The organism is Aquirufa sp. A-Brett2-15D, assembly GCF_054558735.1.
In genome coordinates this window covers 865,072-922,742 of sequence record NZ_JBSKFT010000001.1, presented here as the reverse complement: position 1 = coordinate 922,742, position 57,671 = coordinate 865,072, and the positions used below count along the sequence as shown (strand labels likewise).

48 protein-coding genes (2 of these 48 only partly in view) are annotated in these 57,671 nt (G+C 40.6%); 23 read left to right on the top strand and 25 right to left on the bottom strand.

Annotation, left to right across the window (positions count from 1 at the left end):
• Both nagB and ACST14_RS04140 read right to left on the bottom strand, forming a co-directional pair.
• A protein-coding gene (gene nagB, locus ACST14_RS04145) for a glucosamine-6-phosphate deaminase (RefSeq protein WP_459460851.1) crosses the window boundary here: on the bottom strand, positions 1 to 542 show its beginning. The gene continues 1,360 nt to the left of window position 1, outside the view; 542 of the gene's 1,902 nt are visible here — the first part of the coding sequence; the start codon lies at positions 540 to 542; its stop codon lies beyond the left edge, outside the window.
• Between the two features lie 4 nt (positions 543 to 546).
• Positions 547 to 762: a helix-turn-helix domain-containing protein gene (locus ACST14_RS04140; protein ID WP_459460849.1), complete on the bottom strand. Its 216-nt coding sequence runs from the start codon at positions 760 to 762 to the stop codon at positions 547 to 549.
• Positions 763 to 915: 153 nt separating this feature from the next.
• On the opposite strand from ACST14_RS04140, the gene ACST14_RS04135 reads away from it, so the two are divergent.
• Both ACST14_RS04135 and ACST14_RS04130 read left to right on the top strand, forming a co-directional pair.
• A complete protein-coding gene (locus ACST14_RS04135; protein WP_459460847.1) occupies positions 916 to 3,285 on the top strand; it encodes a TonB-dependent receptor in 2,370 nt (789 codons plus the stop codon).
• Positions 3,286 to 4,194, top strand: coding sequence for a DUF4249 domain-containing protein (locus tag ACST14_RS04130; protein ID WP_459460845.1), 909 nt, complete (start codon positions 3,286 to 3,288; stop codon positions 4,192 to 4,194).
• Here the strand turns inward: ACST14_RS04130 and porT are convergent, their stop codons facing one another.
• From porT to ACST14_RS04110, 4 genes are all read right to left on the bottom strand, one after another.
• Positions 4,195 to 4,881 carry a type IX secretion/gliding motility protein PorT/SprT gene (gene porT, locus ACST14_RS04125; protein WP_459460843.1) on the bottom strand — a complete coding sequence of 229 codons (687 nt, stop codon included), beginning with the start codon at positions 4,879 to 4,881 and terminating at the stop codon, positions 4,195 to 4,197.
• Positions 4,878 to 5,615 carry a bifunctional demethylmenaquinone methyltransferase/2-methoxy-6-polyprenyl-1,4-benzoquinol methylase UbiE gene (gene ubiE, locus ACST14_RS04120; protein WP_459461256.1) on the bottom strand — a complete coding sequence of 246 codons (738 nt, stop codon included), beginning with the start codon at positions 5,613 to 5,615 and terminating at the stop codon, positions 4,878 to 4,880. The genes porT and ubiE overlap by 4 nt, the downstream gene beginning before the upstream one ends.
• Positions 5,616 to 5,685: 70 nt before the next feature.
• Entirely contained in the window at positions 5,686 to 6,612 is a 927-nt protein-coding gene (locus ACST14_RS04115; protein WP_459460841.1) for an AEC family transporter, read from the bottom strand.
• A complete protein-coding gene (locus ACST14_RS04110; RefSeq protein ID WP_459460839.1) occupies positions 6,613 to 7,818 on the bottom strand; it encodes a sensor histidine kinase in 1,206 nt (401 codons plus the stop codon).
• Between the two features lie 138 nt (positions 7,819 to 7,956).
• On the opposite strand from ACST14_RS04110, the gene ACST14_RS04105 reads away from it, so the two are divergent.
• The 3 genes from ACST14_RS04105 to ACST14_RS04095 are packed head-to-tail and all read left to right on the top strand — an operon-like array spanning position 7,957 to position 11,451.
• The gene (locus ACST14_RS04105) at positions 7,957 to 8,295 is read left to right on the top strand and encodes a PadR family transcriptional regulator (protein ID WP_459460837.1); all 339 of its coding nucleotides are present in this window, start codon (positions 7,957 to 7,959) and stop codon (positions 8,293 to 8,295) included.
• Between the two features lie 11 nt (positions 8,296 to 8,306).
• A complete protein-coding gene (locus ACST14_RS04100) occupies positions 8,307 to 10,697 on the top strand; it encodes a PspC domain-containing protein (protein WP_459460835.1) in 2,391 nt (796 codons plus the stop codon).
• A gap of 49 nt (positions 10,698 to 10,746) precedes the next feature.
• Positions 10,747 to 11,451 carry a head GIN domain-containing protein gene (locus ACST14_RS04095; RefSeq protein ID WP_459460833.1) on the top strand — a complete coding sequence of 235 codons (705 nt, stop codon included), beginning with the start codon at positions 10,747 to 10,749 and terminating at the stop codon, positions 11,449 to 11,451.
• Here the strand turns inward: ACST14_RS04095 and ACST14_RS04090 are convergent.
• Positions 11,444 to 12,043, bottom strand: coding sequence for a DUF1684 domain-containing protein (locus ACST14_RS04090; RefSeq protein ID WP_459460831.1), 600 nt, complete (start codon positions 12,041 to 12,043; stop codon positions 11,444 to 11,446). The two genes, ACST14_RS04095 and ACST14_RS04090, sit on opposite strands and share 8 nt — an antisense overlap.
• 46 nt (positions 12,044 to 12,089) lie before the next feature.
• On the opposite strand from ACST14_RS04090, the gene ACST14_RS04085 reads away from it, so the two are divergent.
• Positions 12,090 to 12,674 (top strand): riboflavin synthase, encoded by a 585-nt coding sequence (locus ACST14_RS04085; protein ID WP_459460829.1) that lies wholly within the window; start codon positions 12,090 to 12,092, stop codon positions 12,672 to 12,674.
• Here the strand turns inward: ACST14_RS04085 and argH are convergent.
• From argH to ACST14_RS04060, 5 genes are read right to left on the bottom strand one after another with little or no spacing between them, the layout of a single operon-like run.
• The gene (gene argH, locus ACST14_RS04080; RefSeq protein WP_459460827.1) at positions 12,652 to 13,992 is read right to left on the bottom strand and encodes an argininosuccinate lyase; all 1,341 of its coding nucleotides are present in this window, start codon (positions 13,990 to 13,992) and stop codon (positions 12,652 to 12,654) included. The two genes, ACST14_RS04085 and argH, sit on opposite strands and share 23 nt — an antisense overlap.
• Before the next feature lie 4 nt (positions 13,993 to 13,996).
• Complete coding sequence (locus ACST14_RS04075) at positions 13,997 to 15,091, bottom strand: M20 family metallo-hydrolase (protein ID WP_459460825.1); 1,095 nt, start codon at positions 15,089 to 15,091, stop codon at positions 13,997 to 13,999.
• The gene (argB, locus tag ACST14_RS04070; RefSeq protein WP_459460823.1) at positions 15,069 to 15,851 is read right to left on the bottom strand and encodes an acetylglutamate kinase; all 783 of its coding nucleotides are present in this window, start codon (positions 15,849 to 15,851) and stop codon (positions 15,069 to 15,071) included. The genes ACST14_RS04075 and argB overlap by 23 nt, the downstream gene beginning before the upstream one ends.
• The gene (locus ACST14_RS04065; protein ID WP_459460821.1) at positions 15,851 to 16,825 is read right to left on the bottom strand and encodes an N-acetylornithine carbamoyltransferase; all 975 of its coding nucleotides are present in this window, start codon (positions 16,823 to 16,825) and stop codon (positions 15,851 to 15,853) included. The genes argB and ACST14_RS04065 overlap by 1 nt, the downstream gene beginning before the upstream one ends.
• A gap of 48 nt (positions 16,826 to 16,873) precedes the next feature.
• Positions 16,874 to 17,422 (bottom strand): GNAT family N-acetyltransferase, encoded by a 549-nt coding sequence (locus ACST14_RS04060; RefSeq protein WP_459460819.1) that lies wholly within the window; start codon positions 17,420 to 17,422, stop codon positions 16,874 to 16,876.
• Between the two features lie 102 nt (positions 17,423 to 17,524).
• On the opposite strand from ACST14_RS04060, the gene ACST14_RS04055 reads away from it, so the two are divergent.
• Positions 17,525 to 20,137, top strand: a complete 2,613-nt coding sequence (locus ACST14_RS04055) for a TonB-dependent receptor domain-containing protein (protein ID WP_459460817.1) — start codon at positions 17,525 to 17,527, stop codon at positions 20,135 to 20,137.
• Between the two features lie 75 nt (positions 20,138 to 20,212).
• Here ACST14_RS04055 and ACST14_RS04050 read toward each other — a convergent pair whose 3' ends face one another.
• Positions 20,213 to 21,187, bottom strand: a complete 975-nt coding sequence (locus ACST14_RS04050) for a polyprenyl synthetase family protein (RefSeq protein ID WP_459460815.1) — start codon at positions 21,185 to 21,187, stop codon at positions 20,213 to 20,215.
• Between the two features lie 62 nt (positions 21,188 to 21,249).
• On the opposite strand from ACST14_RS04050, the gene ACST14_RS04045 reads away from it, so the two are divergent.
• Positions 21,250 to 22,110, top strand: a complete 861-nt coding sequence (locus ACST14_RS04045; protein ID WP_459460813.1) for a patatin-like phospholipase family protein — start codon at positions 21,250 to 21,252, stop codon at positions 22,108 to 22,110.
• Between the two features lie 28 nt (positions 22,111 to 22,138).
• Here ACST14_RS04045 and frr read toward each other — a convergent pair whose 3' ends face one another.
• From frr to dusB, 5 genes are all read right to left on the bottom strand, one after another.
• Complete coding sequence (gene frr, locus ACST14_RS04040) at positions 22,139 to 22,699, bottom strand: ribosome recycling factor (RefSeq protein WP_459460811.1); 561 nt, start codon at positions 22,697 to 22,699, stop codon at positions 22,139 to 22,141.
• A 7-nt stretch (positions 22,700 to 22,706) separates the two neighbouring features.
• On the bottom strand, positions 22,707 to 23,417 hold the full coding sequence (pyrH, locus tag ACST14_RS04035; protein WP_459460809.1) for a UMP kinase: 711 nt from the start codon (positions 23,415 to 23,417) through the stop codon (positions 22,707 to 22,709).
• A 54-nt stretch (positions 23,418 to 23,471) separates the two neighbouring features.
• Positions 23,472 to 24,167 carry a fatty acid desaturase gene (locus ACST14_RS04030; protein ID WP_459460807.1) on the bottom strand — a complete coding sequence of 232 codons (696 nt, stop codon included), beginning with the start codon at positions 24,165 to 24,167 and terminating at the stop codon, positions 23,472 to 23,474.
• 148 nt (positions 24,168 to 24,315) lie between these two features.
• On the bottom strand, positions 24,316 to 25,191 hold the full coding sequence (locus ACST14_RS04025) for a DMT family transporter (RefSeq protein ID WP_459460804.1): 876 nt from the start codon (positions 25,189 to 25,191) through the stop codon (positions 24,316 to 24,318).
• A complete protein-coding gene (gene dusB, locus ACST14_RS04020; protein WP_459460802.1) occupies positions 25,191 to 26,186 on the bottom strand; it encodes a tRNA dihydrouridine synthase DusB in 996 nt (331 codons plus the stop codon). The genes ACST14_RS04025 and dusB overlap by 1 nt, the downstream gene beginning before the upstream one ends.
• A gap of 33 nt (positions 26,187 to 26,219) precedes the next feature.
• Here dusB and ACST14_RS04015 point away from each other — a divergent pair, with 33 nt between their 5' ends.
• Genes ACST14_RS04015 through ACST14_RS04005 form a run of 3 tightly spaced genes read left to right on the top strand, consistent with a single transcriptional unit; the run spans position 26,220 to position 28,789 of the window.
• Entirely contained in the window at positions 26,220 to 27,170 is a 951-nt protein-coding gene (locus tag ACST14_RS04015) for a CPBP family intramembrane glutamic endopeptidase (protein ID WP_459460800.1), read from the top strand.
• 4 nt (positions 27,171 to 27,174) lie between these two features.
• The gene (locus tag ACST14_RS04010) at positions 27,175 to 28,014 is read left to right on the top strand and encodes a phosphatidate cytidylyltransferase (RefSeq protein ID WP_459460798.1); all 840 of its coding nucleotides are present in this window, start codon (positions 27,175 to 27,177) and stop codon (positions 28,012 to 28,014) included.
• 55 nt (positions 28,015 to 28,069) lie between these two features.
• Entirely contained in the window at positions 28,070 to 28,789 is a 720-nt protein-coding gene (locus tag ACST14_RS04005; RefSeq protein WP_459460796.1) for a peptidase associated/transthyretin-like domain-containing protein, read from the top strand.
• On the opposite strand, the gene pgeF is transcribed toward ACST14_RS04005, so the two are convergent.
• From pgeF to ACST14_RS03990, 3 genes are read right to left on the bottom strand one after another with little or no spacing between them, the layout of a single operon-like run.
• Positions 28,766 to 29,509 (bottom strand): peptidoglycan editing factor PgeF, encoded by a 744-nt coding sequence (pgeF, locus tag ACST14_RS04000; RefSeq protein ID WP_459460793.1) that lies wholly within the window; start codon positions 29,507 to 29,509, stop codon positions 28,766 to 28,768. The two genes, ACST14_RS04005 and pgeF, sit on opposite strands and share 24 nt — an antisense overlap.
• Positions 29,499 to 30,122 (bottom strand): gluconate 2-dehydrogenase subunit 3 family protein, encoded by a 624-nt coding sequence (locus ACST14_RS03995; RefSeq protein ID WP_459460791.1) that lies wholly within the window; start codon positions 30,120 to 30,122, stop codon positions 29,499 to 29,501. The genes pgeF and ACST14_RS03995 overlap by 11 nt, the downstream gene beginning before the upstream one ends.
• A gap of 1 nt (position 30,123) precedes the next feature.
• Positions 30,124 to 31,881, bottom strand: a complete 1,758-nt coding sequence (locus ACST14_RS03990; RefSeq protein ID WP_459460789.1) for a GMC family oxidoreductase — start codon at positions 31,879 to 31,881, stop codon at positions 30,124 to 30,126.
• 58 nt (positions 31,882 to 31,939) lie between these two features.
• Here ACST14_RS03990 and mutS point away from each other — a divergent pair, with 58 nt between their 5' ends.
• Positions 31,940 to 34,585, top strand: coding sequence for a DNA mismatch repair protein MutS (mutS, locus tag ACST14_RS03985; protein WP_459461254.1), 2,646 nt, complete (start codon positions 31,940 to 31,942; stop codon positions 34,583 to 34,585).
• Positions 34,586 to 34,732: 147 nt separating this feature from the next.
• Here mutS and ACST14_RS03980 read toward each other — a convergent pair whose 3' ends face one another.
• The 3 genes from ACST14_RS03980 to ACST14_RS03970 are packed head-to-tail and all read right to left on the bottom strand — an operon-like array spanning position 34,733 to position 37,021.
• Positions 34,733 to 35,614 (bottom strand): NAD kinase, encoded by an 882-nt coding sequence (locus ACST14_RS03980; protein ID WP_459460787.1) that lies wholly within the window; start codon positions 35,612 to 35,614, stop codon positions 34,733 to 34,735.
• Positions 35,614 to 36,258, bottom strand: coding sequence for a CBS domain-containing protein (locus ACST14_RS03975; RefSeq protein ID WP_459460785.1), 645 nt, complete (start codon positions 36,256 to 36,258; stop codon positions 35,614 to 35,616). Before ACST14_RS03975 ends, ACST14_RS03980 begins: the two co-directional genes overlap by 1 nt.
• A 1-nt stretch (position 36,259) precedes the next feature.
• Positions 36,260 to 37,021 (bottom strand): alpha/beta fold hydrolase, encoded by a 762-nt coding sequence (locus ACST14_RS03970; RefSeq protein WP_459460783.1) that lies wholly within the window; start codon positions 37,019 to 37,021, stop codon positions 36,260 to 36,262.
• Positions 37,022 to 37,111: 90 nt separating this feature from the next.
• Between ACST14_RS03970 and ACST14_RS03965 the strand changes: the two genes are divergently transcribed.
• From ACST14_RS03965 to ACST14_RS03915, 11 genes are all read left to right on the top strand, one after another.
• Entirely contained in the window at positions 37,112 to 38,275 is a 1,164-nt protein-coding gene (locus ACST14_RS03965) for an NAD(P)/FAD-dependent oxidoreductase (protein ID WP_459460781.1), read from the top strand.
• Between the two features lie 59 nt (positions 38,276 to 38,334).
• On the top strand, positions 38,335 to 39,648 hold the full coding sequence (locus ACST14_RS03960; RefSeq protein ID WP_459460779.1) for a vanadium-dependent haloperoxidase: 1,314 nt from the start codon (positions 38,335 to 38,337) through the stop codon (positions 39,646 to 39,648).
• Complete coding sequence (locus tag ACST14_RS03955; RefSeq protein WP_459460777.1) at positions 39,648 to 40,037, top strand: group III truncated hemoglobin; 390 nt, start codon at positions 39,648 to 39,650, stop codon at positions 40,035 to 40,037. The genes ACST14_RS03960 and ACST14_RS03955 overlap by 1 nt, the downstream gene beginning before the upstream one ends.
• A 1-nt stretch (position 40,038) precedes the next feature.
• Complete coding sequence (locus tag ACST14_RS03950; RefSeq protein ID WP_459460775.1) at positions 40,039 to 41,094, top strand: GHMP family kinase ATP-binding protein; 1,056 nt, start codon at positions 40,039 to 40,041, stop codon at positions 41,092 to 41,094.
• Positions 41,091 to 41,960 carry a sugar phosphate nucleotidyltransferase gene (locus tag ACST14_RS03945; RefSeq protein ID WP_459460773.1) on the top strand — a complete coding sequence of 290 codons (870 nt, stop codon included), beginning with the start codon at positions 41,091 to 41,093 and terminating at the stop codon, positions 41,958 to 41,960. Before ACST14_RS03950 ends, ACST14_RS03945 begins: the two co-directional genes overlap by 4 nt.
• A 40-nt stretch (positions 41,961 to 42,000) precedes the next feature.
• Positions 42,001 to 43,302, top strand: coding sequence for a gluconate:H+ symporter (locus ACST14_RS03940; RefSeq protein WP_459460771.1), 1,302 nt, complete (start codon positions 42,001 to 42,003; stop codon positions 43,300 to 43,302).
• A gap of 184 nt (positions 43,303 to 43,486) precedes the next feature.
• Positions 43,487 to 46,693 carry a SusC/RagA family TonB-linked outer membrane protein gene (locus ACST14_RS03935; protein WP_459460769.1) on the top strand — a complete coding sequence of 1,069 codons (3,207 nt, stop codon included), beginning with the start codon at positions 43,487 to 43,489 and terminating at the stop codon, positions 46,691 to 46,693.
• 21 nt (positions 46,694 to 46,714) lie between these two features.
• Positions 46,715 to 48,145, top strand: a complete 1,431-nt coding sequence (locus ACST14_RS03930) for a SusD/RagB family nutrient-binding outer membrane lipoprotein (protein WP_459460767.1) — start codon at positions 46,715 to 46,717, stop codon at positions 48,143 to 48,145.
• Between the two features lie 270 nt (positions 48,146 to 48,415).
• The gene (locus tag ACST14_RS03925; protein WP_459460765.1) at positions 48,416 to 51,568 is read left to right on the top strand and encodes a SusC/RagA family TonB-linked outer membrane protein; all 3,153 of its coding nucleotides are present in this window, start codon (positions 48,416 to 48,418) and stop codon (positions 51,566 to 51,568) included.
• 10 nt (positions 51,569 to 51,578) lie between these two features.
• Positions 51,579 to 53,060, top strand: coding sequence for a RagB/SusD family nutrient uptake outer membrane protein (locus ACST14_RS03920; RefSeq protein ID WP_459460762.1), 1,482 nt, complete (start codon positions 51,579 to 51,581; stop codon positions 53,058 to 53,060).
• Positions 53,061 to 53,121: 61 nt separating this feature from the next.
• The gene (locus tag ACST14_RS03915) at positions 53,122 to 55,533 is read left to right on the top strand and encodes an alpha/beta hydrolase family protein (protein WP_459460760.1); all 2,412 of its coding nucleotides are present in this window, start codon (positions 53,122 to 53,124) and stop codon (positions 55,531 to 55,533) included.
• Between the two features lie 130 nt (positions 55,534 to 55,663).
• Here ACST14_RS03915 and ACST14_RS03910 read toward each other — a convergent pair whose 3' ends face one another.
• On the bottom strand, positions 55,664 to 57,671 hold the 3' portion of the coding sequence (locus ACST14_RS03910; protein WP_459460759.1) for a M13 family metallopeptidase. Its footprint extends 23 nt past the window's final position; only the last 2,008 of its 2,031 coding nucleotides appear in the window; the start codon falls outside the window, past its right edge — the gene reads right to left on this strand; its stop codon occupies positions 55,664 to 55,666.

The following is a 57,671-nucleotide window of genomic DNA, read 5'->3' as shown; positions in this document are numbered from 1 at the left end:
GAGGCATCGATTTTAGTCGCAATATCTAGGGTCATTAAACGCGTTTTCGAATTAATCGTCGAACCGGGTTCATTAAAACCGATGTGTCCGTTACGCCCAATACCTAATAGGTAATAATCGAAGCCGCCTAGTCGCTCAATCTTCGCTTCGTAGTCTCTACAAAATTCCGGAATTTTCTCAAGCGTTAATGTCCCATCTGGTAAATGGTAATTACTTACCGGTATATCAATATGATCAAAGAGTTGTTCCTTCATAAAACGGACATAACTTTGGATGGAATCGGGTTCCATCGGGTGGTATTCATCCAGATTAAAGGTGATCACCTCTTTAAAACTTAAGCCTTCCTCCCGGTGAATTCGGATTAATTCCTGGTACACTTTTTTAGGAGAAGATCCAGTAGCTAGGCCTAAAATAGTCGGCTTGCTAATTTGATTATTTTTGCGAATAAGATCCGCTATTTCTTTCGCGACGGATTGGGAAGCTAAATCAGAATCCAAATAAATATGGGTCGGAATGCGTTCAAAGCTAATTTCTTGTTCCATGAGCTTATTTTTTTGCGTTTTTAGAAGCAACAATTAATAGTTCGAGAGATAGGGTGTCAAAGAGGCGAATAATGGTCTTCATAGCCGGATTCCCTTTGCCTAATTCAATACTATGAATGGTCTTAATGGCCACACCGCTTCGCTGGCTCAATTCATCTTGTTTTAATCCGATGGCATTTCTTTTTTCTCTTACAATTTGCCCGAAAACTTTTAAATCCATTATTGCTCCTTTTTTGTCAAATGTACAGAATAATATAATATAAATTACAAATCGGAATTATATTACCATTTAAGTAAATATTTTACCAATAACCGTTTATCAATTTTTAACACACGGAAAAAACAATTCCCTTATCTTTGTGTTTTTACAACAATGCACAATCGCCTTCTTTTTATTTTATTGTTATTCCCCAGCCTTATATGGGCTCAGAAATCGTCTTTAAGTGGCTATGTGAAAGATGCTACTAATGGTGAAGGGCTGATAGGTTCCTCCGTTTACGTGAAGGAGTTAAAAACGGGGAATGTGACTAACACGTATGGATTTTACAGTCTAACTCTTCCTTTAGGTCAATATACGCTCGTTTTCTCCTCCTCTGGTTTTTCGAAACAAGAGCGAATAGTTCAAATCAAGGAACAATCTGCATCGCTATCTATTGAATTAGTTCCGGCATCTCAGGAATTAGCTGAAGTCATCGTGAAAGCTCGTGCAAATGATGAGAATGTGAAAGGTATTGAGATGTCTGTTAATAAAGTGGATATAAAAACCATTCGAAAAATTCCAGCACTTCTTGGTGAGGTGGATTTAGTTCGCGCTATTCAATTATTACCCGGAGTTTCCACGGTAGGTGAAGGCGCGTCTGGATTTAATGTTCGTGGAGGTGGGGTGGATCAAAATTTAGTATTGCTTGATGATGCGCCGGTATATAATTCATCTCACCTGTTCGGATTTTTCTCTGTCTTTAATCCGGATGCGGTAAAGGATGTGAAATTATTTAAGGGGGGTATTCCAGCTATGTATGGTGGTCGCACCTCTTCTATTTTGGATGTTAAAATGAAAGAAGGGAATGCGAAAAAATTAGAAGTGAATGGGGGTATAGGGGTTATTTTTTCTCGACTGTCGATTGAGGCTCCAATAGTAAAGGATAAGGCTTCATTTATTGTCGCCGCACGTCGTTCCTATATTGATGTTTTGGCTAAACCGTTTCTGACAGGAAATAATGCGAATTCTAAATTTAGTTTTTATGATTTGACGGCCAAAGTCAACTACAAAATCAACGATAAAAACACTGTTTTCATGTCGGGTTATTTTGGTCGGGATGTATTTGGAACTGGATTTGGGTTTGATTGGGGAAATACTACCTTAACCACCCGATGGAATCATGTATTCTCTAATAAGTTATTCTTGAATGCGACGGCCTTCTATAGTAATTATGATTATATGCTTGATTCTGATATTGAAAATAAGCGTCCTTCAGATGCCTTTAAATGGAACTCCAATATCGAAAATCTAAGTATAAAGCCTGATTTTACCTATTACATTCGGCCAGATAATACCATTAGTTTTGGAGGACAATTACTTTCGTATGACTTCACGCCCGGAAAAGCGAATGCGACATCGAATGGGGAGAAAAGAGAATTTGGGCAAGCAAATAAGCGAGGTGTCGAAGCGTCTATGTATGTAGGACACGATTTGAAAATAAACTCCAGAATTACGATTCAATATGGAGTTCGGTATTCCCACTACGATTATAAGAGTTTAAATGGAGAGTATTATGATCGAATTCCGGTTGCAATAACGACGGAAAATCCATCCGGATATGTGTTGAAAATAAATCAAACAGATCCGAGTACGACGGTAGCGTCTTATGGTAATTGGGAGCCTCGTTTTGCCTTAAATATTACAGGCAATGAATCCTCTTCTTTGAAATTAAGTTATAATCGCCTAGCACAGTACATTCACTTGATGTCTAACACGGCCGCATCCACTCCTTTAGATGTGTGGACATCCTCTACTAATAATATAAAGCCACAAATTGTCGATCAGGTAGCTATGGGTCTTTTTAAGAATTTAGGCCCGGATGGGAATAATTACGAATCATCGATCGAGGTGTATTATAAGGATATGCAAAATCAGATTGATTACGCTGATCGGGCTAATCTATTTTTAAACCCTTATTTTGAAAAGGATTTGCTTTTTGGAAATGGCAGAGCCTATGGTATTGAGTTTTTCTTAAAGAAAAATGTAGGCAAGCTGACTGGTTGGGTTAGTTATACCCTAGCGAGAACTGAACGTAAAATAGAGGGCTTAAATAATAATGAATGGTATGCAAATCGCTACGATCGTACACATACCTTAAATCTTGTTGGTCAATATACACTTTCTGACAAATGGTCTTTTGGGGCAAATTTTGCCTATATAACGGGTGTTCCTTATACCGTACCAGCTCAGAAATATGTATTTGATGGAATAGCCTATCCGCAAACAAATCCAGGAACTAGGGGTAACATTCGCGTACCAGATTACCATCGATTAGATATTTCAGCCACGAAGAAAAATAAAAAAGCGCTGTTTGGTAAAGGAAGTTCAGAATGGGTATTCTCTGTCTATAATGCCTATAATCGGAAAAATCCTTTTTCCATTTATACACGACCTAATGAAGATAATTCAGTACAAACGGAGGCTGTTCAATTGTCCATCATCGGTTCGTTTGTTCCAGCTGTCACCTATAATTTCTCATTTTAGATGAAGCCAATCTACTTATTCTTACTGATTTTTACATTAAGCTCTTGCGAGGAGATTGTGAATTTGCCTAGTCCAGTTTCCGATCATTACTTGGTGGTAGAAGCTAATCTGACTAATCAGAATACACCTCAACAGATTATTTTGTCACGTTCACAAGATTACTTTGATCAGTCAAATGCGCCTAAGATTTCTGGTGCTGAAGTGATTGTTTCAGATACACTAGGTAATAAATTTACTTTTACAGAGAAAGTGGCGTTGAGCGGTATATACCAGTGGGAACCTAGTGCCCAGAAGCCTAAACTTGGAAATTCAGGAACCAACTTTACCTTACAAGTGAAATGGCAAAGCGAAACGTTGACTGCGACGGCTAAGATGAATCGAGTTCCTCCGATTGATTCAATTTTGTATCAATTTGATGAGGCTACTGGCCGTCAAACGAGTGATGATAATCCGAAAAATGGTTATGATGCACAATTTTATGCTCGAGATTTAAGAGGCTTAGGCGATTGTTATCGCGTGAAGACTTTCCGGAATGGAAAATTATTTAATGACCCATCTAATTTAATTTTAGCTTATGATGCGGGATTTCAGAAAGGCTCGATGACTGACGGATTTATGTTTATTTTGCCCATTCGTCGTTCCATTTCTCCCCAATTATATCTTGAAAAAGACACTATTCGGGTGGAGCTTTGGTCTATATCTGAAGATCAGTTTAATTTCTTTTCTCAAGCTCGACTTGAATTGAATAATGCGGGCTTGTTCTCCCGTCCAGCGGCGAATATTCCAACTAACTTTAAGAATGCGAATCCAGCATCTAAATTACAAGGAGCAGGGTGGTTTGGCATTTCCGCAGTAAGCGTTTTTGAAACGACGGTAGATCCTAAAAAGGCTAAAAAAGGATTGAAATAATTATTCGAAATTGAAAATCAAGCTGATAGTATGCGAATTTATCTGGCTTAGTTTTGAATAGCTATTTGCTGTTCCTGGTGGCACAAAAAGATTATTTAAACCATGTGAAATTCGAATCTCCGGAGAAAATTTAAAGAATCGATAGAATCGCTCAAATCCAATTCCGTATTCTAAAGATAATTCAGAGGTATTGGCTGTAATGGCCGTGTTCTTTTTCTTCACATTGGCCTCCAAGCCTAATTTAACACCTGAGATGAGGTACATTCGGTGATTTTGACGTCTTACAGATCGGAATTTTAAAAGCATAGGAATCTCTAACCAAGTGGACTCACGAGAGATTAAATCTTCATTCGCAAATTGAATTTGGCGATCATACAAGGCAATATTTAAACCTGATTTTACTTCTACGTGTTTGCTTAGCGCATAATTAACGATTCCACCGATTTGGAAACCAAATGTTCTGGGCGAAATTAATGTCAAAGGCTCTCCCGTTACATCGTTCACTAATACCTTTGGAAAGCCATTTGCATAATAATTACTAGATGTTAATCCGAACATAAAGCCAAAATGCATGGGTTTTTCATCATAAAACTCATCATGTACTTGAATGTAACTCTTTCCTTGTCCTAAGGCACTAAAGCCCAAAAGAAAGGCGATGGCAAATCCAATCAATGTAGATTTTTTCATGCGTTTTTAGCTTTTTTATGTCCTAAATAGATAGAACAAATTCCACCTGTCATAGGGATCCATTTGTTATCAATAAATCCACATTCGGTATATATTTTCAGAAAATCCTGGCCATCAGGAAATGCTTGGACAGATTCAGGAAGGTAGGTGTAGGCGGCTGGATCTTTGGAAATTAACTTTCCTAAAATCGGCAAACAAAATTTCGAATAGAAAGCATACAGTTGCTTCATCGGGAATTTTTTCGGGTTTGAAAACTCTAAAATTAGGCAATGTCCACCCGGTTTTAAAACTCGGTACATCTCTTTCAATCCTTTTTCTAAAGTTTCATAATTTCTAACCCCAAAACTAACGGTAATTGCATCAAAACTATTATCCGAAAAGGGTATTTTTTCAGAATCCCCTTTTTGAAGTGTGATGATTTTATCATAACCTAGTTTTTTGATCTTTTCTACACCAAAGGCTAACATTCCCTCTGAGATATCAATGCCTACAATTTTTTCAGGTTTGATTTTTAGCGCTTCAATAGCGAAATCCCCTGTGCCTGTAGCGATATCTAATACTGATTTGATCCCCTTATTTTGCAATAATTTGATCGCCTTTTTACGCCAAATAATATCAATCCCCCCGCTTAACAGGTGATTTAGAAAATCATATTTAGGTGAGATGGAATTGAACATGTCTGCGACTTGCTCTTTTTTTCCTTTGGACTGATTCTTATAAGGTACTACCATAATTTTAGCGAATTGGATACGAACTTAACTAGTTCAATTAGCCAATGTTTTATAAAATTACCAAAAAAATCGTTTAAATCGCGCTCATGTGGAAAACAGTCACCATGATCCACATGATGGCAAAACTAATCATGAGTGAAATATTTACAAGAGAAGCCGCTAGGGGAGTATTTAAATTCAATTCATCGGAATAGGTAATGACGGTCATTCCCACCGGCAAGATGAGGCAAAGCAGGAGTAAGTTTCTGAATCCAAGTTCAAATGGCAACAAGTAAAAACAAAGTCCTCCCACTAAAAAACCCATTATATAACGTAGACTTAATACTTGGAAGACCCGCAGATAGGATTTTTTAGATAATCGCACACTGAAATAGATACCCATCAATAAAAGTACGATAGGTTTATTCCCAGATGCGATGGTAGATATGAGGTCTAACGCAAAGGTGGGAAATTTAAGACCTAACACATTGACTACAACCCCTAAAATCATGGCTTGCAATGGAGGTAATGAAATGATTCTTTTGAAAATATGCGCGGCAATATTTTTATTTTTTGGCCCTCTACTAAAATAATTACTCATCCCATAATTCACGAAGAAATTCACCACGGAATTTCCTAGGTCAAACATAATCGCATAAGTCAAACCTTGTATGCCAAAAACCCCTTCAATCAAAGGATAGGCGAAGATTCCTAAATTAAATCCCGCACTCCCTACCGTCATCACACCCCGGTTTTCAGGCTCAACTTGTTTAAATAAATGAAAGGCCGTAAAGGATAAAAACATCCCAAAAAGCATGGCAATCAAAGGAAGGTAGATTAGGTCCCAGGTGATATTCACCCGAATCATAGTCGAAAAAACTAAGGCGGGAAATGTGGAATGCATCAGAAATTTCGAGATCGATTTCCCGTCATGATCTTGAATAAATCCCGCACTTTTTAGTGCATACCCTATCGCGATGATGCATAAAGCCGAACCAAAAACGATATTAGGATCAGTCATTTATTCGGGTTTAGGGAGGGAAATGCGGAAAGTGGATCCCTTATTAATTTCAGTTGATTTCAATGTCAATTTACCTTGGTGGTAATTTTCGATAATTCTTTTGGCCAAAGTAAGCCCTAATCCCCATCCTCGTTTTTTCGTAGAAAAACCAGGGGAGAAAATTTTAGACGTTATACTCGGCAAAATTCCTTTACCCGTGTCCGTAATATCAATGTTAATTCTCTTATTTTTCCCCTCCTTTAATTCGATAGATAAATGCCCTATTCCCCCCATGGCATCGACTCCATTCTTGCAAATATTTTCGATGACCCATTCAAACAAGTATTTGTTAATATTGGCATTTTGGTTAGCGGCCAAAGAGGAATGTATTTCGATTGTGACTTTGGACGAAATACGGATCTTTAAATAACTGATAAATCCTTGAATCACGGCTTCTACATCTTCCAGTTTTAAAACCGGAGTTGATCCAATATTAGAGAAACGTGTCGTTATGGTTTCTAATCGTTGAATATCTTTTGATAATTCAACCACAATATCGGGATTAATGTGGGGTTCATTTTTCAAGAGTTCCACCCAAGCCGTTAACGACGAAAGGGGAGTACCTAATTGATGTGCCGTTTCTTTAGCTAAACCTACCCAAACTCTATTCTGCTCCGCCCTACGTGAATAGGATAGAAAAATATAGCCCAAGAATCCGATAATCAGCACCACTAATAATTGCGATAAAGGGTAATAGCGCAGTAATTTTAAAAGCTTCGAATTACCATAATAGATGTACTCTTTTTGGAAACCCATATCCATTTCAATGGGCTTGTTATTCTCTGCGATAATTTCTACCAGTTTTAGTTGCAAGATTTCTTGCTTCTTCTCGGTAGTTAGCGTTTCTAAAATGGGGATATTGATGGAATTCAGATGACCTGAACCATCTTTCCAAATAACCGGAATCGTATTATTCTCGTTGATTTTCTTTATTCTTTCAAAAAAGAAATTAATATCTGCATTATTATCACTGGTCAATACATAGCGAATTGTTTCGGCGTATAATTCAATTTGCTGTTTTTCTCGTTCCTCTAATTTTGAAACTAAGCCATCCGTAAAGTACAGAGAGAATCCTGCCATCACAATACTGACCGTGAAAAAGGCGACTTTCAACCAGGTATCTCGGTTGTAAAGGGCTAATGGCAGAGAGAAATCTTTAAATATCATATTATTCTTACCCTTAAAAGAGTACGTTCATCACAAATTACCTACCGTTTATCCAAATTCGCAAATATATTTTCTAAGGTACTATGCAATACAAAGTACCTTAGCTATCTTTGCAATATCAAATTAAATAAATAACCCATGGATATTGAAAATGCCAAGGTGCAAATGAGAAAAGGAATACTCGAATTTTGTATTCTTAAAATTATCTCAAAAGAGGAGGTTTATGCCTCTACCTTATTATCGGAACTCACTTCCGCAAAAATTATTGTCGTGGAAGGAACTTTATATCCCTTATTAACTCGATTGAAAAATGCAGGGTTTTTAGATTACCGCTGGGTGGAGTCTGTTTCAGGTCCGCCCCGAAAATATTATCTATTAACAGACAAAGGCCAGGAATTTTTAGCTGAAATGTCTACGACCTGGGAAGAATTACAAACATCCGTTAACCAAATCTCAAACGCTTCACCGAAGGCTTAAAAAATAGACATATGAAAAAGACTTTATCAATCAACATCGCAGGATTTGTCTTCCACATCGAAGAAGATGCCTATGCTATATTAGACGCCTACTTAAAATCCATTCATGCCTATTTTGAGTCCTTTGAAGGATCGAAAGAGATTATTGCGGATATCGAATCGAGTATTGCAGAGAAGTTTTGGAACATCCGAGAAACAGAAAAGGTAGAAGCTATTTCGCAAGTACATGTGGAGACGCTTATTGCCTCTTTAGGAACTGTGGCTGATTTCAAGCAAGTGGAAGAGGAGGAGGATAAAAAAGAAGGCTATACAGCTCCTAAATCAGTTGATGGGCCTAAGGTTTTTCGTCGTGATATCACCCGTAAGAAATTAGGGGGTGTGGCAGCTGGGATTGCTCGCTATTTTCAGGTGGATCCGATCTGGGTGCGCCTCGTTTTATTGGCTTTATTGAGCGCTAGTTTCCCCCTGTTTCATTTAGGAAATGTGGTATTCTGGGCTTACATCATTATTTGGGCAGCTATTCCGGGTGAAATGAATCCGGATGATGATAAATCGTACCGCAAGTTCTACCGTGATCCGGAGAAAAAGGTGATCGGTGGTGTGATGGCAGGAATATCCGCGTACACAGGTTGGGATGTAGGTTTATTGCGTGTATTGGCTGTTCTATCTGTGGGATTGTTTGGATCAGGAGTTATCGCCTACTTAGTCATTATGGTCATCACGCCAGAGGCAAAGAGCATGAAGGACAAGATGGAGATGACGGGCGAGCCGATCACGCTGGAAAATATCGAGAACAATATTAAGAAAAGTGTGCAACCGAATGAAACAGAAGAAAATGGATTGACAAAAGTCTTGTTGTTTCCGTTCCGCATTGCAGCGACAGTTTTCTCTGCCTTGAAAGGGCCATTGAATGTGCTTCGATGGATTATTCAAATCTTTTTAGGAATCATTTTATTGATTTTGGGTATTGCGTTTATCATCGTGTTAGGGGCTTTGTGTACGGTTGGATTTACGGGTATTGACCAAGGGCAGCTTGTCCACATGGGTCCATTGCCGCTGTATTTGATTGCAAAAGATTTTCCGTTCTGGGCTGTTCCTGCTTTAGTGATGGCCTTCTTACCTATTTTTGTTTCAATCGTCATCGCGGGAGTTTCCTTATTAGCGAATCGCAAATTCTACAACAAGACGTATAAGATTGCTTCCACTACTATGATTATCGTGGGTTGGGTAGGCTTGTTTGCTGCGGCAGCTTTTTATGGCCGGAACTTTCAGCGTTCTGCCTCTTATAATCAAGTTAAAGAAATAGCCGTTTCAGATTCGACGACCTATGTGTTAGATATTGATAAGAAGGATAACGAGACGATTTGGCAAATGATGTTAGGGGAAAAAGTAGAGGAATTTGCTTTTGATTTTGATGACGACGACGATAATAACCATGATTATAACGAAGAGCGCTTTAATCGGGCTAATATCGAAATCGAGGGTTATGATGGGAAAACTATTCAGGTAATTTCTTATGCGAAATCACAGGGATTAACCCGTAAGGAAGCGGAGATGAATGCCAAAAAGATTCAATACAATTACTTGCAAAAAGGTAATGACATTCGTTTTGACACGCACTTTAGTTTGTTAGATCCCAGCTTTAGAGCACAACGCATGAAGGTGAAGATCATGATTCCTTATGGAAAATCTTTCAGCATGACACGTGCCTTTGCCTATTACATGGACAATGTGTTAGAATCAGGTTATTTCCACGAAGAAGGACAAGATTTGTTTATCGGATCGCTTTGGACATTCTCAGCGGATAAGGGCTTAGTTTGTTTAAATAGAACGCCGCATTCGGAGGAAGAGTCGAAAGAGGAAACTGATAAGATAGATTTTACGATTACAAAAGACCTAGAAAATTTTAGTTCTATCAAAGGATTGAATACGGAATCATCCCAGATCAAGATCAAAAAAGGGGACCTTCCTAAAATCACCTATAAAGGAAATCAAGCCTTAGAAAGTTCGGTTCACGTAGAGAATAACGTGCTAATTTTCGATAAGATTCAGCCGGGGATTCAAGTAGAGATTGAAGTTCCTGATTTGAAGCAGGTAGATTTAGGTGGTAATGCGAGCACAGAAATAGAAGGATTTACACTGGGAACTTTGGACGTGATACTACGTGGCTTTCATAGCTTGACTTTAAAAGGGACGGCAAAACAATTGAATGTGAGTGCATTTGATTCTGCAGAATTAGTGGCCGCTGATTTCTCCGTCGAGAAAGCCTTTGTTTCCATTGATAAATACGCTAAAATGGAACTTAACGCGTCTAATCTAGTGCAAGGGAAAAAATTTGAAAGTTCTAAATTTTCGAATAAATCGAGCAACGGTGTTAATTATAAATGGAGTATTGTAAAATAACATGCAACCCTTTTTGAAACAGAAGCATCTTGCAACAAATTAAAATTTTATGAAAAAATTCTTGTCTTTATTCACCGCCTTATTAGTCGTTTTCAGTTCATTCGCAGACCCTGCGATCGTTACCAAAAAATTCAAAGTAGCTAATTTCAAATCCATCGAATTAGGAAGTGCCTTCGATGTACACATCCACAAAGGAAATGTGTACTCCGTTTCGGTTACGGGACGTGAAAAAGACATCGATGAATTAGATGTGACTACCTCTTCGGGTAAATTAGAAATTTCTTATGAGTCAAGCTGGAACTGGGGTTGGAATAATAACCGTTCTAAAATCGTTATCAATATTACCCTTCCTCGTCTAGAAACTGGAGAATTTGGAGGGGCCTGTAAAGTGGATTTGACAGGTTTTTCAAACGAAGAGGAGATGCGCTTGTACTTTTCTGGAGCAGCAAAAGGCTCGGCCGAAGGGCTCCGAACGGATAAGTTAAAAATTGAACTTAGTGGGGCATCGGATTTCAAAATCGCAGGACAATCGGATTATTTGAAAGTGGAGGCGTCTGGTGCCAGTCACTTGAAAGCGCTGGATTTCTTAGCGCGAAATATCGATGTAGAGGCATCGGGAGCTAGTAGTGTTCAAGTTCACGTTCAAAAGACCTTGCAAGTAGATGCGTCTGGAGCATCCCATGTGAAATACAAGGGAAGTCCGGTCATTAAAAAAGATCTTTCGGGTGCAGCTTCGCTAAACCAGGTTAATTAAAATTTTTCTCACCAGCCTCGATGCGAATCGGTAAGGTGTTTTCTGCGGGAGGAATGGGACAGGCGAATTCTTCATTATAAGCACAATAGGGATTGTATGCCAGATTAAAATCCACTCGCAATCGATTGTTTTTTACATTAGTTAGGGGTAAATCTAGAAAACGTCCGCCTCCATAGGTTTCTGTGGGGGCGGTCTTGTCTTTAAACGGTAGGAAGAAATCCCCGTCTTCATGTTGATAAAGCCGCAAAGAAACAGTGAAACTGCCGATTTCGCCCTTTATAACCCCGAATAAAATTAACTTTTCCGTAGTCCCATCCGTCATCTTCAACTCCACCGTTTCTGCCTTCTCTGCTTTTTCTAAGACGAAGTCGACGATATATGCTTTGTTAAAAGTATAGTATTTTAGGCCCTTAAATGATGCTTTATCCTTAATAGGGGATTCTTCGCCTTCAGAAAATGCGGCGTCTTTATCGCTACGAATTTTCATCACATCTGCTCCCGTTTCTTCCACCGGTTTTGGGGTCGGAATACTAAAATAGGCGAGAATTGCGATGATGGGAACTAGAAAGAGAAGCCATTTATTGAATTTCATAGGAATGCGTGTAATTTTGGGTACGTAAAAATAACAATTAATTCAGATGTTTACAGGTATTGTGGAGGCGATGGGCTCGCTAATTAAGAAGGATGCAAAGGGAACAAATGTAGAATTTTGGTTCACATGTCCCTTTACGCAAGAATTAAAGGTGGATCAATCGCTCGCGCACAACGGTGTTTGTTTGACTGTGGTGGAAATCCTGGGTGATCAATACCGGGTAACAGCGATAGATGAGACTTTACAGAAGACGAATATGGGTGATGTAGCGATAGGCCAAAAAGTCAACCTAGAGCGCTGCATGGCTGCGAATGCACGTTTCGATGGGCATATTGTTCAGGGGCACGTCGATTTAACGGGCATTTGTACGGAAATAAAAGATCAACAAGGAAGCTGGGAATACCGTTTTAGCTATCCGAAAAGCAGTGGGCACGTTACCGTTGAAAAAGGTTCGATTTGTGTGAATGGCACCAGCCTAACCGTAGTGGATTCTCAGGATGACTCATTTACGGTTTGTATCATTCCTTACACTTACGAGCACACCATATTTCACCAACTCCGAATAGGGGATCGCGTGAACTTAGAATTCGATATTCTAGGAAAGTATATTAAGAAATTAATGCAGCGATAGCTTTGTTTACTTTTTCAAAGCCAAAACGCTTCCAAGCGATTTCCTTTTGGTCTTGAATTTCAGCCAAACCTAAATTTCCGATGCTACCTAGGTGTGTGTGATTGATCTCTCGTGTACTTCCGTCGAAAGCACCGTCTTCGATCTTTTTACCGACGATTTGGTAAGCCTCCCGGAACGGAACTCCTTGTACCACTAATTTATTCACTTCCTCCACGGAGAATAATAGGTCATATTTCGAATCAGCTAACAGGTTTTGCTTCACCTTCATATGGCTGACCATATAATGTGTGATTTCTAAACCGTCTAAAATTTCTTCGATAGCCGGCATTAATAATTCCTTCGTTAACTGGAATTCGCGGTGATAGCCAGACGGTAAATTGCTTGTTAATAGCTGCAATTGATTGGGAAGGGCTTTTAATTTGTTGGCTTTTCCGCGCAATAATTCGGCTACGTCCGGATTCTTCTTGTGTGGCATGATGGAACTCCCTGTCGTTAAAGAGCTGGGTAGCTCGATGAAACCGAAGTTTTGGGAATTATATAAACACACATCCATCGCTAATTTGCTTAGCGTCGTGGCGATCTGTGCGATGGCCGTTAAAAGGAATAATTCGGTCTTTCCACGTGATAATTGCGCATTGATTACATTCACGTGAGGTGATTCGAAGCCTAATAATTCGGTCGTGTATTTTCTGTCCAAAGGAAAGGACGATCCATATCCCGCGCCAGAACCTAAGGGATTCTTGTTCGCTAGACGGAAGGCCGCCTCTAATAACTCGATATCTTCTACCAAGCTCTCCGCATAAGCGCCGAACCAAAGTCCAAAAGACGAAGGCATCGCAATCTGCAAGTGCGTATAACCGGGTAATAAATCGTTTTTATGTGTTTCGCTTTTGGCGATGAGTAAATCAAACAAACGCTCTACCGCATCCGCGATATGCTGGATCTCAGCTCGCATAAACAATTTCAAATCCACTAAAACTTGATCGTTTCTAGAGCGGCCCGCGTGAATTTTCTTACCTTGATCGCCTAATTTCTGGGTTAATAAGTATTCGATTTGCGAGTGGACATCTTCCATTCCGTCTTCGATAGTGAAATCGCCCGCTTCGATTTGGGCATAAATAGACTTCAATTCAGCACAAAGAGGACTTAATTCATCCGCAGCCAAAAGACCTACCTTTTCTAACATCGTGATGTGAGCCAGCGAACCCAGCACATCATAGCGCGCTAATTGCAAGTCATACACGGGGTCATTACCGATCGTGAATTTCTCGATTTTAGCGTCTGTCGTCTGATTTTCTTTTTGCCAAAGTTTTGCCACAATCTTATTTGTTTACTTGAAGTAGTAGTTTTTGGTAGGTTTGGATGCCTTGTTTCAATTCATCCAACAATATAAATTCATCTGCCGTATGCGATCTGCCGGAATGTCCGGGACCTATTTTAACGGAAGGTACGGATAATAATGCTTGATCGGAAAGGGTAGGCGATCCGAATAAGGGTAATCCTAAATCCATTGCTGCCTTCACAATGGGATGAGAATCCTCCATTTTACTGGAATTTAATCGAATCGACCGAGGTGTTAATTCTGCTTGAACGATGGATTTTAGTTCAGCTAAAACCTCTTCTAAGGTATAATATTCATTCACCCGGCAATCAATGACGTAATCGCACACATCAGGAACGACATTATGTTGTTTGCCTGCATTTATGACCGTAACGGTCGTTTTCACAGGTCCTAAAAGATCAGAAACGCGCGCGAACGAATGATTTTGAATGTTTTGGATATCTTTCAAAGCCAAATAAATCGCATTCACTCCCTCATTTCTAGCCGCATGTCCGGCGATTCCTTTGACCTGTGCATCCACCACTAGTAAACCTTTTTCTGCAATGGCCATGGCGCAATCCGTCGGTTCCCCCACGATTGCAAATTTGATAGAAGGTAAATCTCCTGAATTTAATAAGGCTTCGATACCACCAGTGCCAGAAATTTCCTCTTCTGCGGTAGCCGCTAAAACCAGGTTGAATTCGAGATTTTCCAAAGCGTAGAAGGAGACGAATGTCGAGATCAAACAAACCAAACTAGCCCCTGCATCATTAGAACCGAGCCCGATTAATTTTCCCTCCTGCTCTGTGGCTGTTAAGGGATCGAAGGTCCAAGAGGCATTTGCCTTCACCGTATCGTGGTGTGAATTCAAAAGTATAGTAGGCTTCGATGCATCGAAATGCAAATTCGTAGCCCAGATATTATTGCCTAAACGATTGGAAGGAATATCCTGCTCTGTGAAAAAGTCCACCAAAATCTGTGCCGTCCCTTGCTCCTCCTTACTCAAAGAAGGACAGGCTATTAGCTGGGATAATAGATTTTTGGCGGCTAGAAATTGACTTTCTTGGTACATATTAGGCACTAATTTTTGTTCCAATGTTGTTTTTTTGCAAGTTTTCCGCGTGGCATAAACGCACCACCGAAACCCCGGCTGAGATCGCCTTCAAGGCATTCTCTAATTTAGGAATCATCCCCGCAGAGACCACACCCTTATCTTTTAATTCTTGGAAAGAAGCTGGGTTGATAGACGAAATAACAGATTCATCATCTGCAGGATCTAACAAAACCCCCTTCTTCTCGAAGCAATACGTTAAAGTCACCTGATAGCTCGCACTAAGCGCTATCGCCAAAGCCTGCGCCATTGTATCCGCATTCGTATTCAATAATTGACCTGATAAATCAGCTGTAATAGGAGCAAAAACAGGCGAAAAATCGGCTGAGATTAAACCAGATAGCGCCGCCGCATTCACGGAAACAATATCACCCACAAAGCCATAATCAATCGGTTCTGCGGCCCTTTTCTTCGAAAGCACGATTCCTCCATCGGGTCCAGTTAAGCCCAAGGCATTACAAGATAAAGCTTGTAATTCAGCTACGATCGATTTATTAATCCATCCCGCATAGACCATCGTCACGATGCGAAGGCTTTCCTCGTCTGTGACGCGTCTTCCTTCAATCATTTGACTCTCAATACCCATCGAAGTGGCCATTTGCGTAGCAATTGTGCCACCTCCGTGAACAAGTAATTTAGGCCCTTCTAATGAAGAAAAATCCTGCAAAAAGCTAGCTAGTGCGGATGGATTGTCGATCACATTTCCGCCTATTTTAACTACTTGAAGGGTGGGCATTTTAGTCATTAGAATAAATAAGGACTTTCCGTTCTCATTAAGGTTAAAATCATCTCCTTTAGAACAGCCTGCGCTGCCCAAACCCGGTTACCCGCCTGCTGAATCACAATCGAATTAGGGGAATCGATTACCTCGTCTGCTACAACTAAATTCCGTCTGACGGGAAGGCAGTGCATGAATTTAGCATTATTTGTTAAACTCATTTTAGCCGCATCCACCATCCAAGCAGGATCAGAGGAAAGTATTTTTCCATAGTCCTGATAAGAGGACCAGTTCTTTGCATAAATAAAGTCTGCACCTGCATAGGCCTCCTTCGGGTCATAGCATATTTTCGCGTTGCCAGCGAATTCTGGTGCTAATTCATATCCTTTAGGATGTGCAATGGTAAAATCCACGTCAGCGTGATTCATCCATTCAGAAAAAGAATTAGGCACGCATTGTGGCAAGGCTTTTACGTGAGGTGCCCAGGTTAAAACCACTTTAGGTCGCTCCACCGTCTTATATTCGTTAATCGTAATTAAGTCTGTTAAGGATTGCAATGGATGGCGTGTGGATGATTCCAAACTGATTAATGGCCGTCCTGTATATTTCAAAAATTGATTTAGAACCTGCTCGCTATAATCTAGCTCCCGGTCTACCAGGCCAGGAAAACTCCGAACCCCTACAATATCGCAATAAGAGCCTACTACGGCAGCTGCTTCCGATATATGTTCTGCTTTGTCGCCATTCATGATGACGCCCTCATTCATTTCTAGTTGCCAAGAATCCGCCCCCACATTCATGATCATTACCTCCATTCCGAGGTTTTGAGCAGCTTTTTGGGTAGATAAACGCGTTCTAAGGCTCGAATTGAAGAATAGTAAACCGAGTGTTCGGTTTTTCCCAATATGCTTGTCAGCAAACGGAGTCTTCTTCATTAACAAAGCCTCATTAACTAAGTTTTGAATATTATAAGCGTCTTTAACGGAAGTAAAATTTTGCATGCTTTTAGCTGTCTAACATTGGCAATTCAGTAAAATTACTGAAAAAGATCAGTAACGAAGGCGTTCCCAGGTGAAAACTTGCAGGGGGATTTCGAGTGGGAGATTTTTCTCCCCGGTTTTTTGGAACCTATTTTTCTCTAAAACCCGTTGCGACCCCTCATTATCTACCGGTGTTTCGGCACGCAGCAACTGTAGGCCGGAATCTAAGAATGCCCAGTCAGCTAAAGCCTTCACCGCCTCAGTCGCGATTCCTTGTCCCCGAAATTTTTGATCTATAGCGTATCCGATTTCAGTAGACCCTTCATTATCCGGTAACCCTGCTAAACCGATTCCCCCCACAGAGCAGGACGACGCCTTCCAGATTATTTCCCAACTTGTATACCAATAATAATCCAAGGGAAATTTAGCTGTCTGAGGAATCCAAAAATCGTCTAAAGCTTGCTTGGTTTCTTGTTCAAAAAACAATTCTAAATTCCAAGGGTTAGGTTGAAGATCTAGCATTTTTTCTAGATCTTTGCGGCCTGATTGCTGCCAAACTAGCAAGTGCTCATGGTTCAATGGGATTAAAGTAAGACGAGGTGTTTGAAGTTTGATCATGATATTGGACTACAAATTACCCATTTTGGTCGCAAAAAAGAAGGCCTTTAAATAGAATGTACAAATTTTGCATTCGTTAAATACGATTTTAAACAACACATAATGAAACAAATTATCACGTTATTCGCACTGATGAGCTTATCATTCTCCGCTATTTCACAGATTCCGGGAGGATTTGGTGGTTTCGGTGCAGCGCCTAAGAAAGAAACAGTGATTCCAGGTACTGCGCAATCAGGGACTAAGGGAAGTGCAAAAATCATCGGATTCCTTTTAGATTCGACTGATTCTAAGCCAGTTGAATTCGCAACTTTGGCCTTAATCAACACAAAAACAAATAAACCCGTAGATGGTACCGTGGCTGATGGTGTAGGTAAATTTACGCTAAATAAGGTGGCGGTAGGATCTTACAAGATCGTCGTTTCCTTCATCGGATACGATACTAAAACCTTATTTGTGGAGGTGTCAGAAAAAAATGATGACCGCGATTTAGGAGTTATCAAATTGCAGTCAAGTTCTAAAATGCTTTCTGAGGTAACAGTGGAAGGTCAGCGCGCACTAATCGAAGAGCGTGTGGATCGTACCATATATAATGCAGAAAAAGATGCTTCGAATCGGGGTGGCGATGCAACAGATGTGTTGAAAAAAGTGCCTATGCTTTCTGTCGATTTAGATGGTAACCCTTCTTTACGTGGTTCCACTAGCGTGAAGGTGTTAATTAATAACAAGCCTTCGACTATTATGGCATCTAATATTGCAGATGCTTTGAGACAAATTCCAGCTGATATGATTAAAACGGTCGAGGTAATTACTTCACCTTCGGCTAGATATGATGCGGAGGGTAGTGCTGGTATTATTAATATCGTTACTAAAAAGAATACTTTACAAGGTTTAACCCTATCATTTGATACCTCTGCTGGTGTGCGTGGCTCGAATTTATCCTTAAATGGAAATTTTAGAAACAAGACTTGGGGAATGTCATTGGGTGGTTTTGGCCGTTCTGAATACAACGTGAATGGTAAATTCGAGAGTACTCAGATTACGACTAATAATGGTTTACAGACGACTAACGTTCAGACGGCGGAATCTAGACGCGAAGGAATATTTGGAAATTACCAATTAGGTTTCGATTGGGATTTGAACAAATTTAATTCAATTACGGCTAGTACGCGTTTTGGATTGCGTAATGGTAATAACTGGCAAGATGGTTTACAGCAAATTAGAAATGGAGTAGTTTCCTCCCTTCGGAATACGAATTCATTAGAAGAATCAGCAAACGTAGATATCAACGTGGATTATACACATACGTTCGCAAAAGCGCAGAAAGAATTTTCTATTCTATCTATGTATAGCCGCAACAACCGTGCAAACGACTTTTTCAACTTGATTATGAATCCGAAAGCTACCATGTCGGAGATTATGAGTTCGATCAAGAACGAGAATTCATCTTATAATGAGGAGGCTACTTTCCAACTAGATTACCAAACTCCTATTTCTAAAAATCAAATGTTAGAGTTTGGCTCTAAAGGTATCTTACGTAATGTGACCTCGGATTATAAGTCCTTTACAGCAGGTAGTAACGGGTTATATGCACAAGTCAATTCCGCGATTTTGCCTTCTAACGTCTTTGATTATAACCAATATATTTATAGTTCTTATGGTTCGTATACGTTAACAACAAAAAATAAGTGGAGTATTAAATCAGGTGCGCGTTATGAATACACAGATATCTCGGCTAGCTTCCTAAAGAAAGAAGGTCAGAATACCGTGATTCCTGCTTATGGTGTTTTAGTTCCTAGTTTTAATATGTCCAAAACCTTTAAGTCAGGCACCTGGAGATTTAGCTATAATCGCCGTATTCAACGTCCAGGTATTCAAAACTTGAATCCCAACGTGAATGCTACCAATCCATTAAATATTTCTACGGGTAACCCTAATTTAGCACCGGAATACACCAATAATTATGAAGTTTCGTTTAGCAAGTTTGTGAAGCAAACCTATGTTTCTACGTCCTTCTTTATTAGAAATACGACGGGAGCTATCAATCAAATTAGAGAGGTATTCGGTGATACGGTAAAAACTACTTCTAGAAATATTGGTAACGAAGATGCCTATGGAATGAACATTAACTTAAACGTGAACCTTTCAAATAAGTTAATGATCGGTGGTGGGGGAGATCTTTCTTACATGGTTTTAGCGAACAATGTGGCTGATCCTTTATTGAATGCGAAAAATCAAGGCTTGCAATCTAACTTCCGGGTGTTCGGTAATTACAACATGGGTAATGGCTGGGGAGCGCAAATCTTCTCGTTCTACCGCGTAAATCAAGTTCAATTACAAGGTTCTCAGGGAGGTTTTGGAATTTATAGCTTAAGCTTTAAGAAGGACTTCAAGAATAAAAAAGGAAGTATCGGATTCGGTGCGGAAAATTTCTTGACTCCTAATGGATTTGTTATTCGTAATGAAACCCAAACTCCTGTTATCAACTCAGTTAGTGAGAACACATTAAGAAATATGAACTTTAAAATCAATTTCTCTTATCGTATAGGTAAGATGTCATTCGGTCCTACGAAGAAGAAGAAATCAGTTAATAACGATGATACGAAAGGCGATAGCGATGCACCAGCAGCGCCAGCTCAACCGATGGGTATGCCGGGCATGCGTATGGGCGGCGGCGGAGGTGGAGGCGGCTACAGTGGCGGTGGCGGACCTCGTTAAATATCTGTCTAAGTAAGGAAAGGGAAAGGGAATCAGCAATGGTTCCCTTTTTTATGACCTATTTATTGCGCTCGCTTATTTGTTGCGCTCTATGGTATAGCTGAGTAGATCACCCAGCGAGTTTCGGTATTCTGAGGCAGGGAACGTTGCTAAGACAGCTCTGGCTTCTTCGGCGACTTCATTCATCTTTTTGTTAGCATAAGCCAAGCCTCCCGTTGATTTCACGAAGTTGATAACTTCGCGTACTTTATTCGAATCGTCCGATTCTTTTTTGATCAATTGAATGATGTGCTTTCTAGTGGATGAATCGGTCTTTTGAAGGGCATAGATCAGCGGTAGCGTCATCTTTTTCTCTTTTATGTCGATTCCCAAAGGTTTCCCTATCTCCGCATCCCCGTAGTCAAACAAATCGTCCTTGATTTGAAAGGCAATACCCACTTTCTCTCCAAATAAACGAGCTTTCTCCACCATTTCAGCAGATGCACCGACCGACTGAAATCCGACGGCACAACAAGCAGAAATTAAGGTGGCCGTCTTTTTAGTAATAATATCGAAATAGACCTCCTCTGTAATGTCTAATTTTCTGGCTTTTTCAATCTGTAGTAATTCCCCCTCTGACATTTCACGAACTGCGGTGGATACCGATTTTAATAAATCGAAATCCTCATTTTCCACCGAAAGCAACAGGCCTTTAGAGAGCAAATAATCCCCCACTAAAACAGCAATTTTATTCTTCCAAATGGCATTGATGGAAAAGAATCCTCTTCTATAATTAGAATCATCGACGACATCGTCGTGAACAAGGGTAGCTGTATGCAGTAATTCGATTAATGCGGCGCCTCTGAATGTTTTTTCTGTGATTTCTCCCATGCATCCAGCCGTCAAAAAGACGAACATCGGTCGCATTTGTTTTCCCTTCCTTTGGACAATATAATTCATGATGGTGTCGAGCAACATCACTTTTGTCTTCATGAAAGCCTTGAACTTCCCTTCGAATGCCTTCATCGAATCATCGATGGGCGCTTGAATGGAAGAGATAGAGTAGGACATGAGGGATTGTTTGGAATAGTTAATTGCGTAAATTTAATCAGAATTGTGGATAAAAAGGTATTATGAGTAAGATTTTAGTCTTAGCAGGAGGTTCAGTGAAAGGGGCATTTCAAGCGGGTGTCATCAGGGCACTTTTTGAAAAAGGCTATCAACCAGATGCCATATATGGCGTCTCAGCCGGCAGTTTAAATGCGGCTTATTTAGTCAATCAATTCGGTCAACAAGTAAATGCTGGAACACCTCTTTCTTATACTCAAGCAGCACAAGATTTATGGGATTTTTGGGAACTTCGCATAACGCGCCCAGATTGTTTATCGAAACCATTTAACATTTTTCAATTAGGCTGGACGGCCTTGACCAAAAGCTTCAAAGGACTGGTGGATACGAGTCCACTGCGCGACCTATTATCGGATGTTTTGCAAGAGCGAAATCTAAATGCGAGTCCAGTGGGATTGAAAATAGGTGCGGTGAATATCATGGAGGGGACCATGCATTATGTAGATCCTAGTTTTAGCAATTTTCAAGACTATTTAATGGCTTCTTCAGCCGTCCCCATTTTGATGCCTGTCGTGAAGATCGAAGGTCTAAAACAGAAATCCTATTTAGATGGTGGTTTGAGGGATGTGGCGCCTCTGCAAAAAGCGATTAACGATGGTGCAACCGAAGTTGTGGTGATTGCTTGTCATACCGAGATGATAGAGGGTGGCGATTTCGATTCAGGCGATCTTTTAGCCCTGGTGGATAGGGTGATGGATATTGCTGTGAATGAGATCTTGAATGCGGATTTATTAGTTTCTCGTTCCAAAGTGAAGCTAGAAATTATTCGACCCTTACAACCCTTGAGTATCGACATTCAGCATTTCACGAAGATGGACATTCGCCGTATGTTAGAAACGGGTTATGCACAAGGGATGAGTACATAAAAAAAGCCTCGAATTCGAGGCTTTTCAATTACACTGACATGATGTCTTTTTCTTTTTCGTTGAAAACCTGATCGATTCTCGTGATGTAGGCATCCGTTTTCTTTTGGATCTTATCTTCTGCCTCTTTAATGGCATCATCAGAAACGCCATCCCCTTTTAATTTTTTGATGTTATTGTTTCCGTCTTGACGTGCATTACGGATATTGATTTTAGCTACTTCGATTTCTTGTTTTACGCGTTTTACTAAATCGCGGCGACGCTCTTCCGTCATCGGAGGAATAGATAAGCGAATTAATTCCCCATCATTCATCGGATTTAATCCCAAATTAGAGTTGCGAATTGCCTTCTCGATTTCGGCAAAAATCCCTTTTTCAAAAGGCTTGATTGCAATCGTACGTGCATCCGGAGTGGTGATAGAAGCAGCGCCAGAGATAGCGGTTTGCATACCATAATAATCAATGGTCAAACCATCTAACATTGACGTGCTCGCTTTACCAGCTCTAATCTTAGATAATTCAATGTTTAAGTGCTTGATCGCGCCGTCCATGGTCTCGACAGCTGCTTCAATATAGAATTCAATTTCTTCCATTTTTCAATTAGCTAATTAATGTTCCTACGTCCTCACCCGAAACTAAGGCCGCTAAATTCCCATCTTTATTCATGTCAAACACAATGATGGGAACGTTATTTTCCTGGCATAAGGTAAATGCCGTCGTATCCATAATTTTTAATCCTTTCGAAATAGCTTCCGAGAAGCTCAAATTTGTGTAGCGCGTCGCTGTTGGATCTTTTTCTGGGTCAGCCGAATAGACACCGTCTACGCGCGTTCCTTTTAAAACAACATCCGCTTCGATCTCGATCGCCCGAAGGGAAGCCGTTGAATCTGTCGTGAAATAGGGATTACCCGTTCCTGCACCAAAAATCACAATGCGGCCTTTTTCTAAGTGTCGCATCGCACGGCGGCGAATGAAGGGCTCGCAAACTGCTTCTACCTTGATAGCTGTCATCATGCGCGTATACAATCCTTGTTTTTCCAAAGAAGCCTGTACCGCCATCCCGTTAATCACGGTGGCTAACATGCCCATGTAATCGCCTTGAACACGGTCGATACCCGCTTTCGCTGCACTCGCTCCGCGAAAGATATTTCCTCCACCAATAACGATAGCTACCTCAACACCTAAATCATGCACCTTTTTAATTTCAGCTGCATATTGTCCTAAAATAGTCGGATCAATTACTTCTCCGTCTGTCGAAAGAGATTCACCTGATAATTTCAATAAAATGCGTTTGTATTTAGGTTCTTTCATGAGGTGATTATTTATGTCGATTTTGTGCGTTGCAAATTTAGAAAAAATCTAGGTCTAGACAAGGCTTTCGTCCTTTGCTTTAGCTAATTTATACCAAGGCAAATAGGGTTGTGCATGGTGCTCATAATGATAGCCAAAAAAGTAGCAGGAAATAAAGGCCCACACATGGTTTTTCCCCTGACTTCTCGATTGCTGTTTGTTATCCGTTGCGTGTTCTCCGCGATGTGGAAGGTAAGTTCCAAAAATAAATAATTGTAGCGTACTTAAGATCGCCGGTAATTCCCAAAACAAAATCAAATTCCACATCGGAAACCAAATCTTTAAAATATTATAGGTAATCGCCATAGCCAGCACCTGCTTCCAAGTAACGTATTGCCAAATAAACTTAAACCACCAGAGTAAAAAAGGCCCTTGGTGCACATCTGGATCAGTATCCGTGTTTACATGGGCGTGGTGTTGGTGGTGTTTTGACCGCAAGGTACTGTAATCATTAAAGGCAAAAAGGAGCGTACAAAAACGACCAATCGCATGATTTATACTTGGATTTTCCGCATAAACCACCCCGTGAATCGCATCGTGTGAGGTGATAAATAAGCCGGTATATAAATGGGTTTGAACTAGAATAGCGACATAAATCCAAGGGTCTGACCAGCTAAAATCAGTCTGAATCCAATAGGCTAAATTTGCGCTCCACAAGGAGATCAATAAAACCGCCCAAAATACTCCTTGAAATTTACTTAATTTGCTCATGGATATGGCCAGATGTGAAAGCAACTATATTACTCCAAAACTAGGGAAATTGTTCTAGTATTTTTGCTTTTTATTTTGTCTTTTAGGTTTTCTGCAAATGCGCAAACCTTTTCTTTTTATTTACAATGGATCTTTTATCGCATCAAAATCAAGCCTTTGATCGGTTGATTTCATAAACACCAATCAACAGTATGATCATCGCAATAATTTGCGATATATACACCTGTTCGCCATCGAAAACTCCCCAGCCTACAGCTACGATGGGGATGATATAGGTGACAGAACTAGCGACAATGGCATTCGTCCATTTAATCAATTGATTGAATAATACCATCGCGATGGCTGAACCGAAAACGCCCAAAGAACAAGCCGCTAAAAAGGGCCACCATTCGATAGGTTGAGCAAAAAATCCAGTGGAGGCTAACAAAATAAACGAAAGTGGCCCAATGGCCATAAAGATTCCTGCTGTAGCCGTAAAAGGATTTAAGCCTGATAATTTCGTTTTAACAATGTGCAAATTGAAACCGTAAAGAAAAGTGGCTAATACCACCCAAAGCGCGTGAAAATTAAAATCTAGATTGAATCCTTCGCCTCCCGCAATTAATCCGATACAGCCGGCGATGCCTAGAATGATGCCAATCATTTGGCGCCATTGAAAACCTTGTCTGAAGATTAGAATTCCTACGATCAGGGTAAAAAGTGGCGTAAAGGCATTCAGCATTCCTGAAAGCGCCGAAGTTAGGTGCTTTCCTGCGATCGAAAACAAGATGGCTGGAATTAAATTTCCAGTCAAACCCGCTAATAGAAAACTCTTCCAATGTTCCTTTTTGACTTCATGTCGCTGTTTTAAAAACACCGGGATAAAGAAAATGAAGGCAGCAAAAATACGCAAAGCACCTACCTGTGGAGAACTATAATAGACTAAACTTTTTTTGACCAAAATAAAGGAACTACCCCAAATCAAGGAAAGTGCAATAAAGGCTAAAATGATGAATAGAACTGGGGATTTTTGTTTGTTGTCCATTAGGCGTTAAAAGGAACCATTTCATAATGTTCCGAAATTTCAGTTAAAATGCTTTTGATTTCTTCAAAGTCATAAGTAGTTACTAAACGGGTTCTAAATGGTTTAAAATGATCCATTCCGCGGAAATAATTTGAATAATGCCGTCTCATTTCAACGATTCCTCCGTGATTTCCTTTCCAACGAATCGAGAAATCCAAGTGATCTAAGCATACTTGCAAGCGTTGTTGTAGGGTAGGAGGAGCGAGGTGCTCCCCTGTGGCAAGATAATGTTTGATTTCATTAAATATCCAAGGGTATCCGATGGACGCACGTCCTATCATGATCCCATCTACTTCGTATCGATCGCGGTATTCTTTCGCTTTTTCAGGAGAATCGACGTCTCCATTACCAAAAATGGGGATCTTAATACGGGGATTATTTTTCACTTTTGAGATTAATTCCCAGTCTGCTGCACCCTTATACATCTGAACGCGCGTTCTTCCATGGATAGTCAATGCCTGAATTCCAATGTCTTGAAGGCGTTCCGCCACATCCACAATATTTTTCGTGGAATCATCCCAGCCAAGACGTGTTTTCACGGTGACCGGAAGATGCGTTGCATTTACCACGGCCTTCGTCATCGCCACCATCTTCGGAATATCTTGCAATAAAGCGGCACCAGCGCCTCTACAAGCCACTTGTTTCACGGGACAACCGTAATTTATATCAATTAAATCTGGGCCAGCTTTCGTGGCGATCTCTGTACAAGACGCCATCGTTTCGATGGAACTACCAAAAAGTTGAATGCCAATCGGACGTTCGTATTCAAAAATATCTAATTTTTGCACACTTTTTGCGGCATCTCGAATCAATCCTTCCGACGAAATAAACTCTGTATACATTAAATCAGCGCCGTTCGCTTTGCACACCGCGCGGAAAGGCGGGTCAGAAACGTCCTCCATGGGCGCTAAAAGCAATGGGAATGAGCCTAGCTCTATGTTACCTATCTTTACCATTCTGATTAAAAATTCTGTAAATTTACGAGCATTATGGTAGATAACAATTTTCAAGGCCCCGAACGTTACCTCGGTTTGCTGTCTAAGATCTTAATATTATTTGGATTCTTTCTATTAGGAGGATTTATAGGCCAATTTATTGGTCTATTATCAGTCGTATTAATTGTAGGATTCCCCACACAGGATGTGAATCAATTTCAAAAATCCGTTTTGGATTTTATGGCACATCCCCAAAACTACGAGGGAGCCTTTCGTGCCATGATGGCCATGCAGTGGTTTTCGGCTCTTTTCACTTTTGTGGCAAGTTCTTGGGCCTATTTGCGATGGTCTGAAAAACGCGATTTTAATTCTCTATCGGAAAATACAAAACCAGATTACCGGGTATTTCTTTGGTCTATCATCACTATTTTAGTGGGAATGCCGATGCTTGAATACCTGATTCAGTGGAATGAGTCCATTATCTTGCCGGCTGGATTCGAAGAGACCGAAAAATGGATGCGTGCGTCAGAAACACAATTAGCCGAATTAACTAAGTTTTTAATCAACTTTCAGAGTCCTACGGACTTTGCCATAGGTTTAGCCGTAATTGCTGGGTTGGCCGCTTTAGGGGAGGAGCTATTCTTTAGAGGAGTGCTACAAACTTTATTTGAACGCTATGTAGGGAATCACCACGTGGCGATTTGGGTCTCTGCGGGTATTTTTAGCTTTATTCATTTTCAATTTTTCGGATTCTTTCCGCGTTTGTTTTTAGGGGCCTTTTTCGGGTATTTATATGTGTGGAATCGCAATATTTGGATTCCGATAGTAGCGCATTTATTTAATAATGGCTGGACCTTAACCATGCATTATATGTACCAGCAGAAGCAAATCGCAGTTGATCCAGAGAAATTAGGAGAAATTACGCCTTGGTGGTCTGTGTTGATATCTGTAGCATTAGTGGTATTTTACATTCGTCGTCTGCATAGTATGCGATTAGAAAAATAGATTTATGGGTTTAAGAGAAATGTCTAATTTGCAACAACGCGTGATCGCAGCTATAGTGGCGGTGCCATTTTTGCTTTTCTGTGTACTTTTTAGTGATTATACTTTTTTGGCTTTTTTCTTATTGATTGGTGCAGCGGCACAACTCGAATTTTATAAGTTAGTCGGCAGTATTAGTGACAATTTACCCTTGACATTTTACGGTACTTTCTGCGGAGTTGTGCTGCATTTATTGACCTTTTTTATTGAAAAAGGGGAGATTGCTTATTCTAATTACTATATCCTTTCACCCTTATTAGCTTTAATCTTCTTTATTAAGTTGTATAATGCTAAAGATGAAAAGCCATTTAAAAATATCGCGTATACGTTCTTAGGGATCATATATGTGGCTTTACCTTTCGCTTTGTTTACCGTTTTAGCCTTTATAAAAAATGACACGTATGATCCCCAAATCGTTTTAGGATGTCTTTTTCTATTGTGGGCTAGTGACTCGGGTGCCTATTTTGCTGGAACGAAATTTGGTAAGACAAAACTATTCGAACGTGTGTCTCCTAAGAAATCTTGGGAGGGAAGTATCGGCGGTTTAATCGCCGCGATGATCGTGTCTTATGTTTTATCGATCTATTTTACGAATTACGAGGGCTGGCAGTGGTTTGGAATCGGAGTTATTATTGTGGTGGCTGGAACGTATGGTGATTTAGTGGAATCTTTATTTAAACGAAGTATAAATATCAAAGACTCTGCAGATACGATACCGGGTCATGGCGGATTTTTAGATCGATTTGATGGTTTACTCTTATCGGTTCCGTTTATCATCACTTTCTTGAAATTATTTCCCAAAATCTAAGTTTAACAGGTTTTAACCATTTTGGATTCATTTTTTGCTTAATTTCGGCTTTAAGATGAAACAGTACTTTACTCGATTTCTGGGAATCCTCGCTTTAAGCTTGTTTTCAATGACAGCCTTCTCTCAAGGTCAGAATAAAACGGTCTTATTCCAAGGGCGGGTGGTGGCATCGAGTAATGCGGAGTTCCTTCCTTTGGCTTACATATTTAATCCCCAGGCTGGTCGCGGTGCCTTAAGTGATAATTTCGGACAGGTAGATATGTATGTGTTTCCGGGAGATAGCCTAGTGATTTCGTATATCGGTTACAAGAAAAAATACTATATCGTCCCGCGTGATACCGAATTAGTACATCAAGTTATTATTCCGATGGATGAATTGACGACGATGCTTCGGGAAGTGAAAGTTTTCCCTCATTCTAGTGAGGAAGAGTTTAAACAGGCTTTCTTAGCTATGGAATTGAGGAATGCGAGAGAACGAGATAATGCGCGTGAAAATTTAGAGCAATCGAAATTGAATGTCTTTGCTTTGCAAGCGGGGATGGGAGCCTCATCGAATTTTCGAAATTTCTCTGACATGATGGTCTCATCACAGGCAAATAAAAACTTCTTTAGTAGTCCTATGTTAGCTTTGACGAATCCATTTGCTTGGATTAGCTTCATCAAGTCTGTGAAGAATGGAGATTTGAAGCGAAAAGATTATAAAAAGGCTTACGAATTGATGCCTAAAGAGAATCTTAATCGCCAAATGTTCCTACGTAATTTGAAATCCAATTAAGGCGATCATTCGGCCAGTAAATCCCTTTTCTTTTCGGTGCGAAAAATAGTCTCCATTGTTTTCTACCGTGCAGGCAGGATCGATTTCTATCTGTGTAATTCCTAGCTTTTCAAGTTGAGCAGCATTTGCCGCTTTTAAATCCACATGCCATTTATTGTTTACTCGTGTTTTATATTCGGCAGCAAATTGTGCGGCGACTTCGTCGCCGACCTCAAAATTAGCTAATCCAATGCAAGGTCCGATATAGGCCAAAATGTTAGCAGGATTCGAGCCTCGGTTTTCAATCATCCGTTTTGCTGTTTTTTCGACGATTCCAGCGACCGTTCCTTTCCAACCAGCATGAATGGCTGCACAAATACCTGCAACTGGATCAGCAAGTAAAATGGGAGTGCAATCAGCGATACTTACACCGGCAAAAACTCCGGCTTGAACGCTGACCATGGCATCGAAACCGGTTTGATATCCGGGACGACCAGTCACCCAAATTTTGTCCCCATGTACTTGATAAGAACGGGCTAGATCTGATGGAGAAATACCTACATCCTCGCAAAATAAGGCAAGGTTTTTTTCGATGATTTCAGGAGAATCATCTGTATGGATACCTAGATTTAAAGAAGTATAGGGAGTTTCACTTAAGCCGCCGTGGCGAGTGCTAACACCCGCCACGAGGCCTGGAATGGACTGAAAAATGGCTGGTCTAGTGACACGCTTAGGCGTCATAACTCAAACCATATTGTTTTAAAACTTCATCTGGTACGCCATCCCACTGGTTAGGCGTATTTCCTTTATAATCTAAATCGGCAATTCCGATTTTGGACGTATAAAATCCCGTTGCGGTTAAATTTCGCATCAAAGTGAAAAATGATTCCCCTTGAGATAAATGCTTAGGTGTTTTACCAGGGTAAGCAATTTCATCTACGATGTTTAGTCGCTGAGCAGGAGTTAATTCAGTGAAATTTTTCGAAAAACGCTTGTTCGATTCTACATCTAACCAACGCAATCCACCGCGCATCGGTGTTTTTAATTCTGGCTTATCTTTCACGATAAACTCAATGAATGCGGTAACTCCTGATTGGGACGCGCTTCCCGATTTTTTATCAGCTGGAATAATGATGTCAGACAAAACGGTGATGGTAGCTAATTCATGCGCGTTCAAGAACACCTCCGCCAGTAGGCGAGCTTCCATTTCTGCTTCTTCTTGCGTACGCCCGTTCGGTCTTTTGACCGGAACTTTTCCTAATTCTAAATTCTCAATCGCTTTTTCATCGGGATTGAAAACGGCTAAGCCCAGTGAACTTAAGCCCATATTTTTTAAATAGTCTCTTCTTTTCATCTTACAGGTTGCCTTTTTTGCGTTGATCAATAATAAATTCTGATGTTCTTAGGGATAGCGCAAGGATAGTCCAAGTCGCATTTTTATCCCCTTGAGAAACGAATGGCGCGGCATCCGCAACGAATAAGTTTTTCACATCGTGTGCCTGGCAATTAGAGTTCAGTACGGAGGTCTTTTTATCATTACCCATACGTGCTGTTCCCACTTCGTGGATGATACGACCTGGATCAGCTAAACCATAATTATTTTCAGCACCAGGTTTTTTACCCATGGCTTCACCACCCATCGAGTGAATAATTTCTTCGAAGGTGTCTTGCATGTGTTTCGCTTGCTTCACCTCGTAATCACTCCATTTATAATTAAAACGTAAAACAGGGATTCCGAATTTGTCCACTACGCTTGGATCGATTTCACAGTAATTGTCTTCGCGAGGAACCGGTTCTCCACGTCCTGCAAAGCTAACATAAGCGCCATAGAATCGGCGGTAATCTTCTTTCAAAGTAGCACCGTATCCACCAGCGGCCTTTTTAATACCATCTCTAGTGAAATTTTCGCGACCATTTAGGCCTTCGATACCCCAGCCAAAACCATAGTTTGGCATTCCCATACCTCCACCATATTCGATGTGGTATCCACGAGGGAAGTCTAATTTTGCGTTATCTAACCACCACGGAGTATAAACGTGCATACCGCCCACACCATCTTCATTATAGCGCTTGCGATCAAATAAGGATGGAATTATAGCGGAACGAGAGGCTCCGGTAGAGTCATTAATGTATTTTCCTACGACTCCGCTAGAATTAGCGATACCGTTCGGGAATCGAGAACTTTTTGAATTCAATAATAGACGTGCAGTTTCACCAGCAGAGGCAGCTAAAACGACGATTTTTCCTTTGACAGAATATTCCATCATCGTACCCGTATGTACATAAGAAACGCCAGTCGCTAAACCTGTGATGGGATCCGTCATTACTTCGCGCGCCATCGCAAATGGTAAAACAGTCGTATTTCCTGTGTTTACAGCCGGTTTAATTAAAACGGATGAGGACGAGAAATCCGCATAAGCAGAACAACCGCGGTTACATTGGCCGCAATAGAAACATTGCCCACGTTCATTGTTAATGGGCTTTGTTAACATCGACATACGCGATGGATACGTCGGGATGCCTAGGGCTTTGTTCGCCTTTTTGATCATTAATTCGTGTAGACGAGGCTTAGGAGGAGGTAAGAAATAGCCATCTGGGTTATTTCTAAGGCCTTCGTTTGTTCCAAAAACCCCAATCATTTTATCCACCTTATCATAGAAAGGCTTCATATCATCATATCCGATCGGCCAGTCATCGCCTAGGCCGTCGATACTTTTTCTTTTAAAATCATCTGGACCAAAACGAAGGGAAATACGTCCCCAGTGGTTCGTGCGTCCACCCACCATGCGGGAGCGAAACCAATCGAACTTTGTTCCTTCTTTACGTGTATAGGGTTCGCCTTCGATATCCCAGCCACCATAGGCAGCATCAAAATCACCAAAATTACGTAGCGAACTACTTGACCCTCTACGTAATGACTCATAGGGCCATTTCATTTGGGTCATATCTTTCGGATCTGCTGGGTCAAAAGGCTGTCCTGCCTCCAGAACGCACACCTTTGCTCCGGCTTTTGCTAACGTGTGAGCAGCCATACCGCCACCCGCACCGGAACCCACAATCACGACATCGAATACTTCTTGTTGGGATTTAATGTAAATAGAATTGTTAATCATTTTCTTAATCTGGTTTAGAGAAATCAAAAATAGAAAATTTGGTTTATTTTTGTCATTAATAGAACAGAAATATTTGGCACGGAAAGCAGAAAACGGAGAGGAGCCATTGAAAAAAGGGGAAACCCCTCTATCAAGGCAGTTTAATCAAATCAAGGCGAAATACCCTGGAGCAATTTTGTTGTTTCGGGTAGGGGATTTTTACGAGACTTTTGGCCAAGACGCGATAAAAGCCTCGAAAATTCTGGGCATTGTTTTGACACGTCGAAATAATGGGAATGCCGATGCCGAATTAGCTGGTTTCCCACACCATTCTTTAGATACCTATTTGCCTAAATTAGTCCGCGCAGGTGAACGCGTTGCGATTTGTGATCAATTAGAGGACCCTGCGACGGTAAAGGGAATTGTGAAGCGCGGGGTGACGGAATTAGTGACTCCTGGCGTGTCCTTTAATGACCAAGTTTTAGATAATAAGCGCAATAATTATGTGGCGGCGATCTCAATAGAGGAAAAATCGGCGACCTATGGAATTGCCCTGTTGGATATTTCCACGGGGGAATTTATGTGCTCTCAGGGACCTTTGGCCTATATTCAGAAATTAGTCCAAAGCTTTCTGCCAGCCGAAATTCTGTATCCTAAAAAACACAGAAATGCGTTTATCGACGCGTTCGGGGAGCAATTCCATAGCTTTACTATGGAAGAGTGGATTTTTACCCACGAATTCACTTATCCGCTGTTAACGCAACATTTTAAGACTCAAAACCTGAAGGGTTTCGGGATTGAAAATAGTCCTCTCGGCATCATTTCTGCCGGTGTCATTTTACATTATTTAGCCGAAACGGAGCACCGCGCCATCGGTCATATTTCTTCTATTCAACGGATTGAAGAAGATAAATATGTTTGGTTAGATCGATTTACGATTCGGAATCTCGAGTTGATTCATCCCACACAAGACGGTGGCGTTCCATTGATTGCATTGATTGATCAAACTTTAACAGCGATGGGTGGGCGCTTACTTCGTAAATGGCTTGTACTGCCTTTAAAGGATTTGCAAACCATCGTTCAACGCCAGGAAGGGGTGGCAGGCTTACTCGATTCTGATGCCTTATTGGATCAGGTTTCTAACTTATTGAAACCTATAGGCGATGTGGAGCGGATGATTTCCAAAGTCGCCGCCGGTCGCATTAATCCACGTGAATTAAATGCGTTGAAGAATGCCCTGCAGCAAATTCCGGAGATCAAATCTCTTCTAGCTTCCTCGAAATACGCTAGTCTTTCTGGTCTTGCTAGCAGTCTTGATTCCTGCGATGAATTAGTACATAAAATTGATACGGCCTTGCGTGAAGATTCACCTGTGTTAATGCACCAAGGAGGTATGATTAAATCCGGATTTTTAGCCGAATTAGATGAATTGCATGGACTTTCGAGTTCAGGCAAAGGCTATTTATCGGATCTCCAAAAACGCGAAATTGAGCGTACTGGAATCACTTCATTGAAGGTATCTTATAATCGAGTTTTTGGCTATTATTTAGAGGTGACTAATTCGCATAAAGATCGGGTTCCGCCGGAATGGATACGTAAGCAAACCCTAGTCAATGCGGAACGTTATATTACCGAAGAGTTAAAGGTTTACGAAGAAAAAATTCTGAGTGCGGAGGATAAAATCTCGGTTATTGAGTTTGGTATTTTCCAGGATTTGGTTCAAACGGCTTTAGTCTATTTAACCCAAATTCAACGAAATGCCCTCGGAATTGCAACGCTAGACGTGCTTCTTTCTTTCGCCACTGTGGCAAAGAAAAACAAGTATGTTCGACCTGCTTTAAATGAAACGGAGGTAATTGATATCAAAGGTGGACGCCATCCGGTGATCGAAAAACAATTGCCAGCAGGTGAAAATTATGTGCCTAATGATGTTTATTTAGATGATCAAACGCAGCAAATCATGATGATTACGGGTCCGAATATGGCTGGTAAATCAGCTTTGTTACGCCAAACCGCTCTGATTGTTTTGCTCGCTCAGATGGGCTCATACGTGCCTGCTGATTCCGCAAATTTAGGTTTAGTGGACAAAGTTTTCACGCGGGTAGGTGCCTCGGATAACCTCTCTAAGGGGGAGTCAACCTTTATGGTGGAAATGACCGAAACGGCGGCGATTTTGAATAATTTATCGTCTCGATCTTTGGTTTTACTGGACGAAATCGGTCGCGGAACCTCGACTTACGATGGCGTTTCTATGGCTTGGGCGATTGCAGAACACCTGCATAATCATCCTTCGTATAAGGCCAAAACCTTATTTGCCACCCACTACCACGAATTAAATGAATTAACTCAGGACTTTCCACGCATCCAAAACTTCCACGTCTCCGTTAAAGAAGTGGGAAATAAAATCATCTTCCTACGTAAATTATTACCTGGCGGAAGTGCCCATAGTTTTGGTATTCACGTTGCACAATTAGCCGGAATGCCTACCTCCTTAGTATTGCGCGCTCATGAGATTCTTCAAAACCTCGAGAAAGATCACGTGTTGGAAGAGAATATTGATAAGCTTAAAGACATGCCTAAGGCAAATTACCAAATGAGTCTTTTTGGCGCTGAAATCCCAGAAGGATTAAAGAAAATTGAGGAGCAATTAGGCGAATTAGATGTGAATTCTTTGTCGCCGATTGAGGCGTTGTTGAAGCTGAATGAGCTAAAAAGACTTCTTTAAAGCATAGAGCACAAAGCATAAAGAATAAAGTTGGTTGCCCCTGCGGGGCAGGCTTTGTGAAATGTTTTTTCTACAATATATCTATTCTTTATGCTCTATGCTTTATTCTTTAGATGTTAGAAATTAAAAAAGAGCCTAAGCTCTTTTTTAATTTCTAACATCAAGCCCCCAATTCAACTTACTCCTCAGCGTCTGAAGAAAATCATCCCCCGGAATCTTAATAAGTTTTGCCGAAAATGGCGCTTTTTGAACGGTGATTTTATGGTGACTGTCGACCACTTTTGAGCGCGAATCCAGCGAAATAAGGAAGTTTTTACTTCTTGAACTTACTTCAAACGTTAATATAGCTGAGCTGGAAACTAGGAGTGGGCGCACATTTAAATTATGTGGGCTCATGGGAGCAATAATAAATATATCTGAACTTGGAATAACTAATGGGCCGCCTACTGAAAGGGAATAACCAGTAGATCCAGTGGCTGTCGAAACGATTAAGCCATCTGCCCAGTAGGAGTTTAAATAATTCCCATCCACGTAAGCCTTAATGGTAATCATGGATGACGTGTCGGTCTTCATTAATCCGACTTCATTTAAGCCAAAGCCTTTTCCATCGAAAAAATCAATCGTTGATTCGACTGAGACGAGACTTCTATTTTCTATGCGGTAATTCCCTTGCAAAACGGTGTCTAAAGCGGTACTGATTTCTGGGGGTGATAAAGTCGCTAAAAAGCCCAATCGCCCGGTATTAATACCTAGAATGGGAATTTCTTTAGGCCCTATTTGTGTTAATGTTTCTAAGAGTGTACCGTCGCCACCAATACTCCAGGCCATATCCACTTTTTCGAGTCCTTTTTCGGCCGAATAGCTCGGGACATCAGCTACAGAGAACCCGTGTTCCAGTAGGTGGTTTTTGAAAAAATCGGAGAGGATGGGTTGGCAATTTTTGGCACAAATATCAGCCCACATTTTCTCCATTAAGGGCTTAGTTTCTGCCGTAAATGATTTCCCGTGAATAGCTAATTGTACACTCATTATAGGTCGATAAAGCGCATTAAATGATCAAAACGATCTTGATCTACTTCTAATTGTTCGCCAAAAACAAAGGCTTTCTCAATGAAAATACCATGCCTTTCTAAATTAGCGATGATCTTGCCAAAGGTTTCCGTTTGGACCTGAATAAGCACATTAGGTTCTTGGAAAAAGGTGCGAACAACGAAGCCATTTTCTTCTTCAATGATTCGAATGATCGTACTTAAATTATCGCGTGACGCTTGAAAAGGTATGCGGATTATTCCGCCATTTTTATTTTCTAATCCAGAATTCAATAGGAGATTTCCTACGGCGGATTTGGTCAAATAACCTCTAAAAACCTGGTCTGAATTTGTAATGGCGATGATATCTACTGCTATATCATCAAACCAAGGCAAGCTAGCTAAGACATCTTCCTCTTCTTCCATTCGGAAATCAGAAAAGTGCTCTTTTAAATCCGATATGGTTTGTTCTGGGGATATGGCTTGGCTTAAAACCTCCTCTGAAACAAGGCCGATAAAGTGCTTATTCTCCACCACCGCTAATGCAAAAACCTCCTGGTTGCGAAGTGTTTTCAGGGCTTTTGCCACTGAATCATGCATTCGCAACACCGGTAAATCATAGTTTAGGTGTGATAGAATTAACATATTAAATCGGGTTATGGTTTAACCACTCTGTTACTATTTCGTTGAATTCAACGGGCCTTTCCATCATAGGAGCATGGCAGCATTTATCAATGAATCGCAGGGTTGAACCAGAGATTAATTGATTGAATTCGTGTCCCACTTCTGGCGGGGTAATGGTATCATTCAAGCCCCAAATCAATAGGGTAGGAGCCTTGATGTTTATTATATCTTTGGCCATATTATTACGCTGAGCCGATTTTGCAATTGCAATAATACGCATGACCTTCGGGATACTATTCGTGATTTCGAATACTTCATCCACTAATTCTTTACTCGCCGTTTTCGGGTCATAAAACGTGTATTCTACCCTTTCTTTAATGTATTCGTAATTTCCTCGTTTCGGATAGGAGCCGCCCATCGAATTTTCAAACAAGCCCGAAGAACCCGTTAAAATCAATCGTTGAATCTTTTCTGGATGACGCAAGGTATAAATCAAGGCAACGTGACCGCCTAAAGAATTTCCAATGACAGTGAAATTATCTAATGCCTTATAATCTACGAAGCCTTCGATAAACTCTGTTAAACCTTCGCATCCTGCCTCTTTAATAGGCATTTCGTGAATAGGCATCAAAGGTATAATGACTCTATAATGCTGCTTAAAGTGATTAATCACTCCCTCCCAGTTGTTCAATGCGCCAAATAAACCGTGAAGTAATAAAAGGGTTTCCCCTTGACCTTCATCGATGTATTGGTAATCTCCTTCTGCCTTAATTAGGTACTCCATTCAGCAATTTTGTATTTATAAACTGCAATTTAATAAAAAGAATGTTAAACAATTTTAATTTTGCAGTGTTTATAAAAATATAATTTATCTATGAAACCTATCCTGATAGTTGGCGGTGGAATTGCCGGTTTACAAGCGGCTAATATTTTACACCAAAGCGGTAGGGACTTCATTTTGTTCGAAAAAGGGGGAACTCTAGGCGGCCGTGTTTCATCTATACTAAAAGATGGATTTATTTTAGACCGGGGCTTTCAAGTCTTGCAGACATCTTACTCGGAGGTTCAGCGTTCTTTAGACCTAAGCGCACTTGAACTGCAATTTTTTGAATCAGGGGCGATGCTAAAGAATCAGGTTTTCTATAATCCCTTACGTCGTCCTTTTGACTTATTCTCTTCGGATATTCTGAGTTTTAAGGATATTATTTCCCTCGCCAAAATTTGGTTTAAGCTTCAAGGAAATGTTCCAGCCTTAGATGGCAAAAAACAAAGTACGGAAGAGTTGATCAAATCTTATTCATTCTCTCATCGCTTCGCAACCGAATTTTTAATCCCTTTTTTCCAAGGCGTTTTCTTGCAAGAAAAATTAACGCAACCTGCGTCCCTTTTCTTCTATTATTTGCGCCAGTTTCTGTACGGAAATACCGCTATTCCAGCGAAAGGAATGCAAGCAATTCCGGATCAATTAGCTTCGAATTTGCCTTCTGAAAAGCTACGAATAAATGAAGAAATTGCGGAAGTAGATGCCTGTAGTATTACGTTGAATTCAGGGAAGAAAATCGAGGGAGAGGCGGTGATTTTAGCTGTGGATTTACCGGTGGCAGCGAAACTTTTAGGGCTGGAGTCCCCAGCCACTTTAGCCTCTAAGACTTTTTATTTTTCGGCAGATAAAACGGCTTCCCAGCCCCCTTTGCTACGCCTAATCAGTGATGAAAATCTACTCCATTTCACTTGCTTGACCGATGTTAATCCGGGACTAGCTCCTAAAGGTAAAGCCTTGTATTCTGCTACGAGTTTGCGAAATAGTAACAAACAAGAGGTAATGGTAGCACTCGAAAAGCAGCTATCTGGCATAAAATTACACTTTCTAGAAGAATTTGATTTACCCCATTCTTTGCAAGCGGTGGATGCATATGATTCTATTAAAAAGGCAGCCCAAGGCATCATTTTAGCCGGGGATTATGTCCAGTTTCCATCCTTACAGGGAGCTCTGGCTTCGGGAAGGGAAGCGGCTGAAGAAATTTTGGCGAGAACCTGATTTTCATCAGTGAAATGTAGGTGCGTTTTCGTACCTTTACAAGGTTAATCAAATTCCACATGAGAAAAATTGTTTTCATTATCACCGTATTACTCATAGCTGCTTGTTCTAGCTCGAATAAAGAGTATCAGAAAGCTGCGGCTAGCCCTGAATTTTTAATTCGTGCTGAGGTTATGCTTACGGAAAGTATCATTCATGATATTTTCGCTCCACCTGTGTCCGCTCGAATTTATATGTACGCAAGTATTGCAGGCTATGAAGCAGCGATTCACGGGGAAAAGGGATATAAATCATTAGTAGGCCAAATCAATGGTTTTCAAAATGTAGCTCAGCCGGAGAAAGGGCAAGAATATTGCTTTCCTTTAGCTTCGACGCGTGCCTTCTTAACGGTGGGAAAGAAATTAACTTTTGCGCAAGAATTGTATGATGAATTTGATAAAAAATTAGAAGAGGATTATCGTGCAACTGGTATTCCTTCTGATGTATATGATCGCTCGATTGCCTTAGGTGATTCAATTGCAGAATCGGTGATGAGGTATGCAGCTAAAGATAATTACAAACAAACGCGTGGTTTCCGTTTCACGGTTACGAATGATCCGGGAACTTGGACGCCTACTCCACCGGCCTATATGGATGCGGTGGAGCCTTATTGGACTAAAATTCGCCCGGTTGGACTTGATTCCTCTGCGCAATTTCAGGCTCCTATTCCGGCTAAATTTGATTTGACGCCTGGAACTCCCTATTACAAAGAAGTGATGGAATCCTATAATACGGTAAAGAATTTGACGGAGGAGCAACGTGATATTGCCAATTTCTGGGATTGTAATCCTTTCAAAATGAACATTACGGGACATGCCATGTTTGCGACGAAGAAAATGTCGCCAGGTGGTCACTGGTTAGGTATTGTGGGTCAAGTTTCACGTCAATTAAAGAAGTCTCATGTGCAGGTAGCGGAAGCTTTTGCGATGACATCGATGTCTATTTTTGATGGATTTATTTCGTGTTGGGATGAGAAATACCGTTCGGTGAGAATTCGTCCAGAGACAGTGATTAACAATAGTATCGATAAGAAATGGATACCGATTTTACAGACGCCTCCATTCCCAGAATATACCTCTGGACATAGTACTATTTCTAGTGCGGCTGCTACGGTTTTGACTAAATTATACGGTGACAATGTGTCTTTCAGTGACTCAACAGAAATTCCGTATGGCTTACCACCGCGTAAATTTACTTCCTTTAAACAAGCTGCTGATGAAGCCTCTGTTAGTCGTTTATATGGCGGAATTCACTTCCGTCCAGCTTTAGATCAGGGGTTAATTCAGGGGGCGAAAGTTTCGAACTTATTGCTCGCGAAAATCAAAACGCATTAATGAAAAACGACATTACTTCGAAGGCCGACATTAAAACATTTGTGGATGCGTTTTATGCTAAAATGCCCTCGGATGATTTAGTGGGAAAGGTTTTCATGGAAGTAATGCAGGTGGATTTCTCGAAGCACCTTCCTAAAATGTATGATTTTTGGGAGATGTTATTGTTTCAGGGAACAGCCTATCAAGGCGCTCCCATGCGTCCTCATATTCAGATTAATCAAATGCATCCAATAACGCCGGCCCACTTCGAACGCTGGCTCTCCATGTTCAGAGAAACGCTACGAGATTTATTCGAGGGACCTAAGACGGAAGAGGCGATCGTGAAGGCGGAGAATATTGCAGCCACCTGGGCGTATAAATTAGATTATTTAACGAATCACCCCGCTTAACATGATTGTATCAACCCCGGGACGTATTTGTCTTTTTGGTGAGCACCAAGATTATTTAGGTTTGCCTGTTATTGCGGCGGCCATTTCGAAGCGAATCCAAATCAAGGGTGATTTCAGACCTGATAAAACTGTGCATTTTTCCTTGCCTGATGTGGGTACTGAGGAGTCATTTGAATTAGTTTATCCTTTGGTCTATACAAAAGAACGCGACTATTTTAAAAGTGTCTTAAATGTCTTGTATCGCAAAGGACATCGTTTGGATAAGGGATTAGATTTAACCGTAACAGGAAACATTCCCATTAATTCAGGCACGTCCAGTTCCTCTGCTTTACTCGTTTCTTGGGTAAGCTTATTGAATGAATTATATGAATTAGGCTATTCCCCTAAACAAATTGGCGAAATCACTTATGAAGCCGAGGTGCTCGAGTTTTCAGAGCCCGGTGGAATGATGGACCAATATTCGACGGCAGTGGGAAATGTAATTTATTTAGCGAGTGAGCCTGAAATACATATTGAAACGTATGCAAGAGAATTAGGAACCTTTGTTCTAGGGGATTCTGGCGAGCCTAAAGATACCTTAGGCATTTTGAGTCACGTGAAGTTTGGGATGTTAGGAGGGATGAAGAAAATACAGGCAAAATACCCCAATTTTAATTTAGCCACCGAAAATGATTCGGCTAAATACCGAGAATTATTAACTGAAGACGAATGGGTGCTTTTGCAGGCGAATATTAGTGATCGCGATTTGCTTTTAGAGGCGAAGGCGATGTTCGAGGGAAAAATACCTTGGTCAGATGAGAAATTAGGTTCTTTATTAAACGAACATCAAGTAAATTTGCGGGAACACAAGCGAATCTCCACGCCTAAAATCAACAGAATGATTCAGGCAGCATTGGATGCAGGAGCTTTAGGAGGTAAAATAAATGGTTCAGGTGGCGGCGGATGTATGTTCGCGTATGCCCCGAATGATCCAGAAAAAGTGGTCAAAGCCATCGAGAGCGAGGGTGGAAAAGCCTACATCATAACAGTAGATAAAGGAACAACGAAAATTGTATGAAGAAGAGATTATTGATTTTAGCGGGTGGTATGGCCTCTCGCATGAAGAAAGCCTTAGCAGAAGAGAACAGTGATTTAGACCCTAAATTAGTAGCGCAAGCAAATGCGGTGACTAAAGGGATGATCCAAGTGGGTAAAAACGGAAAGACTTTAATTGACTATCAATTATATAATGCCCATTTAGCCGGAATTGAAGAGGTGATGTTGCTTTTGCATCCGACGGATAACGTTTCACAAGAGTATTGTGAGTCTTTATTGGCAAAAGATGCTACTTGGGGGATGGAAATTGTTTTTGCCCGTCAACAAATACCAGCAGATCGCGAGAAGCCAGCCGGAACGGCAGATGCGGTGTACCAAGCTTTATCACAACATACAGCCTGGCAAACAGGTCGCGTGATCGTGTGTAATTCGGATAATTTATATTCGGTGAACGCGCTTAAGACACTGTTAGCATCTGAAGTTCCACAAGCATTAATTTCCTATCACAGAGACAGTTTATTGTATCCAGAAGAGCGTATTTCGGCTTTTGCCTTGATTCGCACGGATGCAGAAGGGTATTTATTAGAGATTATTGAAAAGCCTACGAAGGAGCAAGCCGATGAATTAATGGCGAAGCAAGGTCGTTTAGGGGTGAGTATGAACGTTTTTGTGTTTGAAGCAAGTACCTTTTTGCCTTATTTAGCAAAAACACCTTTCCATGTAGTTCGTAACGAAAAGGAATTGCCTACGTCGGTGGTGATGTTTGGTGAAGGGGAGGGTAAAGGATTTTTTGCGATTCCTTTAGCGGAGAATGTGCCTGATTTAACCTCTAAAGAGGATATTCTAGTGATGCAGAAATATTTAGAAGAAACGTATGGCGATTTTTAACAGCTAAATGGTAAATTGTGAATATTAACCTATTCATACTATGACCTTATTAATCGTAATTGCAAGCCTTGGCCTTTTAGTACTCTTAATCACGTACTGGAAGGTCAATTCTTTTATATCCTTTTTGCTTGTGAGCCTTTTTGCGGGTGTTTGTCTGGGTTTACCCTTGCCTGATATCGCGAAATCTATCCAAAAAGGATTAGGCGACACCCTCGGTTCTCTAGTCGTCATTCTCGTTTTAGGGGCAATGCTCGGTAAGCTAGTGGCCAGTTCTGGGGCTGCTAAACAGATTTCGGGAACTTTGATTGATCTTTTTGGGCTAAAAAACATTACTTGGGGGTTGATGTTGACGGGTTTTGTGATTGGAATTCCCCTATTTTATAATGTGGGATTTGTGTTGATGATTCCGTTGATTTTCTCCTTAGTTCAGCAATATAAAATTCCTCCATTGATGGCAGGGGTTCCTATGATGGCCTCTTTGTCTGTGGCGCACGGATTTTTACCTCCTCATCCATCTCCAGCAGCTTTAGTGGCGCAGTTTCATGCGAATATGGGTGAAACGCTGATGCTGGGTATACTAGTAGCCATTCCGGCGATTATTGTGGCAGGTCCTATTTTTGCCAAAACTTTGGCCCATCTACCCGTCAAACCATTAAAAGCCTTCGCTTCAGCCGAAATAGATGAATCGAATCTGCCTAGTAAAACAGCCAGCTTCATCGCGGCGCTATTTCCTGTATTCCTATTAGTAGGAACGACCATCGCCGAAGTCCAAATGCCTAATTCGCCCTTAGTAAAATTAATCGCGGATCCCGCCATGGTGATGTTAGTAGCTATTATCGTGGCCACTTTTGTTTTAGGTATCAGAATGGGCAAGAAAATAGAGGATGTGATGAACGTTTATGGGGAAGCGGTGAAAGATGTGGCGATGATTTTATTGATTATAGCAGGGGCCGGAACTTTAAAGGAGATACTGTTAGTTTCAGGAGTTAGCAACGAGATTGCTACTTATTTAGGAGGATTACCTATTCATCCACTTGTTTTAGGCTGGATGATGGCGGCGATTATTCGCGTTTGCCTAGGTTCTGCTACGATTGCAGGTTTGACAGCGGCGGGAATGATTTATCCACTGGTTGCATCGGGATCAGTTAACGCGAACTTAATGGTATTGAGCATCGGAGCCGGTAGTTTAATGTTCTCTCATGTGAATGATACGGGTTTTTGGCTATTTAAAGAATATTTCAATTTGACCGTAAAAGAAACGCTGAGATCTTGGTCACTCATGGAAACAATTGTGTCTATCACCGGATTAATCGGTGTAATGATTTTGAATCAAATCTTGTAATTGTGCTAGTGTATTAAAAAAGTACAAAAATTATTTAAAATTTTGATTAGGTAATATATTTTTAAAGAGGTGCTGTCATGAGATATCACCTCTTTTTTTATGCTAATTAATTAGGTGTTATATTAGAAAATTCCTAATTTGTCCTCATTATTATATTATTTTTTCATTAATTAAACTCAAACACATGAAAAAACTATTACTCCTTGGGGTATTGGTGTTTGCTGTATTCAGCACATCAATGGCTCAAACAAGGCAAGTAACCGGTAAGGTTACTGCTTCTGAGGATGGTACTGCTCTTCCGGGAGTTAGTGTCAGCCTAAAAGGTTCATCTCGAGGTACAACCTCGGCAGCAGATGGTACTTACACTATTTCGGTAGGTGATGGCGCTGCAATCACTTTCAGTTTTGTGGGTTACAAGCCACAAACGGTTTCAGTAGGAAGCCAAAGTTCAATCAACGTTGTTTTAGCTTCAGATGCATCTGAATTGAATGAAGTTGTTGTAACGGCTTTGGGTCTTACTCGTACAAAGAACTCATTACCTTATGCTGCACAGCAAGTTAAAGGAGAAGAGTTAACACGCGTACGTACTGGTAACGCAATTCAAGCATTATCTGGTAAAGTAGCGGGTTTACAAATCATCCAAGGTAATGCGATCGGTGGCTCTACTAACGTAGTTATTCGTGGTAACAAATCATTGACTGGTAACAACCAAGCTCTTTTCGTAGTGGATGGTGTGCCAATTGATAACACGAACAAAAACTCTGGTAACCAAACAACTGGTCGTGGTGGTTATGATTACGGTAATGCAGCTGCGGATATTAACCCAGATGATATCGAAAACATGACTGTCTTGAAAGGTGCTGCGGCAACTGCTCTTTACGGTTCTCGTGCTTCGAATGGTGTGATCATGATCACAACTAAGAAAGCAAAGCGTGGTTTAGGTTTAACTATCAACGCTGGTTTAACCGTAGGAACAATTGATAAGTCAACTTTCCCTACTTACCAAAACCAATATGGTGCAGGTTATTCTGATCCATATCAAAAAGATGGTTTCTTGTATTTTGATGCAAATGGTGATGGTACAGATGATTTAGTTGTACCTACAGCAGAAGATGCGTCTTACGGGGTGAAATTTAATCCTAGCTTAATGGTTTACCACTGGGATGCTTTTGATCCAGCGGGTCCTAACTACAAGAAAATGAAGCCATGGGTTGCTGCTACTAATACGCCAGACACATTCTATGAGACAGCTATTTCTAACAACACGAATATTTTGTTAGATGGCGCGAATGATAAAGGAACGTATAAATTAGGCTTTACGCGTAATGAAGAGCGTGGTACTTTACCTAACTCTAATGTGACTAAGAACATTGTAAACTTAGGAGGTTCATATAAAATCAATGAGAAATTAAGCGCTCAAGCAGTGGCTAACTTCTCTATCGTAGATGGTAAAGGTCGTTACGGTTCAGGTTATTCTGGACAAAACGTTAACCAAAACTTCCGTCAATGGTACCAAACTAACGTAGATTTAGTAGAGCAAAAAGAAGCTTATTTCCGTAACAATCAAAACGTTACTTGGAACTGGGGTGATCCTTCTTCTGCAGCTGGTTTAAAGCCAATCTATACAGATAACTACTATTGGACTCGTTACCAAAACTATGAGACTGATTCACGTACTCGTATCTTCGGTAATGCTCAATTAGATTATAAAGCAACTTCATACTTAGCTTTTTTAGGACGTATTACACTTGATACTTACAGTGAATTGCAAGAAGAGCGTAATGCGGTAGGTTCTCAAGCAGTACCTAGTTATTATCATTTAGAGCGTTCGTTTAATGAAACGAACTATGATTTGATGGCTAACTTCGATAAGAATGTGATTAAAGATGTAAATGTGAAAGCCTTAGCTGGTTTGAACTTACGTAAATCATTTGTTCGCGCGATGTCAGGTAGTACTAACGGAGGTTTGATCGTTCCAGGTTTATATTCTGTTGCGAATTCAAAGGGAACAGTTGCGGCTACGGCGGAAGGATATTCACCACGTGAGGTATTCGGTCTGTTTGGTGGTTTAACGGTAACATATAAAGATTTCTTAACATTAGATGGTACTATCCGTCGTGATAAGTCGTCTACCTTACCTGTTGAAAATAACCAATACAACTACTATTCAGGTTCTATGTCTTGGTTATTCTCTCACCACATCCAAGATCTTCCTTGGTTGACTTCTGGTAAGTTACGTGCTAACTGGGCGACTGTAGGTAATGATGCTCCTTGGGGTGCTATCAAAAACGTATATGATCAACCATCTCCATTCGGTTCGACCATCTTGTTCTCTGTACCTAGTACACAAAACAATCCGGTATTGAAGCCAGAGCAAACTCAATCTCGTGAGATTGGTTTAGAGATGTCATTCTTACAGAACCGTTTAGGTTTTGATGCGACGTATTATCAATCAAATACATTAGATCAAATTTTACCAGCAGCGGTTTCTTCTGCAACTGGTTTTAGTTCATCTTATGTGAATGCAGGTAATATTGAGAACAAAGGTTTTGAATTAAGCGTTTACGCTACACCCATCAAAACAGCTGATTTCTCTTGGAATGTAAATGCAAACTGGACTAAGAATCAATCATTAGTATTGAGCTTATACGGTGTATCTCAAAACCTTCAATTAGGTTCATTCCAAGGTGGCGTTTCTTTGAACGCAACGGTAGGACAACCTTATGGTGTGTTACAAGGAAAGACGTGGGTATTAGTAAATGGAGAAAAGTCTGTTAAGTCTAACGGACGTTATGCTATTTCTACTACGACTACGAACAATATCGGTAATGTTAACCCAGATTGGATCGGTGGTTTGAATAACACATTCAAATACAAAAATGTATCCTTCTCTTTCTTAATTGATATGAAGAAAGGTGGTAACGTATTCTCACTTGATCAGTACTATGGTGCTGCGACAGGTGTTTATGCTGAATCAGCTGAACTTAATGATAAAGGAAACCCATCTCGTAATTCAATTGCTGATGGTGGTGGAATTATCATGCCAGGTGTGAAAGCAGACGGAACTCCGAATGATATCCGCGTTGAAAATGAGTACGGTACGTATGGTTATGCTTATAACCCAGCTGCTGCATTCGTTTATGATGCGACTTTCGTGAAATTACGTGAGGCTAACTTGACGTATTCTTTACCTAAATCAGTCGTTGCTAAATTAGGTGGCGTGAAAGGTGTAGACGTGTCTATTTTTGGACGTAACTTATGGATCATTAAAAAATATGTTCCTTATTCAGATCCTGAAGAAAACTTGTCTTCTGGTAATATCCAAGGAAATCAATCAGGTGCTTATCCCACTACTAGATCGATCGGATTTAACGTTAAATTGTTATTTTAATCATCCTAAATTTAGATAAAGATGAAAAATATGTTAAAAGTTTTTGTACCGCTGTTGCTATTGTTCTCGGCTTGTACAGAAGATATCTCTCAATTAAATACCGAGACTAAAAGGCCAGCAGCTGTTCCAGCTCCTACCTTGTTCTCGAATGCTACGAGAACCCTTGCTGGTTCTTTAGCGTCTGCAAGTGTGAACACGAACGTGTTCCGTTTTACAGTTAGCCACTGGGCTATGGCTGTATACCAAGATGAAGCGCAATATGATTTCAATACGCGTGCTATCCCTCAAGGATGGTGGACAACCATGTACCGTGATGTATTAGCAGATTATACTGAATCAGCTAAGTTAATCACGGCGGATGCAACGTTAACTGCAGGTGAGAAAGCGAATAAATTAGCGATCATTGACATCATGCAAGTTTATACGTATTCTATCTTAGTGAATACTTTCGGAAATGTTCCTTACACAGAAGCATTACAACCGACTAATTTATTCCCTAAGTACGATGATGCGAAAACGGTTCACGCTGATTTAATGGCTCGTTTGAATTCAGATATCACTAAATTAAATACATCAGCTGCAGGTTTTGCTTCAGGTGAAGATTTAGTTTATAAAGGATCTATTTCTAACTGGTTGAAATTTGCTAACACATTGCGTATGAAGTTAGGTATGATCGTGGCGGACGAAAATGCTGCTGCTGCTAAAACGGCGGTAGAAGCGTCTGATGCTGGTGCAATCTCAGCTTCTGCTAACAATGGTTATTTCACTTACCAGTCAGCATCCCCTAATCAAAATCCATTATTTGCTGATATCGTAACCGGTGGTCGTCAAGATTACATTGGTGCGAAAGACTTAATGGATAAGTTATTAGGATGGAATGACCCTCGTACAGCCTTTTATTTCTCTAAAAATAACGCTGGTGTTTATGCTGGTGGTATTGTAGGAAAATCAAATACGTTCGTAGATTTCTCTCGTGCTGGTGCAAAAGTGATCGCAGCTGCTGATCCTTATGTATTTGCTGACGTGGTAGAAACAGAATTCTTACGTGCTGAAGCTGCTGAGCGTGGTTATACAGTAGCTGGTTCTGCAGAATCTCACTACAATAAAGCGATTACGGCTTCTATTTTGTATTGGGGTGGAACACAAGCAAACGCTGATGATTATTTAGCTCAAGCTGCTGTTGCTTATACAACTGCTGCTGGAACTTGGAAAGAAAAGATTGCAACTCAGAAATGGATTGCGCTTTATAACCGTCCTTACGAAGGTTGGACTGAGTTACGTCGTTTAGACTTTCCTAAAATTGCTACACCAGTAAATGCTAAGTCTGGATTCCCTACTCGTTTGTCTTACCCGGCTAATGAGCAAACTTTAAATGGAACTAACTATACAGCGGCTGCTTCGGCAATCGGTGGTGATGTGGTTACAACGAAGTTATTCTGGGATAAAAACTAATTTTAGTTTTTAGATCGAATTTAAAGAGGCGACCCGCAAGGGTCGCCTCTTTTTTTTATGACCTTTTTTTAATAAAATGACTTGATAGTTTGAATGATTATGCTGGGTAATTTAGAGGTTAATAAAATTAATCATAAATAATTTTTATTTATATCATATAAATGTTTAATTGTTTTTCTTTAAACCTAAACAATACATTTGAGGTTCTAAATTGCGTAACAATACCATAACATGGTGTTTACATTATGCTTCATTTTAAATAATTCTATTATGAAAAAAACAGTACTAGTAAGTATCTTCTTATGTTTGTTAGCGATAATTCCGCTTCAAGCACAAGACAGATCGATTTCTGGAAAGGTTACCGGAGATGATGGAACATCTTTACCAGGTGTTAACGTTTCCATCAAGGGAACGAGCAGAGGTACAAATACCGATGCAGGTGGTTCGTTCAAATTAACAGTTTCTTCGAATGCTGTTATAGTCATTAGTTCTGTCGGTTATACGGCTCAGGAAATTCGAGTGGGAAACCGTAGCGTATTCAATGTTACTTTGGTATCTAGTTCATCTACGTTAGATGAGGTTGTTATCACCACATTTGGAACAGCTAAAAAATCATCCTTTACTGGATCTTCTGCTAAAGTAACTGCAGAGAAATTAGGGGTAAGACCTATTACGAATATTGGCCAAGCTTTAGAAGGTATTGCACCGGGTGTGACTACCACGTCTACTTCAGGTCAACCTGGATCGGCTCCTGCCGTTCGTATTCGTGGTTTTGGTTCGATTTCATCTTCCAATGACCCATTATACGTAGTGGATGGTATTCCTTATTCTGCCAGTATTGCGAATTTGAACAATGACGATATTGAGTCGATCACTGTTTTAAAGGATGCAGCTTCTACAGCGCTTTATGGTGCTCGTGCAGCCAATGGTGTGGTGATGGTTACTACCAAAAAGGGTACAAAAGGAAAGAATACGATTAATATCAAGTATACAAAAGGTTTTAATACGCGTGCCATGCCAGAATATGATCGCGTGGGTGCTGCGGATTATTATCCTTTGATGTGGGAGTCTAATCGTAATAATTTAGCTTACAGAGCAACTAGTCCAGTAGCTATTGGTACAGCAAACACGACAGCTTCAGCTGGTTTAGGTGCGATTGTGGGAACAGGTTATAATGTATACAATGTTCCTTTCGCTCAATTAGTAGGAACAGACGGTAAATTAAATTCATCTGCGCAATTGATTTACAATGCGGATGATTTAAACTGGGAGAAGGCAGTGATGCGTGAGGGTATTCGTGATGAGGTAGCAGCTAATTTCTCTGGATCAACTGGTAAATCGGATTATTTCTTATCCGTATCTTATTTGAATGACAAGGGATACCAAATCAAGTCTGACTACGATCGTTTTACAGCTCGTTTAAATGTGAATAGCCAAATGAATGATTGGTTCAAAGTAGGAGCTAACATGAATACGACGTTGACGACTTCGAATCAGTCGACAGCAGATGGTGGAACTTCTTTTGTGAATCCATTCTTCTTTACACGTGCTATGGCACCTATTTATCCTGTTTATGCATACAATCCAGCAAGTCCAGGTTCATTCTTACAATTAGAGAATGGAAAGAATCGCTATGATTATGGTAATTTAAGTGGTTTAGGTTTATCTAACCGTCCTCAATATGGTGGTCGTCACGTAGTAGCTGAAACGGAATTGAACGAAAACTTCTTCCGTAGAAACTTAATAGGTGGTCGTGCTTATGGTGAAATTTCTTTCTTGAAAGATTTTAAATTAACGAATAACGTAGGTGTGGATATTACGAATGCGAATTCTATCGTTTTTGGTAATCCAGAAATCGGTGATGGTGCTCCTGCAGGTCGTGCTTCGAATACATTTGAGAATGTTACTTCTTATAACTTATCTCAATTATTAACCTATAACCATTCATTTGGGAAGCATAATGTGGATGCCCTTTTAGGTCATGAGAACTATAACTTAGTAAGTAATAGTTTAGATGGTTCTCGTTCACAACAAATCTTAGATGGTAATTATGAATTAATTAACTTCACTACTACAACGAACTTGACATCTCAGTATGATGTTCGTCGTGTAGAAGGTTTCTTCTCTCGTTTGAATTATGATTATGATTCGAAGTATTTCGTTTCATTCTCCGCTCGTCGCGATGGTTCTTCTAAATTCTTCCAAGATAAGCGTTGGGGTACATTCTACTCTGCTTCAGCTGCTTGGCGTTTAGATCAAGAGGACTTCATCAAAGAATTAACGTTCATTGATAACCTGAAACTAAGAGGTTCATGGGGCCAAACAGGTAACGATGGTGGTATCAGTAACTATGCTTGGCAGCCATTATATGCTTTGGGTTGGAATAACGCAACAGAGCCAGGTATTTTACAATCTTCTCTAGGTAGTAAATCATTAGAGTGGGAGACAAATACGGCTTTTGATGTCGCCTTAGAATTTGGTTTATTCAAAAACAGAGTTTCAGGTACGATTGAATACTTTGATCGTCAATCGACTAACTTAATCTTTGCCGTGCCATTACCACTTTCAGTGGGTATTGGTTCTGAGACGCGTAACATTGGATCTATGTACAACAGAGGTATCGAACTTCAATTAAGTGCAGACTTAGTTAGAACGAAAGACTTTACTTGGAATGTAGATTTAAATGCGACGAAATTAGAGAATAAGATTACGAAGATGCCTGCTGAAAGTAAGGAGATCATTGATGGTACAAAGAAATTAAAGGAGGGAAGTTCTCTTTATGATTATTGGTTACGCGAATACAAAGGAGTTAATCCGGAGACAGGTGTGGCTGAGTACCGTGCTACCTCTTTTGTAGCGTCTAACTCGAGAATTACAGCGAACGGAGATACCTTAACTAATAACATTGCAAACGCAAGGTATTGGTATAATGGAACATCTATTGCTGATTTAACAGGATCGGTTAATACATCCCTTCGCTACAAAGGTTTCTCTTTAACTGCTTTGATGGTTTATCAAGTAGGAGGTAAAATTTATGATGGAGCTTATGCTAGTTTAATGGGCGCTGGTTATCATAGTGCGAAGCATGTGGATATCTTAAAGCGTTGGATTAATCCAGGAGATGTTACGGAAGTGCCACGTATGGATAATGGCCGTACCGCTGATTTTGATGCGGCTTCGGATCGTTGGTTAATTGATGGTAGTTTCTTAAACATCCGTACAGTGACTTTATCTTACCGTTTACCTAAGTCCTTGTTGTCTCGATTAAAAATTGATAACGCTCAGGTATATGTGAGTGGGGAGAACTTCCTTATGTTATCTCGCCGCAGCGGTATGAATGTGCAACAGAATTTTGGAGGAACGACTAGTAACGTCTATAGTCCTGCGAAATCATTGGTTTTAGGTCTTTCATTCTCTTTATAATATTTGAATCATGAAAAATAAATATTTAGTTTACTTTTCGCTTGTATTCGCATTGTTATTTACTTCATGCGAGGAAGCTTATTTAGATACTTCCCCTACGGCTAGTATTGATGCAGGATCAGCCTATGCTACTACAAAGAATGCAGCATCTGCCATTAACGGTATTTACCGTTCGTTTATCGTACGTTATTTAAGTTCTCAAGGCCACTCGGGTCATCCGGCTATGATGATTATTTTAGATCACCTAGGAGAGGATATGGTTATTAGTGCTACTTCGGCGTCTTGGCACGTAGGTGAAACACGTTGGACAGCTCACCGTTCAGACGTGAATACCTTGGTGCAATTTCCCTACGAGATGTATTACCGAATTATTGGTAATGCGAATATTGGGATAGCTAACTTGGATAAGGCTGTTGGCCCAGCTGCTGAACGCAATGCGTTGAAAGGGGAGGCTTTAGCTTTACGTGCATTTGGTTATTTCAATCTAGTGCAATTGTATGGTAAGCGTTATGATGCGACAGCGAAACCTAATTCTCAATTAGGTGTACCTTTAGTTTTAGAGCCTACTACAGAAGGTAAACCTCGTAGTACAGTGGAAGAGGTTTACTCCCAAATCAATAAGGATTTAACGGATGCTGCAGCTTTATTAACAACGTCTCGCTTAAACAAATCACACATTAATTTAAGTGTGGTAAAAGGTTTGCAAGCACGCGTTGCCTTAGTTCAACAAGATTGGACAAATGCGGCTAAGTTTGCTGCTGAGGCACGCGCAGGATATGTACCTATGACATCAACTATGTACACGGATGGTTTTCAAGACATCGCTAACTCGGAGTGGATGTGGGGATTCGATCACTTAGAAGACCAAACGGAATATTTCGGTGGTTATCACTCGTATATTTCATGTAACTACAATTCTACTGTAATTAGAACCTATCCAAAGGTGATTAATAATTTGTTGTATGCGCAAATTCCAACGACTGATATTAGATCTAAAATGTGGGTGGAAACTCCAACTGCTACAAATTCGGTTGTTCCTCCGGGCGGTATACGTCCTAAATTCTTAAATCAGAAATTTAAGCTTCCTGGCGTTCCGTCTACTTCAGCGATGGGAGATGTTCCTTACATGCGGGCGGGTGAGATGTACTTAATCGAGGCGGAAGCTAAAGCTCGTTTAAATGATGCAGCTGGAGCTTCTCAGATTTTATTCGATTTAGTGAAGACTAGAGATGCTAGTTATGTTAAATCAACTAAAACAGGTGTTTCATTGATTAATGAAGTCTTACTTCAACGCCGTATTGAACTTTGGGGAGAAGGACACCGTTTCTTAGACTTGAAGCGTACAAATGCAGCATTGAACAGAAATGGTACGAATGCCATTGCTTCGGTTGCCTTGTTATATGATGTGGCTCCGGGTGATGTGCGTTGGGAATTCTTAATTCCACGTCGCGAGATTAATGCAAATCCTGCGATTGTTCAAAATCCATTATAATTATTTTGTAAATTAAAGGTGGCTAATTTATTAGCCACCTTTTTTTGTTTAAATCTATCCTATGAAAAAATCAACCATTTTAGTGACACTGAGTGTGTTGCTCTTTACTCCATTGTTTAGTAAAGCTCAAGATATCGATTCCTATCAATTGCCACCTAAGGCCATTTCGGATTTGCTTTTGGCAAAACCTATTCCTTTAGTTCGCATTGATTCGAAGGCGGATTACTTATTGTTATTAGGTCGTAACTCGTATCCTACCGTAGAGGAACTAGGTCAGCCGGAGATGAAAATTGCGGGTCTTCGCTTGAATCCCTTGAATTTTTCTCCTTCACGCCAAAGTCCCATCAGCAGCATTACCTTGCAAACCATTCGTAATGGGGCGAAAATCGAAATTGCTGGTTTGCCTAAAAACCTAGCTGTGGGAACTGTTGCTTGGAATCCATCCGAGACGAAAATTGCTTTTGCTCAAATAGAGGTGAATGGTGTCGATTTGTATGTGATTGATATCGCTACAAAGAAGGCATCGCGTGTGAATAGCGCTCCTTTGAATCAAGTGTTGGGAAATGCGTTTACCTGGGTAGATGATCAAAGCATTTTATACAAGGTCACTACACATGATGCGGCCGGTGCGCCTAAACGCCCTATCACGCCTAAAGGGCCCACCATTCAGCAGAATGTAGGTAAAGCTGCACCTAGACCTACTTTTCAAGATTTGATTAAATCCCCTTATGACGAGAGCTTATTTGCCTATTATGCGGAGGCTCAATTAGTCGTTTATAGAAATGGAGTGAATAAGAAAATAGGGGAGCCAGCTCTGTTCAATTCTTTCCAATTGTCTCCGGACCGTCGCTACATTTTGACGCGTAGCGTTGCGAAGCCTTTTTCGTATGCTGTACCTGCGTATGGATTTCCTTCGACATTGAGAGTACTTGATTTGGAAGGTAAAATGATCAAAGAGATTGCTAAATTACCCTCTGCGGAAAGTGCTCCAGGTGGGAATGATAATGTACAAAATGTACCTCGTGGATTCGAGTGGCGCGATGATGAGCCTGCGTCCCTTGTGTATGCGATGCCACTTGACAGTGGTTTGATTAAAAAGCAGGTGGATTTCCATGATGCGGTTTATTCGTTATCAGCTCCTTTTACTCAAGAGCCTAAAGAGTTATTTAAGACGAAGACCCGTTTTGCCGGGGTTACCTGGGGAAATGCTAAACTGGCTTTAGTTAGTGAGGTCTTGCGTGGTAAGCAGACTTCTAAGGTGAGTCGTTATTCATCAGTCGATGGATCGTTAGAATTATTATATGAGCGGAATTTAACTGACGCTTACCGAAATCCAGGAAGTCCCGTCATGACGAAAAATGCCTTAGGACGAGATGTGATCCAGTTAACGGATAATGGAACTAAAATTTTAATGAATAATCCAGTCGGTTCTTCTGATCAGGGGGATCTACCTTTTATCTCGAAGTTCGATTTAGCTACTAAGAAGAACGAGATTATTTGGCGTGCTAAACCGGGTAATTTTGAACAAGTAGAAGAAGTAATTGATGCGGATAAATTAATCGTATTAAGTAGAAAGGAATCCCAAACAGAGGTGCCCAACTACTTCATTAAGAACTTGCTAAATTCTGCTCAAGACAAGGCATTGACACAATTTGAGAATCCTTACCCTAATTTAGTGGGAATTACTAAGGAGAAAATCAAGTACAAGCGTGCAGATGGCGTAGATCTAACGGGCGATTTATATTTGCCAAAAGGCTATAACAAAGAAAAAGATGGTCCACTTCCAGTTTTGATTTGGGCTTATCCACGCGAATTTAATTCCGCTGCAGATGCCGCTCAGATTCGTGGAAGCAAGGATCGATTCACCATGTTAAGCTGGGCATCGCCTATCTATTATGCTACGCAGGGTTATGCGATTTTAGATAATGCTGAAATGCCAATCGTGTCAACAGATGCTTCGAAAAAACCCAATGATAACTTTGTCGATCAATTAAAGCTAAATGCTTCCGCGGCGATTGATTACTTAGCTTCTTTAGGTGTGGGCGATCGCAAGCGTATGGCCGTGGGTGGTCACAGCTATGGTGCGTTTATGACTGCTAATTTATTAGCACATACCGATTTATTTAAAGCAGGTATTGCCCGTAGTGGAGCTTATAATCGTACGTTGACTCCTTTTGGTTTCCAAAACGAAGACCGTACTTACTGGCAAGCACCACAATTGTACTATGAGATGAGTCCCTTCAGCTATGCCGACAAAATCAAAGAGCCAATCTTATTAGTGCACGGTGAGCAAGACGACAACACAGGAACTTTCCCCATCAACTCCGAGCGCCTTTATGCTGCTTTAAAAGGAAATGGAGCAACAACTCGTTTCGTTTATCTACCTTATGAGGCGCATAGCTACCGTGGTAAAGAAAACGTTTTACACTTGCTATGGGAGCAATTCCAGTGGTTAGAGAAATACGTGAAGTAAGAGAAAGTTAAGCAAAAAAAAAGGCGACCCGCAGGGTCGCCTTTTTTTACCAGTCCGAAGGGAAAAAGTCCGAAGGGAAAATCTGGACTAAATTCCTCCGGACTCATTTCCTTTAGACTCCGGACTTATTTTACCAAATCTTAATCCGATCTTCCGGCTTCTTATACAGCTTATCACCTGCTTTCACTCCGAAAGCCGTGTACCAAGCATCCATATTCACTGGAGCACCGATCGTACGGTATTGTGCTGGTGAGTGAGAGTCAGTTTGTACTAATTGTACTTCTGTTTCCGGAAGAGATGAACCTCTCCACACTTGAGCCCAAGCCAAGAAGAAACGTTGATCTGGTGAGAATCCATCAATTTTCTTAGCTGCCTTTCCTTGCTTAGTCATTTTGAATGCCTCATAAGCCATATTCAAGCCACCTAAGTCTCCGATGTTTTCGCCCATCGTTAATTTACCATTTACGTGGATCGTATCTTGAACCGTATATGCGTCAAATTGCTTGCCTAAAAGTTCTGTTCTAGCCTTGAATTTCGCTAAATCGTCTTTTGTCCACCAGTTGCGCAAGGTGCCATCTTTGTCGTATTGGCTACCACTGTCATCGAATCCGTGTGACATTTCGTGTCCAATTACCGCACCGATTCCGCCGTAGTTGATCGCATCATCTGCTTCAGCTGCGAAGAAAGGGAATTGTAAAATTCCGGCAGGGAAAACGATTTCGTTCATTACTGGGCTATAGTAAGCGTTCACTGTCGGTGGCGTCATACCCCAACGGCTTCTGTCTACCGGCTTGCCTAATTGTGCTAAATTCTCTTGGAAGCCCCATGCACCTGCACGGCGAATGTTTCCATAGTATTCAGTGGCTGATACCTCTAAACCATCGTAGTTTTTCCATTTGTCAGGATAACCGATTTTAGGAGTGAAAGCGTTTAATTTTGCCAAAGCCTTTTCCTTCGTCTCTGCGCTCATCCAATCTAACTTGTTTAAGCGTACAGCGAAAGCTTTACGTAGGTTAGCCACTAATTCTACCATTCTCGCTTTAGCTTCTGGCTTGAAGTATTTAGCCACATATAATTGACCTAATAATTCACCTAACGTTCCGTCCGTCATAGAAGACATACGTTGCCATCTTGGTGCTTGGACTTTTTGGCCTGATAATACTTGTGAATAAGCAAAGCTAGCTTTTACGAAAGGAGAACTTAAATACCCTGCACTGCTACGTAACAAATTCCAAGTTAAATAGGTCTTCCAGGTATCTACTGGAGTCTCAATTAACATTTTATTAACGGCCTCGAAGAATTTAGGAGCACCCACTAAGATGGAATCAGGAGCAGATGTGCCAAAATCTTGGAAAGTCAATGCCCAGTTAAATGCGGGTGTCTTTTGATTGAAATCCGCGAACGCAAATTTATTATACGTTTTGTATGGATCACGCATCTCGACACGCGCCATTTGAGCCTCTGCTAATTTCTTCTCTAATTGGTAAACTGTTTCCGCATTTGCTTTCGCTTGCGCCTCTGGTGTACCTGTCAAAGCAAATAGTGTCGCCACGTATTTTTTAAATGCCTCTTGAATCTTCACACTACGCGCATCATTCTTTAAATAATAATCGCGATCTGGTAGCGAGGTTCCGCCTTGGCCTAATTGTGGAACCATTTTCTCTACGTTCTTGCGGTCTTGACCTATATAAAAGCCAAATAAGGGAGAGCCAGCTCCTGTTGAGCGCATACGCGCAATTTCTGTTACGATTTGTGATTTGAATTGCAATCCAGCAATGTGTTGCAAATCAGCTTGAATAGGAGTGAATCCTAGTCTTTCGATCGCTAAGCTGTCCATAGCGGCAGCATAGAAATCAGCCACTCTTTTTTCGACTGAACCAGCGGCAGCTTTCGTGTCTTTGGTCTCATCTAAAATCGTTTTAATCGCATTGATATTAAAATCACGCAATTGATTAAAGGCACCCCAGCGTGTTTCTTTTGCTGGAATTGGATTTTTCTTTACCCAAGGTCCGTTCGAATATTCCACGAAGTCATCTCCCGCTTTTACGCTAAGATTCATATTATCGCGATCAATAAATTTTCCCGGTTTTTCTTGCGCATAAAGGCTGCTGCTGATTAAAACAGTGCCTGCAAGGAGG

Bases quoted from the DNA above. Each gene is read 5' to 3' on its own strand.
- ACST14_RS04140 (WP_459460849.1), bottom strand. From the start codon at position 762: ATGGATTTAAAAGTTTTCGGGCAAATTGTAAGAGAAAAAAGAAATGCC.
- ACST14_RS04135 (WP_459460847.1), top strand. From the start codon at position 916: ATGCACAATCGCCTTCTTTTTATTTTATTGTTATTCCCCAGCCTTATA.
- ACST14_RS04130 (WP_459460845.1), top strand. From the start codon at position 3,286: ATGAAGCCAATCTACTTATTCTTACTGATTTTTACATTAAGCTCTTGC.
- porT (WP_459460843.1), bottom strand. From the start codon at position 4,881: ATGAAAAAATCTACATTGATTGGATTTGCCATCGCCTTTCTTTTGGGC.
- ACST14_RS04115 (WP_459460841.1), bottom strand. From the start codon at position 6,612: ATGACTGATCCTAATATCGTTTTTGGTTCGGCTTTATGCATCATCGCG.
- ACST14_RS04110 (WP_459460839.1), bottom strand. From the start codon at position 7,818: ATGATATTTAAAGATTTCTCTCTGCCATTAGCCCTTTACAACCGAGAT.
- ACST14_RS04105 (WP_459460837.1), top strand. From the start codon at position 7,957: ATGGATATTGAAAATGCCAAGGTGCAAATGAGAAAAGGAATACTCGAA.
- ACST14_RS04100 (WP_459460835.1), top strand. From the start codon at position 8,307: ATGAAAAAGACTTTATCAATCAACATCGCAGGATTTGTCTTCCACATC.
- ACST14_RS04095 (WP_459460833.1), top strand. From the start codon at position 10,747: ATGAAAAAATTCTTGTCTTTATTCACCGCCTTATTAGTCGTTTTCAGT.
- ACST14_RS04090 (WP_459460831.1), bottom strand. From the start codon at position 12,043: ATGAAATTCAATAAATGGCTTCTCTTTCTAGTTCCCATCATCGCAATT.
- ACST14_RS04085 (WP_459460829.1), top strand. From the start codon at position 12,090: ATGTTTACAGGTATTGTGGAGGCGATGGGCTCGCTAATTAAGAAGGAT.
- argB (WP_459460823.1), bottom strand. From the start codon at position 15,851: ATGACTAAAATGCCCACCCTTCAAGTAGTTAAAATAGGCGGAAATGTG.
- ACST14_RS04065 (WP_459460821.1), bottom strand. From the start codon at position 16,825: ATGCAAAATTTTACTTCCGTTAAAGACGCTTATAATATTCAAAACTTA.
- ACST14_RS04060 (WP_459460819.1), bottom strand. From the start codon at position 17,422: ATGATCAAACTTCAAACACCTCGTCTTACTTTAATCCCATTGAACCAT.
- ACST14_RS04055 (WP_459460817.1), top strand. From the start codon at position 17,525: ATGAAACAAATTATCACGTTATTCGCACTGATGAGCTTATCATTCTCC.
- ACST14_RS04050 (WP_459460815.1), bottom strand. From the start codon at position 21,187: ATGTCCTACTCTATCTCTTCCATTCAAGCGCCCATCGATGATTCGATG.
- ACST14_RS04045 (WP_459460813.1), top strand. From the start codon at position 21,250: ATGAGTAAGATTTTAGTCTTAGCAGGAGGTTCAGTGAAAGGGGCATTT.
- frr (WP_459460811.1), bottom strand. From the start codon at position 22,699: ATGGAAGAAATTGAATTCTATATTGAAGCAGCTGTCGAGACCATGGAC.
- pyrH (WP_459460809.1), bottom strand. From the start codon at position 23,417: ATGAAAGAACCTAAATACAAACGCATTTTATTGAAATTATCAGGTGAA.
- ACST14_RS04030 (WP_459460807.1), bottom strand. From the start codon at position 24,167: ATGAGCAAATTAAGTAAATTTCAAGGAGTATTTTGGGCGGTTTTATTG.
- ACST14_RS04025 (WP_459460804.1), bottom strand. From the start codon at position 25,191: ATGGACAACAAACAAAAATCCCCAGTTCTATTCATCATTTTAGCCTTT.
- dusB (WP_459460802.1), bottom strand. From the start codon at position 26,186: ATGGTAAAGATAGGTAACATAGAGCTAGGCTCATTCCCATTGCTTTTA.
- ACST14_RS04015 (WP_459460800.1), top strand. From the start codon at position 26,220: ATGGTAGATAACAATTTTCAAGGCCCCGAACGTTACCTCGGTTTGCTG.
- ACST14_RS04010 (WP_459460798.1), top strand. From the start codon at position 27,175: ATGGGTTTAAGAGAAATGTCTAATTTGCAACAACGCGTGATCGCAGCT.
- ACST14_RS04005 (WP_459460796.1), top strand. From the start codon at position 28,070: ATGAAACAGTACTTTACTCGATTTCTGGGAATCCTCGCTTTAAGCTTG.
- pgeF (WP_459460793.1), bottom strand. From the start codon at position 29,509: ATGACGCCTAAGCGTGTCACTAGACCAGCCATTTTTCAGTCCATTCCA.
- ACST14_RS03995 (WP_459460791.1), bottom strand. From the start codon at position 30,122: ATGAAAAGAAGAGACTATTTAAAAAATATGGGCTTAAGTTCACTGGGC.
- ACST14_RS03990 (WP_459460789.1), bottom strand. From the start codon at position 31,881: ATGATTAACAATTCTATTTACATTAAATCCCAACAAGAAGTATTCGAT.
- ACST14_RS03980 (WP_459460787.1), bottom strand. From the start codon at position 35,614: ATGAGTGTACAATTAGCTATTCACGGGAAATCATTTACGGCAGAAACT.
- ACST14_RS03975 (WP_459460785.1), bottom strand. From the start codon at position 36,258: ATGTTAATTCTATCACACCTAAACTATGATTTACCGGTGTTGCGAATG.
- ACST14_RS03970 (WP_459460783.1), bottom strand. From the start codon at position 37,021: ATGGAGTACCTAATTAAGGCAGAAGGAGATTACCAATACATCGATGAA.
- ACST14_RS03965 (WP_459460781.1), top strand. From the start codon at position 37,112: ATGAAACCTATCCTGATAGTTGGCGGTGGAATTGCCGGTTTACAAGCG.
- ACST14_RS03960 (WP_459460779.1), top strand. From the start codon at position 38,335: ATGAGAAAAATTGTTTTCATTATCACCGTATTACTCATAGCTGCTTGT.
- ACST14_RS03955 (WP_459460777.1), top strand. From the start codon at position 39,648: ATGAAAAACGACATTACTTCGAAGGCCGACATTAAAACATTTGTGGAT.
- ACST14_RS03950 (WP_459460775.1), top strand. From the start codon at position 40,039: ATGATTGTATCAACCCCGGGACGTATTTGTCTTTTTGGTGAGCACCAA.
- ACST14_RS03945 (WP_459460773.1), top strand. From the start codon at position 41,091: ATGAAGAAGAGATTATTGATTTTAGCGGGTGGTATGGCCTCTCGCATG.
- ACST14_RS03940 (WP_459460771.1), top strand. From the start codon at position 42,001: ATGACCTTATTAATCGTAATTGCAAGCCTTGGCCTTTTAGTACTCTTA.
- ACST14_RS03935 (WP_459460769.1), top strand. From the start codon at position 43,487: ATGAAAAAACTATTACTCCTTGGGGTATTGGTGTTTGCTGTATTCAGC.
- ACST14_RS03930 (WP_459460767.1), top strand. From the start codon at position 46,715: ATGAAAAATATGTTAAAAGTTTTTGTACCGCTGTTGCTATTGTTCTCG.
- ACST14_RS03925 (WP_459460765.1), top strand. From the start codon at position 48,416: ATGAAAAAAACAGTACTAGTAAGTATCTTCTTATGTTTGTTAGCGATA.
- ACST14_RS03920 (WP_459460762.1), top strand. From the start codon at position 51,579: ATGAAAAATAAATATTTAGTTTACTTTTCGCTTGTATTCGCATTGTTA.
- ACST14_RS03915 (WP_459460760.1), top strand. From the start codon at position 53,122: ATGAAAAAATCAACCATTTTAGTGACACTGAGTGTGTTGCTCTTTACT.